The organism is Mesorhizobium sp. CA5 (assembly GCF_020165105.1).
In the GTDB taxonomy this organism is placed as follows: domain Bacteria; phylum Pseudomonadota; class Alphaproteobacteria; order Rhizobiales; family Rhizobiaceae; genus Mesorhizobium.
This window is the reverse complement of the sequence record NZ_JAIUHJ010000016.1, coordinates 1-55,847: the sequence shown is the minus strand read 5'-3', so window position 1 is coordinate 55,847 and position 55,847 is coordinate 1. Positions and strand designations below refer to the sequence as shown.

At 64.6% G+C, this 55,847-nt stretch carries 54 protein-coding genes, 2 tRNA genes and 2 pseudogenes (1 of these 58 running past the window's edge); 40 read left to right on the top strand and 18 right to left on the bottom strand.

The genetic code is table 11. From position 1 onward, the window contains the following. On the top strand, positions 1 to 516 hold the 3' portion of the coding sequence (locus LB529_RS20380; RefSeq protein ID WP_224526183.1) for an ArsR/SmtB family transcription factor. 159 nt of this gene lie to the left of the window's left edge; 516 of the gene's 675 nt are visible here — the last part of the coding sequence; the start codon falls outside the window, past its left edge; its stop codon occupies positions 514 to 516. 236 nt (positions 517 to 752) lie between these two features. Here LB529_RS20380 and ligD read toward each other — a convergent pair whose 3' ends face one another. The 3 genes from ligD to LB529_RS20365 all read right to left on the bottom strand — a co-directional run bounded on the left by ligD (position 753) and on the right by LB529_RS20365 (position 4,718). Then, a complete protein-coding gene (gene ligD, locus LB529_RS20375; protein ID WP_224526181.1) occupies positions 753 to 3,254 on the bottom strand; it encodes a DNA ligase D in 2,502 nt (833 codons plus the stop codon). 12 nt (positions 3,255 to 3,266) lie between these two features. After that, positions 3,267 to 4,130, bottom strand: coding sequence for a Ku protein (locus tag LB529_RS20370; RefSeq protein WP_224712141.1), 864 nt, complete (start codon positions 4,128 to 4,130; stop codon positions 3,267 to 3,269). 81 nt (positions 4,131 to 4,211) lie between these two features. Next, the gene (locus tag LB529_RS20365) at positions 4,212 to 4,718 is read right to left on the bottom strand and encodes a ferritin-like domain-containing protein (RefSeq protein ID WP_095770182.1); all 507 of its coding nucleotides are present in this window, start codon (positions 4,716 to 4,718) and stop codon (positions 4,212 to 4,214) included. A 398-nt stretch (positions 4,719 to 5,116) separates the two neighbouring features. Between LB529_RS20365 and LB529_RS20360 the strand changes: the two genes are divergently transcribed. The 4 genes and pseudogenes from LB529_RS20360 to LB529_RS20350 form a co-directional block, all read left to right on the top strand. Further along, positions 5,117 to 5,263: a hypothetical protein gene (locus LB529_RS20360; protein WP_095770181.1), complete on the top strand. Its 147-nt coding sequence runs from the start codon at positions 5,117 to 5,119 to the stop codon at positions 5,261 to 5,263. A 2-nt stretch (positions 5,264 to 5,265) separates the two neighbouring features. Next, positions 5,266 to 5,391, top strand: a complete 126-nt coding sequence (locus LB529_RS29030; protein ID WP_263481806.1) for a hypothetical protein — start codon at positions 5,266 to 5,268, stop codon at positions 5,389 to 5,391. A gap of 68 nt (positions 5,392 to 5,459) precedes the next feature. Further along, a pseudogene (locus LB529_RS20355) lies at positions 5,460 to 5,905 on the top strand (thiol-disulfide oxidoreductase DCC family protein). A gap of 30 nt (positions 5,906 to 5,935) precedes the next feature. Then, positions 5,936 to 7,528, top strand: a pseudogene (locus LB529_RS20350) (DUF4166 domain-containing protein); the annotation flags it as partial. A 44-nt stretch (positions 7,529 to 7,572) separates the two neighbouring features. Here LB529_RS20350 and LB529_RS20345 read toward each other — a convergent pair. The 3 genes from LB529_RS20345 to LB529_RS20335 form a co-directional block, all read right to left on the bottom strand. Continuing rightward, a complete protein-coding gene (locus LB529_RS20345; protein WP_224712140.1) occupies positions 7,573 to 7,950 on the bottom strand; it encodes a DUF1850 domain-containing protein in 378 nt (125 codons plus the stop codon). Continuing rightward, positions 7,947 to 10,073 (bottom strand): TRAP transporter permease, encoded by a 2,127-nt coding sequence (locus LB529_RS20340; RefSeq protein WP_224712139.1) that lies wholly within the window; start codon positions 10,071 to 10,073, stop codon positions 7,947 to 7,949. The genes LB529_RS20345 and LB529_RS20340 overlap by 4 nt, the downstream gene beginning before the upstream one ends. A gap of 232 nt (positions 10,074 to 10,305) precedes the next feature. Next, positions 10,306 to 11,265 (bottom strand): TAXI family TRAP transporter solute-binding subunit, encoded by a 960-nt coding sequence (locus LB529_RS20335; protein ID WP_224712138.1) that lies wholly within the window; start codon positions 11,263 to 11,265, stop codon positions 10,306 to 10,308. A 255-nt stretch (positions 11,266 to 11,520) separates the two neighbouring features. On the opposite strand from LB529_RS20335, the gene LB529_RS20330 reads away from it, so the two are divergent. Together LB529_RS20330 and LB529_RS20325 are read left to right on the top strand one after the other, a co-directional pair. Beyond that, the gene (locus tag LB529_RS20330) at positions 11,521 to 11,892 is read left to right on the top strand and encodes a YciI family protein (protein ID WP_224712137.1); all 372 of its coding nucleotides are present in this window, start codon (positions 11,521 to 11,523) and stop codon (positions 11,890 to 11,892) included. Between the two features lie 6 nt (positions 11,893 to 11,898). Beyond that, the gene (locus LB529_RS20325; protein WP_224712136.1) at positions 11,899 to 13,146 is read left to right on the top strand and encodes an RNA polymerase sigma factor; all 1,248 of its coding nucleotides are present in this window, start codon (positions 11,899 to 11,901) and stop codon (positions 13,144 to 13,146) included. Here LB529_RS20325 and LB529_RS20320 read toward each other — a convergent pair. From LB529_RS20320 to hrcA, 6 genes are all read right to left on the bottom strand, one after another. Further along, entirely contained in the window at positions 13,143 to 13,772 is a 630-nt protein-coding gene (locus LB529_RS20320; RefSeq protein WP_224639904.1) for a glutathione S-transferase family protein, read from the bottom strand. The two genes, LB529_RS20325 and LB529_RS20320, sit on opposite strands and share 4 nt — an antisense overlap. A gap of 109 nt (positions 13,773 to 13,881) precedes the next feature. Continuing rightward, entirely contained in the window at positions 13,882 to 14,862 is a 981-nt protein-coding gene (gene cysK / locus LB529_RS20315; RefSeq protein WP_140847075.1) for a cysteine synthase A, read from the bottom strand. Between the two features lie 188 nt (positions 14,863 to 15,050). Then, positions 15,051 to 15,668, bottom strand: a complete 618-nt coding sequence (locus LB529_RS20310) for a LysE family translocator (protein WP_140645935.1) — start codon at positions 15,666 to 15,668, stop codon at positions 15,051 to 15,053. 351 nt (positions 15,669 to 16,019) lie between these two features. After that, the gene (locus LB529_RS20305) at positions 16,020 to 17,360 is read right to left on the bottom strand and encodes a PQQ-dependent sugar dehydrogenase (RefSeq protein ID WP_224639906.1); all 1,341 of its coding nucleotides are present in this window, start codon (positions 17,358 to 17,360) and stop codon (positions 16,020 to 16,022) included. Between the two features lie 121 nt (positions 17,361 to 17,481). After that, the gene (locus LB529_RS20300; protein WP_095767926.1) at positions 17,482 to 17,679 is read right to left on the bottom strand and encodes a hypothetical protein; all 198 of its coding nucleotides are present in this window, start codon (positions 17,677 to 17,679) and stop codon (positions 17,482 to 17,484) included. Between the two features lie 71 nt (positions 17,680 to 17,750). Continuing rightward, entirely contained in the window at positions 17,751 to 18,833 is a 1,083-nt protein-coding gene (gene hrcA / locus LB529_RS20295) for a heat-inducible transcriptional repressor HrcA (protein WP_095767927.1), read from the bottom strand. 219 nt (positions 18,834 to 19,052) lie between these two features. On the opposite strand from hrcA, the gene rph reads away from it, so the two are divergent. From rph to LB529_RS20245, 10 genes are all read left to right on the top strand, one after another. Then, a complete protein-coding gene (rph, locus tag LB529_RS20290) occupies positions 19,053 to 19,769 on the top strand; it encodes a ribonuclease PH (RefSeq protein WP_027169620.1) in 717 nt (238 codons plus the stop codon). Between the two features lie 184 nt (positions 19,770 to 19,953). Next, positions 19,954 to 20,364, top strand: a complete 411-nt coding sequence (locus LB529_RS20285) for a VOC family protein (RefSeq protein WP_224712135.1) — start codon at positions 19,954 to 19,956, stop codon at positions 20,362 to 20,364. Next, the gene (rdgB, locus tag LB529_RS20280; RefSeq protein ID WP_224712134.1) at positions 20,364 to 21,041 is read left to right on the top strand and encodes an RdgB/HAM1 family non-canonical purine NTP pyrophosphatase; all 678 of its coding nucleotides are present in this window, start codon (positions 20,364 to 20,366) and stop codon (positions 21,039 to 21,041) included. Before LB529_RS20285 ends, rdgB begins: the two co-directional genes overlap by 1 nt. Continuing rightward, a complete protein-coding gene (hemW, locus tag LB529_RS20275) occupies positions 21,038 to 22,210 on the top strand; it encodes a radical SAM family heme chaperone HemW (protein WP_224712133.1) in 1,173 nt (390 codons plus the stop codon). Before rdgB ends, hemW begins: the two co-directional genes overlap by 4 nt. Positions 22,211 to 22,277: 67 nt before the next feature. Next, positions 22,278 to 22,697: a HEPN domain-containing protein gene (locus tag LB529_RS20270; RefSeq protein ID WP_224712132.1), complete on the top strand. Its 420-nt coding sequence runs from the start codon at positions 22,278 to 22,280 to the stop codon at positions 22,695 to 22,697. Then, the gene (locus LB529_RS20265) at positions 22,676 to 23,155 is read left to right on the top strand and encodes a hypothetical protein (protein WP_224526155.1); all 480 of its coding nucleotides are present in this window, start codon (positions 22,676 to 22,678) and stop codon (positions 23,153 to 23,155) included. The genes LB529_RS20270 and LB529_RS20265 overlap by 22 nt, the downstream gene beginning before the upstream one ends. Continuing rightward, positions 23,152 to 23,469 (top strand): low molecular weight protein tyrosine phosphatase family protein, encoded by a 318-nt coding sequence (locus tag LB529_RS20260; RefSeq protein ID WP_224712131.1) that lies wholly within the window; start codon positions 23,152 to 23,154, stop codon positions 23,467 to 23,469. The genes LB529_RS20265 and LB529_RS20260 overlap by 4 nt, the downstream gene beginning before the upstream one ends. 181 nt (positions 23,470 to 23,650) lie before the next feature. Beyond that, positions 23,651 to 24,082 carry a hypothetical protein gene (locus LB529_RS20255; RefSeq protein ID WP_224712130.1) on the top strand — a complete coding sequence of 144 codons (432 nt, stop codon included), beginning with the start codon at positions 23,651 to 23,653 and terminating at the stop codon, positions 24,080 to 24,082. Between the two features lie 10 nt (positions 24,083 to 24,092). Further along, positions 24,093 to 24,989 carry a 16S rRNA (cytidine(1402)-2'-O)-methyltransferase gene (gene rsmI / locus LB529_RS20250; protein ID WP_224712129.1) on the top strand — a complete coding sequence of 299 codons (897 nt, stop codon included), beginning with the start codon at positions 24,093 to 24,095 and terminating at the stop codon, positions 24,987 to 24,989. Further along, positions 24,982 to 25,359, top strand: a complete 378-nt coding sequence (locus tag LB529_RS20245) for a YraN family protein (RefSeq protein WP_140847882.1) — start codon at positions 24,982 to 24,984, stop codon at positions 25,357 to 25,359. The genes rsmI and LB529_RS20245 overlap by 8 nt, the downstream gene beginning before the upstream one ends. A gap of 230 nt (positions 25,360 to 25,589) precedes the next feature. On the opposite strand, the gene LB529_RS20240 is transcribed toward LB529_RS20245, so the two are convergent. After that, entirely contained in the window at positions 25,590 to 26,396 is an 807-nt protein-coding gene (locus tag LB529_RS20240; RefSeq protein ID WP_140847887.1) for an undecaprenyl-diphosphate phosphatase, read from the bottom strand. Between the two features lie 161 nt (positions 26,397 to 26,557). Here LB529_RS20240 and LB529_RS20235 point away from each other — a divergent pair, with 161 nt between their 5' ends. The 13 genes from LB529_RS20235 (at position 26,558) to LB529_RS20175 (ending at position 39,254) form a co-directional block, all read left to right on the top strand. Next, a complete protein-coding gene (locus tag LB529_RS20235; protein ID WP_040986376.1) occupies positions 26,558 to 27,250 on the top strand; it encodes a glutathione S-transferase family protein in 693 nt (230 codons plus the stop codon). After that, on the top strand, positions 27,231 to 28,382 hold the full coding sequence (gene queG, locus LB529_RS20230) for a tRNA epoxyqueuosine(34) reductase QueG (RefSeq protein WP_224712128.1): 1,152 nt from the start codon (positions 27,231 to 27,233) through the stop codon (positions 28,380 to 28,382). The genes LB529_RS20235 and queG overlap by 20 nt, the downstream gene beginning before the upstream one ends. 11 nt (positions 28,383 to 28,393) lie before the next feature. Next, positions 28,394 to 29,296, top strand: a complete 903-nt coding sequence (locus LB529_RS20225) for an SDR family oxidoreductase (RefSeq protein ID WP_224712127.1) — start codon at positions 28,394 to 28,396, stop codon at positions 29,294 to 29,296. 89 nt (positions 29,297 to 29,385) lie between these two features. Then, complete coding sequence (gene mepA, locus LB529_RS20220; protein WP_224712126.1) at positions 29,386 to 30,468, top strand: penicillin-insensitive murein endopeptidase; 1,083 nt, start codon at positions 29,386 to 29,388, stop codon at positions 30,466 to 30,468. A 214-nt stretch (positions 30,469 to 30,682) separates the two neighbouring features. Continuing rightward, positions 30,683 to 31,702, top strand: coding sequence for a glucokinase (locus LB529_RS20215; protein WP_140847898.1), 1,020 nt, complete (start codon positions 30,683 to 30,685; stop codon positions 31,700 to 31,702). Between the two features lie 119 nt (positions 31,703 to 31,821). Continuing rightward, complete coding sequence (locus LB529_RS20210; protein ID WP_224712125.1) at positions 31,822 to 33,693, top strand: ABC transporter ATP-binding protein; 1,872 nt, start codon at positions 31,822 to 31,824, stop codon at positions 33,691 to 33,693. Next, positions 33,690 to 34,511, top strand: coding sequence for a 4-hydroxy-tetrahydrodipicolinate reductase (gene dapB / locus LB529_RS20205; RefSeq protein ID WP_224712124.1), 822 nt, complete (start codon positions 33,690 to 33,692; stop codon positions 34,509 to 34,511). Before LB529_RS20210 ends, dapB begins: the two co-directional genes overlap by 4 nt. Positions 34,512 to 34,542: 31 nt before the next feature. Then, positions 34,543 to 35,163 (top strand): 2,3-bisphosphoglycerate-dependent phosphoglycerate mutase, encoded by a 621-nt coding sequence (locus LB529_RS20200; RefSeq protein WP_140721670.1) that lies wholly within the window; start codon positions 34,543 to 34,545, stop codon positions 35,161 to 35,163. 474 nt (positions 35,164 to 35,637) lie between these two features. After that, positions 35,638 to 35,722, top strand: a tRNA-Leu gene (locus LB529_RS20195). Positions 35,723 to 35,937: 215 nt separating this feature from the next. Continuing rightward, the gene (locus LB529_RS20190; RefSeq protein ID WP_224712123.1) at positions 35,938 to 36,384 is read left to right on the top strand and encodes a hypothetical protein; all 447 of its coding nucleotides are present in this window, start codon (positions 35,938 to 35,940) and stop codon (positions 36,382 to 36,384) included. Positions 36,385 to 36,398: 14 nt separating this feature from the next. After that, positions 36,399 to 36,917: a hypothetical protein gene (locus tag LB529_RS20185; RefSeq protein WP_224712122.1), complete on the top strand. Its 519-nt coding sequence runs from the start codon at positions 36,399 to 36,401 to the stop codon at positions 36,915 to 36,917. Positions 36,918 to 37,154: 237 nt separating this feature from the next. Next, the gene (locus LB529_RS20180; protein WP_224712121.1) at positions 37,155 to 38,822 is read left to right on the top strand and encodes an FAD-dependent oxidoreductase; all 1,668 of its coding nucleotides are present in this window, start codon (positions 37,155 to 37,157) and stop codon (positions 38,820 to 38,822) included. Positions 38,823 to 38,945: 123 nt separating this feature from the next. After that, positions 38,946 to 39,254, top strand: a complete 309-nt coding sequence (locus tag LB529_RS20175) for a UBP-type zinc finger domain-containing protein (protein ID WP_224639920.1) — start codon at positions 38,946 to 38,948, stop codon at positions 39,252 to 39,254. Between the two features lie 34 nt (positions 39,255 to 39,288). Here the strand turns inward: LB529_RS20175 and LB529_RS20170 are convergent, their stop codons facing one another. Further along, entirely contained in the window at positions 39,289 to 39,468 is a 180-nt protein-coding gene (locus tag LB529_RS20170; protein WP_181174984.1) for a hypothetical protein, read from the bottom strand. Between the two features lie 569 nt (positions 39,469 to 40,037). Here LB529_RS20170 and LB529_RS20165 point away from each other — a divergent pair. The 7 genes from LB529_RS20165 (at position 40,038) to LB529_RS20135 (ending at position 49,520) form a co-directional block, all read left to right on the top strand. Further along, complete coding sequence (locus LB529_RS20165) at positions 40,038 to 41,024, top strand: Gfo/Idh/MocA family protein (protein ID WP_224712120.1); 987 nt, start codon at positions 40,038 to 40,040, stop codon at positions 41,022 to 41,024. 40 nt (positions 41,025 to 41,064) lie between these two features. After that, positions 41,065 to 42,720 carry an FAD-binding dehydrogenase gene (locus LB529_RS20160; protein ID WP_224712119.1) on the top strand — a complete coding sequence of 552 codons (1,656 nt, stop codon included), beginning with the start codon at positions 41,065 to 41,067 and terminating at the stop codon, positions 42,718 to 42,720. 105 nt (positions 42,721 to 42,825) lie between these two features. Further along, positions 42,826 to 43,146: a hypothetical protein gene (locus LB529_RS20155; protein ID WP_224712118.1), complete on the top strand. Its 321-nt coding sequence runs from the start codon at positions 42,826 to 42,828 to the stop codon at positions 43,144 to 43,146. Between the two features lie 35 nt (positions 43,147 to 43,181). Next, a complete protein-coding gene (locus LB529_RS20150; RefSeq protein WP_224712117.1) occupies positions 43,182 to 44,069 on the top strand; it encodes an RNA polymerase sigma factor in 888 nt (295 codons plus the stop codon). 314 nt (positions 44,070 to 44,383) lie between these two features. Then, positions 44,384 to 48,397: a Pls/PosA family non-ribosomal peptide synthetase gene (locus LB529_RS20145; RefSeq protein ID WP_224712116.1), complete on the top strand. Its 4,014-nt coding sequence runs from the start codon at positions 44,384 to 44,386 to the stop codon at positions 48,395 to 48,397. Then, positions 48,394 to 48,873 (top strand): GNAT family N-acetyltransferase, encoded by a 480-nt coding sequence (locus LB529_RS20140; RefSeq protein ID WP_224712115.1) that lies wholly within the window; start codon positions 48,394 to 48,396, stop codon positions 48,871 to 48,873. The genes LB529_RS20145 and LB529_RS20140 overlap by 4 nt, the downstream gene beginning before the upstream one ends. Beyond that, positions 48,870 to 49,520, top strand: coding sequence for a 4'-phosphopantetheinyl transferase (locus LB529_RS20135; RefSeq protein WP_224712114.1), 651 nt, complete (start codon positions 48,870 to 48,872; stop codon positions 49,518 to 49,520). The genes LB529_RS20140 and LB529_RS20135 overlap by 4 nt, the downstream gene beginning before the upstream one ends. Before the next feature lie 120 nt (positions 49,521 to 49,640). Here the strand turns inward: LB529_RS20135 and LB529_RS20130 are convergent, their stop codons facing one another. The 3 genes from LB529_RS20130 to LB529_RS20120 all read right to left on the bottom strand — a co-directional run bounded on the left by LB529_RS20130 (position 49,641) and on the right by LB529_RS20120 (position 52,261). After that, on the bottom strand, positions 49,641 to 50,168 hold the full coding sequence (locus LB529_RS20130) for a dihydrofolate reductase family protein (protein ID WP_224526093.1): 528 nt from the start codon (positions 50,166 to 50,168) through the stop codon (positions 49,641 to 49,643). A 241-nt stretch (positions 50,169 to 50,409) separates the two neighbouring features. Further along, positions 50,410 to 50,486: transfer RNA gene (locus LB529_RS20125), tRNA-Arg, on the bottom strand. A gap of 281 nt (positions 50,487 to 50,767) precedes the next feature. Beyond that, on the bottom strand, positions 50,768 to 52,261 hold the full coding sequence (locus tag LB529_RS20120; RefSeq protein ID WP_224526091.1) for a sensor histidine kinase: 1,494 nt from the start codon (positions 52,259 to 52,261) through the stop codon (positions 50,768 to 50,770). A 254-nt stretch (positions 52,262 to 52,515) separates the two neighbouring features. Here LB529_RS20120 and rpmH point away from each other — a divergent pair, with 254 nt between their 5' ends. The 3 genes from rpmH to yidC are packed head-to-tail and all read left to right on the top strand — an operon-like array spanning position 52,516 to position 54,863. Continuing rightward, the gene (gene rpmH, locus LB529_RS20115; RefSeq protein ID WP_008833937.1) at positions 52,516 to 52,650 is read left to right on the top strand and encodes a 50S ribosomal protein L34; all 135 of its coding nucleotides are present in this window, start codon (positions 52,516 to 52,518) and stop codon (positions 52,648 to 52,650) included. A gap of 16 nt (positions 52,651 to 52,666) precedes the next feature. After that, positions 52,667 to 53,020, top strand: a complete 354-nt coding sequence (gene rnpA, locus LB529_RS20110) for a ribonuclease P protein component (protein WP_095767954.1) — start codon at positions 52,667 to 52,669, stop codon at positions 53,018 to 53,020. Positions 53,021 to 53,033: 13 nt separating this feature from the next. Next, positions 53,034 to 54,863, top strand: coding sequence for a membrane protein insertase YidC (gene yidC / locus LB529_RS20105; RefSeq protein WP_224712113.1), 1,830 nt, complete (start codon positions 53,034 to 53,036; stop codon positions 54,861 to 54,863). Between the two features lie 198 nt (positions 54,864 to 55,061). Here the strand turns inward: yidC and secB are convergent, their stop codons facing one another. Then, on the bottom strand, positions 55,062 to 55,565 hold the full coding sequence (gene secB, locus LB529_RS20100) for a protein-export chaperone SecB (protein ID WP_095767956.1): 504 nt from the start codon (positions 55,563 to 55,565) through the stop codon (positions 55,062 to 55,064). Between the last annotated feature and the right edge of the window lie 282 nt (positions 55,566 to 55,847).

Sequence of the window (55,847 nt, the reverse complement as noted above, 5' to 3'; positions counted from 1 at the left end):
AAGCTGATGGATGGCGGCTTGCTGACTTTGGCCAGCCAGGGCCGACACCGCTATTACGGTCTCGCCGGCGCGCAGGTGGCCGGCATGATCGAGGCGATCATCGGCGTCGCCGAAGCGGTCGGCCCGAAGCGTGTGCGGCCGGGACCGCGCGACGCGGCCATGCGCGTGGCGAGGGTCTGCTACGATCACCTGGCCGGCGAGCAGGCGGTGGCGATGCTCGACCGGCTGCTCGACAGGAAGCTTTTGCTGCGCGGCGACAACCAGATCAGGCTCTCGCCGTCCGGGGCCGCGCATTTTTCCGCGCTCGGCATTGAGACCGGTGTCAAGGCGCGGCGGCCGGTTTGCCGCGCCTGCCTCGACTGGAGCGTGCGGCGATCGCACCTCGCCGGCACGCTTGGTGCGGCCATCCTCGACAAGATCATCGCCGAGAAATGGGCGCGGCGCGAAAAGGACAGCCGCGCCGTGGTGTTCTCGCCGACGGGCAAGCAGGAGTTTGAGCGGGTGTTTCTGGCGTAGGGTCACGCGCAAGCGATACCTTCGCAATGTTGGCGCGAGGCGCCCCCCTCTGGCCTGCCGGCCATCTCCCCCTCAAGGGGGGAGATTGGCAGTTCTGGCGCTCCGCCATTCTTGCAAGTTGGAGATTGGCGAAACCGGCTGAGCGATTAATCTCCCCCCTAGAGGGGGAGATGGCCGGCAGGCCAGAGGGGGGCGCGAAGGATCGCGGCTTTGCCGGCTCTGCCGTCCACGCAAACCTACCCCCGCTTCAGTGGCTTCCCCAGCTTGAAGAACTCCTTCCACGGGTCGGCCTTCTTCAGCTCGTTCAGCGTCGTCTTATCCCCAAGCGGGAACGCATTCGGCGCCAGGCCCTTCTTTATCTCCGGCCAGGTCGCCGGCATCGATATCGTCGCGCCCTTCTTGGCGCGCGAGGAATAGGGCGCGACGGTGGTCGAGCCCCTGCCGTTGCGCAGATAGTCGACGAAGATCTTGCCGGTGCGCGCCTTCTTCGACAGCGTCGCCGTGTAGCGGTCGGGCGCGGCCTGCTCGAGCGCGCGGGCGAAGTCATGGGCGAAATCCTTGACCTCGTCCCACTCCGCCGAGGGTTTCAGCGGCACCAGCACGTGATAACCCTTGCCGCCTGAGGTCTTGACCAGGTTCGGCAGCGACAGCTCGTTGAGCTGCTCGTGGATGTCGAGCGCCGCCTCGCGCACGCGGCCGACATCGACGCCTTCATCGGGATCGAGATCGAAGATGATCTGGTCCGGCTTTTCCAGCTTATCGATCGTCGAGCCCCAGATGTGCACCTCGACCACGCCGTACTGGACAAGCGCGGCCAGCCCGTCGAAATCCTTGATGAACAGTATCTCCTCGCCATCGGTCGGGTCCTTCATCCTGGCGATCTTGTCGCTCATGCCGGGCGAGGCGTGTTTCTGGAAGAAGCGCTGGCCGTGGATGCCGTCCGGTGCCCGCACCAGGCTCAGCGGCCGGTTGACGACGAATTCTGCCATGCGCGGCCAGACCAGCGCGTAATGATCGAGCAGGTCCCGCTTGGAAACCTTTTCGTCGGGCCATAGCAGCTTGTCGGGATGCGAGAGCTTGATCGAGGTCTTCGCCGTTCCGGCCGAGGGTTTCGGTGCGGTCTTTGCACCCGGCTTCGCCCCGGTTTCGGCCTTCTTCGGCTGTTCCTGCACGACTTCCTCCGCCGGCTTGTCCTCGCGCAACCCCTGGAACGAGGCGTGCCGGATTATACGGTCGGAAGTCCAGCTGCGGAACTCCACCTCGCCGACAAGTTCCGGCTTGACGAAGGTGAGGCCCTTGCCCTTGGGCACGGCGGCCGAGAACGGCGAGGCCGTCGCCTTGAGGCCGTCGAGCTTCTTCTTCAAATCCGTCATCACCTTGCCGGAAAAGCCGGTGCCGACACGGCCGGCATAGTGCAGCTTGCCGCCTTCGTTGAAGCCGACCAGCAGCGAGCGCAGGCCGCGCCCGGTCTTGTCCGAGGGCAGATAGCCGCCGATGACGAATTCCTGGCGCAGCGTGCATTTGGATTTGATCCAGGAGAGCCCCCGCCCACTGCGGTAGGGCGCGTCGGCGCGTTTCGACACCACGCCTTCCAGGCCCATCCGGCAGACATGCTGCAGCATGACCTTGCCCGGCTCGTGGAAATGGTCGCTGAAGCGCAGCGCCGAATGGTCGGGCTGCTGGCCCAGCAGCTCTGCCAACGCCTGCTTGCGTTCGACCAAGGGCTCGCGGCGCAGGTCCCTGCCGTCGAGCCGCATCAGATCGAAGACATAGTAGACGAAGCGGTCGGCGCGGCGGGCCGACAGGTCCGCCTGCAGCAACGGGAAGGACGACACGCCGCTGTCGGCCAAAACCACGATCTCGCCGTCGATGATGGCGTCGCGGCATTTCAGCCTGGCAAGCGCAGCGGTGACCGGACCATCGAATTTGTCCGTCCAGTCGAGACCGGCGCGAGTGAGCAGCCTGACCTCGCTGCCGGCGATCTGCGCCTGCATGCGGTAGCCGTCGAATTTGACTTCATGCAGCCAGTCCTCGCCGGCGGGCGCATCCTTTTCCAGCGTCGCCAGCTGCGGCTCGATGAATTCGAGACGCTTGCCAGGCCCGGCCTTGGTCTTGGCGGCAGCCGGCCTGTTGGATTGCCAGACTTTCGGTGTCTGCCCCCTGGCGGTCTTGCCTTCGCCCACCTCCTCGATGGTCAGGCCCGACTTCACCGACTTCGGTTCCTCCTCGAGAACATCCTCGCCGGGCCGGGCGGCGGCATCGTCGGATTTGATCAGCAGCCAGTTGTCGCGCTTCTCGCCCGGGCGGGGCCGCAGCCTGACCAGATGCCAGCGGCCGTTGAGCTTGTGGCCCTCAAGCTCGAAGTCGATATGGCCCTTCTTCATGCCCTTGGCCGGATCGCCATCCGGCGTCCACTTGCCTTCGTCCCAGACGATCACCGAGCCGCCGCCATATTGGCCCTTCGGAATGGTCCCTTCAAAAGACGCGTAGTCGATCGGGTGATCCTCGACATGCACGGCCAGCCGCTTCTCATGCGGATCGAGGCTCGGGCCGCGCGTCACCGCCCAGCTCCACAAGACGCCGTCATGCTCAAGCCGGAAATCATAATGGAGCCGCGTGGCGGCATGCTTCTGGACGACGAAGATGCCGCCGCCTTGCTTTTGCCTGCCGACCTTGCCGGCCGGCTCGGCGGTCTTCTTGAAGTCGCGCTTGGCGTGATACTGCTCGAGGCCGGCCATGCCGCCATCCTCCTATGCGGATTTGCGTTTTGGCGCGGCCTTGCTCTTGCTTTTCCCGGCCGCCGCTTTCGATGTGGCCTTGCCGGCTTTGCCGCCGCCTTCCGCGTTCAGGCTCTTCTTCAACGCATCGAACAGGTTGACCACATTGGACGGCTTTGGCTGCGCCTTGGCCTTGGGCGCCTTCTTGCCCGCCTTTTTGGCGCGGATCAGCTCAAGCAGCGCCTCCTCGTAGCGGTCGTCGAATTTCGACGGGTCGAACTTCGTCTTCTTGCCGTCGATGATGTGCTGGGCCAGGTCGATCATCTCCTTGTCGGTCTTCGCCGCCGCGATGTCCTCGAACACCGTCGCCGGCCGGCGCACCGTGTCGTCGTAGCGCAAGGTGGTCAGCACCATGCCCTTGCCGAGCGGCTCGATCGCCACCGGCCGCTCGCGCCGATAAAGCACGATGCGCGCAAGTCCCGCCATCTTCCTGGCCGCCATCGCGTCGCGGATGACGGCGAAGGCTTCTTGCGACACCTCGTCCGCCGGGGAAACATAGTAGGGCGTGTCGAGGTAGATCTGCTCGATCGAGGATTTCTCGACGAAGCCGTCGAGGCTCATCGTGTGTGAGGATTCGATCTGCACCGCCTCGATCTCGTCCTCCTCGATATGGACGAAGTCGCCGTCGCTCACCTCATAGCCCTTGACCTCGTCGCCCTCCTCAAGCGGCTTGCCGGTGCCCGCATCGACATAGATGCGCTTGACGGCGTTGCCGGTCTTGCGGTTGAGGATGCGGAAAGAGACTTTCTCGGCATGGGTCACGACGTTGGTGAGCTCGATGGCGCATGTGACCAGCGACAGTTTGAGATAGCCCTTCCAAGCCGGGCGTGGTGCCATTGCGAACTCCTGCGCGATGCGGTTTCAATCGCAACGGACAGGGGTTCGCTTGGGTTCCGGGAGGGCTGGCCACGCAGCCTGCTATTCGGCGGCCTGCAGGTTGACCTTGCTTTCCGCGATCTCGGTGAGCTTGCGGTCCGTCGCCTCTTCTTCCTTGAGGTTCTTGGCCAGCACGTTGGCGCAGTCGCTGCGGCCGAGCTGCTTGGCCCAGGCGATCAGCGTGCCGTAGCGCGTTATCTCATAGTGCTCGACGGCCTGGGCGGAGGCGATCAGCGCAGCGTCCAGAACCTCCTTGTCATCGACATCGCCGCTGACTTCGTCAGCCTCCGCGAGGATGCCGTCGATGGCAGGGCAATTGACGGTCTTGGCCTTGACGCCGTGCAGCTCGAACACCTGCTCGACCCGCTCGATGTGACCCTTGGTCTGCGCGAGATGCTTCTCGAAGCCGCCCTTCAATTGCGGATCGGTCGCCTTGTCGATCATCTTCGGCAGCGATTTCTCGATCTGCTTCTCGGCATAATAAATGTCGCGCAGCGTGTGGATGAAGAGGTCGTCCAGCGTCTTGATGTCTTTCGAAAAGAAGCCCATGGCGGTTGCCTTTCCATGTTTCGCATTGTCGGGAAGTTGCGCGGCAGAGGGCCGCCAACACGGCCGGTTCGCCCCCGGCCTTGAGGGGTCAACGTCGTGTTCCGGGACAGGTTCCTGCCCGACCAGGCGCACGAAAGGAAATTCCCTGTCACCGGCCGGACGTGAAACAGATGCGCGCGCAAGCGACATCGGAACGAAACATATGTGATGCAAAAGTCACACGGAGCGGAATCGCGACGAAAGGCGCCGAAAGACCCCGAATCAGCCGCAATCCCGCCACGAAGCAACGTGTTTCGGACCAGAAATTAACATCACGTTCACCGACTATTCACGCCTCGAAGCTATGCTCTCGAACAATTCGGACGGGACATCCGAAAGCGGGACAGGGACCAGGTAAAATGAACTTCTGGAATCACATCGCCGGCTATGCCGCAGCCATTCGCGAATTCGTCGCGCCGACCTATCGGCCGGAGCGCTATTACATGCGCGGCCCAGGCCCGGCCTGCGCGCGCCGCGGCAACTCGCTAGGCGTCGGCGTGAACTGATCATGACCCGCGAACGAGCCCACCATGGCCGCATCTGCCGGCCGGCCGCCGACCAGCGCGCCACCACCTATCGCGCCGAGCGCTTGACGCTCGCCGGCAACTGGCGTGCGACAACGCCGCGACTTTGACGCCGCCGCCGGCTGCCTTAGTGTCTCCCCTAGCTTAGTGCCTAGGGTCACAAGCAGCCGGGGCCGCCATGACCGACCTGCCCGAACGTCCCATCTTGCCGCGCCGGGCCTATGACGCCCGCCAGCCGCTGATCGTGTTCGACGGCGTCTGCGTGTTCTGCTCGGGCTTAGTCCAGCTCATCCTCAAGCTCGACCGGAAAAACGTTTCCGCTTCGCCACCGCGCAGTCGCCGCTCGGCGAGGCGCTGTTTCGCGAGCACGGCCTGCCGACCGACGACTACGACAGCAACCTCGCCATCATCGACGGCGCCGCCTACACGAAGCTCGACAGCTTCGTCGCCGTCATGGCCGCGCTCGGCTGGCCATGGCGCGCCGCGAAGGCGCTGCTCATCCTGCCGCGGCCGCTGCGCGACTGGCTCTATGACCGCGTCGCCAAGAACCGCTACGCGCTGTTCGGCCGGAAAGACAGTTGCGAGATACCTTTGGCCGAGTTGCGGGAGCGATTGATCGGCTGACGGGGGTTACGGCAGGCTTGGGGGCAAGGCATGAAGCTTCTCATCGTCGGCGGCTACGGCACCTTCGGCGGACGCATCGTCCGATTGCTGGAGAACGAGCCACGCCTCGAGCTCATCATCGCCGGCCGGTCGCTCGCCAGGGCCGAGGCTTACTGCAAAGGACGGGGCGCGACCGAGGCCAGGCTTGTGCCGACGGCATTCGACCGCGACGGCGACCTTGCCGCGCAACTCGCCGGCATGCTGCCCGACATCGTGGTCGACGCCAGCGGTCCGTTCCAGGCCTATGGCGAGGGGCGCTACCGGCTGATCCAAGCCTGTATCGGTGCGCGCATCCACTATCTCGACCTTGCCGACGGTTCGGACTTCGTCGCCGGGGTATCAGCCTTCGACGCGGCGGCTAAGGCGGCCGGCGTGATGGTGCTCTCCGGCGTGTCGAGCTTTCCTGTGCTGACGGCGGCGGTCGTGCGACGCCTTTCGGCCGGCATGGCGCGCGTCGACAGCATCCGCGGCGGCATCGCACCGTCGCCCTTCGCCGGCGTCGGCGAGAACGTCATCCGCGCCATTGCAAGCTATGCCGGCCGGCCGGTGCAGATGCTGCGGGGCGGCAGACCGGCCGAAGGTTATCCGCTCACCGAGCAGATGCGCTATACGATCGCGCCGCCCGGGCGCGTGCCGTTGAGAAACACGTTGTTCTCGCTGGTCGACGTGCCGGATTTGCGCGCGCTGCAGGCGTTGTGGCCGGAAACGAAGATGATCTGGATGGGCGCCGGCCCGGTGCCCGAGCTGCTGCACCGGGCGCTGATCGGCCTGGCTTGGCTGGTCCGCGCTGGCCTGGTGCGGTCGCTGTCGCCGCTGGCGCCGCTGATGCATTGGGCGACCAACCGGCTGTCATGGGGCGAGCATCGCGGCGGCATGTTCGTCGAGGTCGACGGCGTGGACGAGGTCGGCAGGCCGATCAAACGGTCCTGGCACCTGTTGGCCGAGGGCGATGACGGGCCGCTGATCCCGTCCATGGCGGTCGCGGCGATCGTCTGCAAGGCGCTCGACGGCCGCATGCCCGGGCCGGGCGCGCGGGCGGCGGTGCACGACGTCGAGCTCACGGACTATGAAGCGCTGTTCGCCGACAAGACGATCTACACCGGCTTCAGGGACGACGCCGGCAAAGGGAAGGCGCTCTATCTCGATCTGCTCGGCGATGCGTGGGAAAGCCTTCCGGCTCAAATCCGCGCCATGCATGAGGGAGCGGCGATGGCGAATGGACGCGCCAGCATCGAACGCGGCGGCGGCATTCTTAGCCGGCTTGCCGCCCGCATGGCCGGCTTCCCACCTGGCGCGGCCGATGTCCCCGTCAAGGTGCGTTTCGCTGCCGACGGGCACGGCGAGACCTGGACGCGGACTTTCGCAACGTACGGTTTTTCGAGCCGGCAGTTTGCCGGGCGTGGCCGATCGGAGCGGCTGCTTTGCGAGCGCTTCGGCCCGCTCACCTTCGCCATGGCGTTGGTGGCGGGCAAGAACCGCCTGTCGCTCGTGCTGCGCCGCTGGAGCTTTCTCGGCCTGCCGCTGCCGATGTGGCTTTGTCCGCGCTCGACCGCGTACGAAACCGTCGAGGACGGCCGCTTCCGCTTCCATGTCGAGATATCGCACCCGGTCGCCGGGCTGATCGTGCGCTACCGCGGCTGGCTCGAGCCGCCGCACGGTTCGAGCACGGTGGGTTCGCCGGCCGTCTCGCCCAATTCGCGGCAGCCGGCGGCCGTGCACAGCGTCCAACCCTTCCCGGTGGCGCCGGACGCCGCGAGCACCAGGCGCGGCTGGGGTCCGATCCGTGGCGCATAGACCCACCAGCCGCTGCGCAGCACCGAGCCCTCCGGCGGCTCCATGCCGGCGCCGGAGCCCTTGACCCGCGCCTCGACGGCCTGCAGCCCGGCCGGCGACACTTTCCAATCCTCCTGCCAGCGCGTCCGTTCCACCGAATGCGTCCAGGACAGCGTGAAGGCGGCGACGGCAAGCGTCACCGTCTTGCCGGCGGCAAGGATGCACAGGCTCATGCGGTCCCCGCCGTGGACAGCCGGCGGGCGCGCCACCAGTGCCAGCCGATCCAGACAAACGCCAGCGCCCAGCCGGTCTCGTCGGTGAGCGGCAATGCGGCCACCAGCAGCAGGCCGGCGCAGAACGCGACGAGACGCTCCCACCAGGCCATGCGGCGGGCGAGGAAGCCGACGGCGGCGGCGCCCCAGAGCACGATGCCCATGCAGGCCTTCATGAGGATATAGCCGACCTCGACGGGATAGCCGAACGACGCCGCGATGGGACCGGCGTCCTGCAGCATCAAGGCCGGCGTGTAGACGGCCATGAACGGCACAACGAAGCCGGCAATGGCGAGCTTGGTCGCCTGGATGCCGATCTTGAGGCCGCTTTCCTTGGCCATGGGTGCTGCGGCAAAGGCGGCGAGCGCCACCGGCGGGGTCAGGTCCGCCATGATGCCGAAATAGAAGACGAACATGTGGCTGACCACCAGCGGCACGCCGAGCGACAGCAGCGCCGGGCCGGCAAGCGAGGAGGTGATGATGTAGTTCGGGATGGTCGGAATACCCATGCCGAGAATCAGGCAGGTGAGCATGGTCAACACCAGCGACAGGAACAGATTGTTCTCGCCGATCGAGATGATCCAGCCGATGAAGGTGGAAGCGATGCCGGTGAGCGTCAGCGTGCCGATGACGATGCCGACAATGGCGCAGGCGATGCCGACGGGCAGGGCGTTCTTCGCCCCTTCGGCAAGCGAATCGACGCAAATGCGCAGCGTCTCGCGTCCGCCCTTGAAGGCGAGGCAGGCGATGACGAGCGCTGCGATGACGAGGCTCAGCACATTGACGCCGAAGCGCATGAAGGATGCCGCCGCAAGACCGAGCGCCAGCCAGAAAACGAGGCGAAAGGCGAACGGCCCGATCAACGCTGCCAGCGGCGTGCCGAGGATGAGCACGATGGTCAGCGCAAGGCCCATCGTGCCGGCGAAGATCGGCGTGTAGCCGGCAAACAGCAGATAGACCAGCACCGCGAGCGGCAGCACGAGCGGCCAGTGCTTCCTGACCGCTTCCCAGGGATTGGGCAACTCCGCCTTGGCCATGCCGTGCAGGCCGGCCTTGCCGGCCTCCAGATGCACCTGCCAGAAGCAGGCGCCGAAATAGAGGAGCGCCGGGATGACCGCCGCCTTGACCACCTCGGCGTAAGGGATGTTCAGGGTCTCGGCCATGATGAAGGCGACGGCTCCCATCACCGGCGGCATGATCTGGCCGCCCATCGAGGAGGTCGCCTCGACCGCGCCGGCGAAGGCGGAGCGGAAGCCGAAGCGCTTCATCAGCGGGATGGTGAACTGGCCGCTGGCGACGACATTGGCGACGCCCGAACCGGAGATGGTGCCCATCAGCGCCGAGGACAGCACGCAGACCTGGGCCGGGCCGCCGCGCCACGAACCGACGAGACCGAGCGCGAAATCGTTGAACAGCGCGATCATGCCGGCCCGTTCGAGGAAGGCGGCAAAGACGACGAAGATGAAGATATAGGCCGCCGAAACATAGACCGGCGTGCCGTATATGCCTTCGGTGCCATAGGCGAAGGTGTCGACAAGCTGCGCGAAATCATAACCGCGATGGATGAAGGGCGGCGGCAAATGATTGCCGACGAAGCAATAGGCGAGGAAGATGAAGGCGATGACCGCCAGCGGCAGGCCCATCAGCCGCCGCGCCGCCTCGAAGACCAGCACCACCAGCAGTGCGCCGACGATCAGGTCCGGCGTGGTGAGGAAGCCGGAGCGGCGGATGAGGTCGGCATAGAAGACCCAATTGTAGAGGCCGGTGGCGAATCCCAGCACGCCAAGCACCCAGAAGCCCACCTTCGCCGCGGCGCTCCTGGCGCGCAGATTGGCGATCAGGCCGAAACCGAGCAGCAGCAGGAAGCCGACATGCATGGCCCGCACCACCTGGCTGGGCAGGCTGCCATAGGCGGCGATGTAGATCTGGAAGACGGAAAAGGCGACCGCAATCAGGAAGGCCGCCTTGCCGGCGAGGCCTTCGCCAAAACCAGGCGGCAGACCTTCGACTTGTTCCTCGGCGACGGGAAGATGGAACGTGGGCGGGTTGCCGTCGCTTGTTGTTGCGGGCTTGGCTTCGGTCATCCGACGGGCTCCAGGATGAACGAATGACAGTGCGAGGCACCCCCCTCTGCCCTGCCGGGCATCTCCCCCGCAAGGGGGGAGATCGGAAGCGTCAATGACGGCGCTCTTCCTGCTACATCGGCGATTGGCGAAGCGCGCGGCGACAGCCAATCTCCCCCCTTGCGGGGGAGATGGCCTGCAGGCCAGAGGGGGGTGCTTGGCGAAGACATCTCAGCTAGTCGCACCACTCTTTCTACTTCAGCAGCCCTTTTTCCTTGTAATAGCGCTCCGCGCCGGGATGCAGCGCCACCGGCATGCCGTCCAGCGCCTTGGCCGGATCGATCGCTTTGGCGGCGGCATGGGCGGCCACCAGCTGGTCGAGATGCTCGAACAGCAGCTTGGTCATCTGGTAGGCGGTCTCGTCGGAGACGTCGGCCCGGGTAATCAGGAAATTGCCGACCGCGGCGGTCGCGACATCCTGCGTCTGGCCTTCATAGGTGCCTTTCGGGATAACCACGGAAAGATAGGGCGCGCCGATCTTGGCGACGTCCTCGGCCGGCACGGCGACGACGTTGATGGGAATCGAGGTGGCGAGATCGCGGATGGAAGCGACGCCGAGGCCGGCCGACTGCAAGGTGGCGTCGAGCTGGCGGTTCTTGATCAGCTCGACCGACTCGGCGAAGGGCAGGTATTCGACCCGTCCGAGATCCTCGTATTTTAGACCGGCGGCGGCGAAGATGGCGCGCGCGTTGAGCTCGGTGCCGGAGGCAGGCGCGCCGACCGACAGGCTCTTGCCCTTGAGGTCGGCGAGCGTCTTGATGCCGGAGTCCTGGCTGGCGACGATCTGGATGTAATTGGGATAAATCGCGGCAATGCCGCGCAACTTGTCGAGCTTGCCCGGGAAGCCGGCCTCCGTGTTGCCTTCGGCAGCCATCTTGACCGAATCGCCGAGCGCAAAGGCGATCTCGCCCTTGCCCTGCTGCAGCAGGTTGAGGTTCTCGACCGACGCTTTGGTCGCCTGAACCTGCGTGCGGGCGCCTTCGATGCCCTTGCCGTAAATCTCCGACAGGGCGACCCCGAGCGGATAGTAGACACCAGACGTGCCGCCGGTGAGCACATTGATGAATTCCTGCGCCCCGGCCGACACGGCGCCAAGGCCGAGCGCCAAGGCCAGCGCGCCGGCGGCAACAAGCTTGGTCCTGAAATTGAACATCGCGATTTCCTCCCTGAAATGCTGGCCCGCAATCCGCCCCTCCTGGCGAGCCTGCGACGAGTTTAGACGGCGGAAGGCAAATGCCAACCCGCAATTGCGTGCGTTAGACCAATGGTTGAGTAGCGGCGAACGACGGCTTGCGCTCGATGGCTTTGGGGGCGAAAGATTTTCAAGACGCCTGTCGAAATCGGCCGATGCCGCACGACATAGGTCGGCACGCGACGATGCGGCCTTCAAGAAAACGGGAGAACTTCCATGCGTTACATGCTTTTGATCTACAATGACGAGGCCGCGATGGCGAACGTGTCGAAGGAGCAGACCCAGCAGGTGCTCGCGGCCTATGGCGCCTATACCGAGGCGCTGAAGAAATCCGGCGCATATATCGCCGGCGAGCGGTTGCGCCCGACGCAGGCGGCCACCGCGGTGCGGATGGCGAACGGCAAGACCAACGTGCTCGACGGCCCCTATGCCGACACCAAGGAGCAATTGGCTGGTTTCTACATGATCGAAGCGGCGGATATCGACACGGCCATCGAATGGGCCGCGCGCTGCCCGGCGTCCAGCACCGGCACGGTCGAGCTGCGGCCGATCTGGGAAATGGCAGAGTACGTCGCCGCCGCGGAGTGACCCGCGATGGATGATCGCTCGGAGATCGCGCGGGCGGCGGCCGAGGCGGCCGCCCGGCGCAGCTACGGCAAGCTGGTCGCCTGGCTGGCGGCGCGCACGCGCGACGTCGCCGGCGCCGAGGACGCGCTGGCCGATGCCTTCGCGGCCGCGCTCGAACGCTGGCCGCGAACCGGCGTGCCGGCGCAGCCGGAAGCCTGGCTTCTGTCCGTGGCGCGGCGGCGCGACGTTGACGCCGTGCGGCGGCGGCTGACGGGCGAGGCGGCGCGCGACCATCTGAAGCTGATCGCCGAAGAGATGGAGGAGCGCGTGCGCGGCGAAGACCTGCCCGATGACCGGCTGCGGCTGATGTTCGCCTGCGCCCATTCGGCGATCGAGGCCAGCGTGCGCGCGCCGCTGATCCTGCAGACGATCCTCGGTTTCGACGCCGCGACGATTGCCTCGGCCTTCCTGGTTTCGCCGGCTACGATGGGCCAGCGGCTGGTGCGGGCCAAGGCGCGCATCCGCGAGACCGGGATTCCGTTTCGCGTGCCGGAGCAGGCGGAGCTCGGCGAGCGGCTGGGCGCGGTGCTGGAGGCGATCTACGCCACCTTCGCCGAAGGCTGGTCGGATCCGACCGGCACCGACAGCCGGCGGCGCAATCTCGCCGCCGAAGGGATCTGGCTCGGTCGGCTGGTCGCCTCGCTGATGCCGGACGAGCCGGAAGCGCTCGGCTTGCTGGCGCTGATGCTTTTCGCCGAGGCGCGCCGCTCGGCGAGACGCGACCCGGAGGGGGATTTCGTGCCTTTAGCCGAGCAGGACATCGCGCTCTGGGACGACAGCCTGATCGACGAGGCGGAAGCCTTGCTGGTGCGCGCCGCGCAAAGGGGGATCATCGGCCGCTACCAGCTGGAAGCCGCCGTGCAGTCCGCCCATACGGCACGCCGGCGCGGCAGCGGCACCGACTGGGCGGCGATCCGCCAGCTCTATGACGCGCTGCAGGCCGTGGCCGGCTCGCCCGTGGTGGCGATCAACCGCGCGGTGGCGATCGCCGAAACCGAGGGCGCTACGGCCGGCCTAGCGGCGCTTTACGTGCTGGGCGACGACAAGCGGCTGCAGGACTACCAGCCCTATTGGGCGGCCCGCGCCGGGCTGTTGGCCAGGCTCGGCAACACCAAGCAGGCGGCAGAATCCTACGACCGGGCGATCGGCCTCGAGCGCGACGCCGCGCTGCGGCGTTTCCTGCAGGGCGAGAAGGCGAAGCTCGTCAGGAACTAGCTTTCGGGCCACATCTCGTGCGATGCGTTCAGCTTGCGCATCAGCTCATTCTCGCGCAGCCTCGCCCACAGGCGTTCGATGTTCGGCCAGGCGCCGCGCGCCTTCTGGACCTCGGGATGCCAGGCCACCAGCATGACGAGGTAGATGTCCGCCAGCGACAGCGTCTTGCCGGCCAGCCAGTCGCGGCCGGCCAAAGCCTGATCGAGAATGGCAAAGCCGCGATCCATCTCGGCGACCGCCGCCTGCTTAACCGGCTGCAGGCCGTCGCCATCGGCGGTGTAGCGATGGGCATAATAGAGCCGCAGCACCGCCGGGTAGAGCACCGACGACATGAAAGCCAGCCAGCGCAGGAAATCGGCGCGGGCGGGCGAGCCCGCTTGCGGCGCGAGACGAGCTTCAGGGTGGCGCTCGGCAAGCAGGATGCAGATCGCCGCAGATTCGGTCAGCGAATGACCGTCCGGCAGTGTCAGCACGGGCACCTGGTTCAAAGGGCTGATGGCGAGGAAGGCCGGATCCGGCGGATCCTTCTTGGGCACGTCGATCTGCTCGAAGGGCACGCCGGCCATGGCAAGCGCGGCCTCGGCGACGAAGCCGCCGCTGTTTGGGCGCGTATAGAGCTTGTACATGAAAATCCTCCCACCGGCCGATTGGGCCGGCGGCGATATGAGCCGGAAGCGGCGCCTGCCTCAAGCCGCCGACGAATGCCACCGGCGCCTTTTCAGCGGTCCAGTCCGTTCAGGCCCCCAGCCCGTCGAACAGGATGGTCGAGAGATAGCGCTCGGCGAAGGAGGGGATGACGACGACGAGGGTCTTGCCCTTGTTCTCCGGCCGCGAGCCGACGACGATTGCCGCCTGGAGTGCCGCGCCCGACGAGATGCCGACCGGAACGCCTTCGAGCCGGGCGACGAGACGCGCATTGGCGACCGAATCCTCGTTCGAGACCCTGACGACCTCGTCATAGATCGAGGTGTCGAGGATTTTGGGCGCAAAGCCTGCGCCGATGCCCTGGATCTTGTGTGGGCCGGGCTGGCCTCCCGACAGAACCGGCGAGGCTTCCGGCTCGACCGCCACGACGTGCAGCGAAGGCTTGCGCTTCTTCAGCACCTGGCCGACGCCGGTGATAGTGCCGCCTGTGCCGATGCCGGCGACGAAGATGTCGACTTCGCCATTGGTGTCGTTCCAGATTTCCTCGGCCGTGGTGCGGCGGTGGATTTCGGGATTGGCCGGGTTCTCGAACTGCTGCGGGATGATGGCGTTGGGTAGCGTGGCTGCGAGCTCGTCGGCCTTGGCGATGGCGCCCTTCATGCCTTTCGGGCCCTCGGTCAGCACCAGCTCGGCTCCGAGCAGCGCCAGCATCTTGCGGCGCTCGACCGACATCGTCTCCGGCATGGTGAGGATCAGCTTGTAGCCCTTGGCGGCGGCGGCGAAGGCGAGCGCGATGCCGGTGTTGCCGGAAGTCGGCTCGATCAGCGTGGTCTTGCCGGGCGAAATTTTGCCGGCCTCCTCCAGCGCCTCGATCATGGCGACGCCGATGCGGTCCTTGACGGAGGCGATCGGGTTGAAGAATTCGAGCTTGGCCAGAAGGTTGGCGACGATGCCCTTTTCCTTCGCGAACTTGTCCAGCCTGACCAGCGGCGTGTCGCCAATCGTCTCCGTGATCGAGTTGAAGACGCGGCCGCGGCCGGGCACGCGCGCGGAGGTGACGGGCTTGTTCATTGGTTTCGCTCCCAAGGCAATGGCACAGGCAGACAGAATAAGGCTTTCAGCCGCGCAAGATAGGCTGAGGCTGGAAAATATCCGAGTGGGGCGGTTGCTCAAAAGCGCCCGCGGCCGGAAATGCATTTTCCGCCAAGCCGGGTTTCAGGAATAGTTTGGCCGAATCCGGGATCGGTTGAGATTGGAACCTATTGACGCGCCGCTATGGCGGCAGCCGCGCCCATCATGAAGCCGGCGGCGGTGCGGTTCAGCACCTTCAGCGCGCGCGGCGATTTCAGGAACCAGCGCGCCTTGGCCGCGAGCGCCAGATAAGGCACCAGCACCACGAACAGAACCGCCACGGTGAGCATCGCAAGAATCGCGTAGTCGGCGAGCGTGATCGTCTTCAGGTCGACGATGGTCGGCGTGATGGCGAGATAGAAGATCATCGTCTTGGGATTGCCGAGCGTCACCGTCAGCCCGGCGATGAAGCTCGACACCAGCCCGCCTTTGGCCTTCCGCGCCTCGACGGTCTCGGGCGTGATGCCGCTTGTCCAGAAGCGCCAGGCGAGGAAGGCGAGATAGGCGACGCCGGCCCATTTGATGGCGAGGAAGACCATGCCGAAGGTCTGCGCGACGAAGGCGAGCCCGAGCACGACGGCGGTGAGATAGGTGAGGTCGCCGAGCATCAGGCCGAACGACATGGCGAGCGAGGACCGGAAGCCGGAGCCGAGCGCGCGGGCGACAAGCGCCGTGACGCCGGGGCCCGGAATGGCGGCGGCGACGCCGAGCGCGGCGCTGTAGGCAAGGAATCCGGTGAGTGTCATTGGTTCTGGCCTGGCGTATGTGGGGCTGGGTTTTTATCACGATGCCGGATCGACGGTAATTCCCTCGCACTGGAATTCGTTACGCCAGCGCGACTGGCACGGGCATTTGGCCGGTCGCCCGGCGGGCGCCTTGGAGATTGGCTGGAGCGTCCCAACCTCGTCATCCACGGGCGGAGCAAGGAGCGAAGCGACGCGCGCAGACCCGAGGATCCATTCCGTGACCTCCGAGCGCCACAACGGTGCAGAATTCTGCGCCGCTGCACTCTTTGATCAGGGTCACGGAATGGATTCCAGGGTCTCCGCGACGCCGCTTCGCGGCTGCTCCGCCCTGGAATGACGAGGTTGGGGGAGCTACCCACCATATGTAATACGCCAGATCGTCCCGTTGCCGTCCTCGGTCAGGATCAGCGCGCCGTCGCTGGCCACGGCGACGCCGACCGGCCGGCCCCAGACCGCGTCGTCGGATATGACGAAGCCGGTGGCGAAGTCCTCGTATTCGCCGGTCGGCTTGCCGTCCTTGAACCTCAGCCGCACCACCTTGTAGCCGGTGCGGACATTGCGGTTCCACGAGCCGTGCAGCGTGAGGAAGGCGTCGCCCTTAAAATCGGCCGGGAAGTTGGCGCCATCATAGAAGGCGATGTTGAGCGGCGCCGAATGCGCCTGCATCAGCACGTCCGGAACCGTGACCTTGCCGGCGAGATCGGGGCGGGCGCCCTCGTGGCGCGGGTCCTCATTGTCGCCGATATAATACCAGGGCCAGCCATAGAAGGCGCCTTCCTTCACGGCGGTGGCATATTCGAAGGGGGTGTTGTCGCCAAGCTCGTCGCGCTCGTTGACGACGCACCAGAGCGCGCCTGTCTCGGGCTGCATGGTCATGCCGGAACAGTTGCGCAGGCCGGTGGCGACCGTCCTGCGGTTGTTGCCGTCGGGGTCGAAGGCCAGCACGTCGGCGCGGCCCTGTTCCGGACCCCAGGCCTCGCCCAGCGGCTGCGATTTCGTCCACGCCTCGACACCGCCCTTCGGCTTCGCGCCCATGTCCTCGGCGATATTGGAGCCGGAGCCGACCGACAGATAGAGCGTCTTGCCGTCGGGCGAGAAGGCGATGTCGCGCGTCCAGTGGTGGCTGGCGGGGACTTTGGCGACGATGGTTTCCGGCTTGCCAGACGCTTCCAGGTCACCCTCGCGATAGGGGAAGCGGACGACGCTGTTGCTGTTGGCGACATAGACCCATTGCGGCTTGTCGCCCGGCGGATAAAAGGCGATGCCGTAGGGCCGGGTCAGGCCCTTGGCGAAGATCGACTCCTGTGCAGGCTTGGCGCTGCCTTCTGCGAGGCGATAGACGCGCACCTGGCTCGCCCGGCTGTCGGCAACGAAGAGGTCGCCGTTCGGCGCCACCCGCACGACGCGCGGACTGTCGACGCCCGACGCGATCAGCTCGGCGGAAAAGCCGGGCGGAAGCTTTGGCTTGGCATCCTCGGGACGATCGGTGACGCCGCCGCCGTTGGAGGCGGATTCCGTCATATCGGGTTTCGGCAAATCCTCAGGTTTCAGCAGCCGGCGCACGCCCGGACGGTCGGCTTTCCAGTCGCCGAAAGCTTTTTCGCCGCTGAGCAAGGGCTGATCGGTCTGCTGCGCAAAGGCAGCCGTGGCAAAAACCAGTGCGAGGCCCGCAAGGCCGGCGATCCGCATCATGCTGTCCTCCGTCTCTGCCACTATGTCCCGCCTTCGGGTGCCTCAGTCGATAAGGCCCCGGAGATAGAACATATTGGGCTAACGATCGAAAAGAGAAGCTCGCGCACGTGACTTGCCGGCCTCAGGCCTCTTCGGCATCCAGATCGTCGTCGAGGCGCTTTTCCAACTCGACGAGATCAGCCGGCAGGGGCAGGCCCATGGCGCGCATCTCCCTCAATTTCTCGCGCAGCTGCTCCTGGATCTCGTGCTCGTCCTCGGGCTGGTTCACCATTTCCTCGAGCAGCAGGCTGATCTGGGCCTTGAGCGATTCCAGCGCCATGTTCTTCTCCTTTGCACCCTCAGCTGTGTCGAGGTTCAGGTCAGGCCGGCCTCACCTGAATATCGATACACCTAACGAAGCATGCGGGAAATCAGTTGTGCAGTGTAATCGACCATCGGCACGATGCGGGCGTAGTTCAGCCGGGTCGGCCCGATGACGCCAAGCGCGCCGACGACGCGGGCGTCCTTGTCGCGATAGGGGGCGACGACCAGCGAGGAGCCGGACAGCGAAAACAGCTTGTTCTCCGAGCCGATGAAGATGCGCACGCCCGGCCCCTCTTCGGCGAGATCGAGCAGCTGCAGCAGTCCGTCCTGGGTTTCCAAATCCTCGAACAGATGGCGAAGCAATTCGATGTCCGCTTGGGCGGTGACGTTTTCCAGGAGATTGGCGCGGCCGCGCACGATAAGGCGCGCCGGCAGGCCGCTTTCGGCGCCGGCCCAGACCGCGAGGCCTTTCTCGACCAGATCCTGCGACAGCGTGTCGAGGGCCGCCCTTGTCTCGTCCTTGATGCGGGCGATTTCCGCCCGCGCCTCGGCCAGTGTTCGCCCACGGATATGGGCGTTGAGGAAATTGGACGCTTCATGCAGCTGCGACACGGTGGTGCCGGCCGGCAGGTCGACGACGCGGTTCTCGACATCGCCGTTCTGCGACACCAGCACGGCGAGCGCCTTTGCGGGCTCGAGCTGGATGAATTCGATGTGCTTCAGCGCCACCTCGTGCTTGGAGGCGAGCACGAGGCCGGCGCCGCGCGACATGCCCGACAGCATCTGGCTGGCCTCGGTCAGCATATGCTCCAGCGTCGCGCCCGAGCCGGAGGCGCGCACCTGCGCCTCGATGGTGCGGCGCTCGTCGTCGGAAAGGTCGCCCAGCTCCATGAAGGCGTCGACGAAAAAGCGCAGCCCGGTCTGGGTCGGCAGCCGCCCGGCGGAAACATGCGGCGCGTAGATCAGCCCCAGATGCTCGAGGTCGCTCATCACATTGCGGATGGTGGCGGGCGACAGCGAGGAGGGCAGGATGCGCGACAGGCTGCGCGAGCCGACCGGCTCGCCGTCGCGCAGATAGGAATCGACAATCCGCCGGAAGATATCGCGCGAGCGCATGTCGAGTGACTGAAGTACCGGCGACTGCGACGTCGGATCGACTGGTTTGTTCATTCCGGCGAGAAACCTCCTTCCGAAAGATATAGACTTAAGCTACGGCGGCGCAACCCGGTGCCGCGCTCGCGGTCACACGGTGCCGCGTTTGCGGTCACCGGTGGCGCGTTTGCGGTCGCGCGGCCCGTTTTCCGTTGCGACCTCGTTTTCCTTTGCGCCATGCTGCGCATACGTCTACAAGCCGGCCACGATTCCGGAAACGACAAGAAAGAAGGCCGAATGCGCCCCTCCAAACGCCAAGCCGACGAAATGCGCGCCATCTCCTTCGAACGCGGCGTCTCCAAGCATGCCGAAGGCTCGTGCCTGGTGAAGTTCGGCGACACGCATGTCCTGTGCACGGCGAGCCTGGAGGAAAAGGTGCCGGCCTGGATGCGCAATTCCGGCAAGGGCTGGGTGACGGCCGAATACGGGATGCTGCCGCGCTCGACCGGCGAGCGCATGCGGCGCGAAGCTTCCGCCGGCAAGCAGGGCGGCCGCACGCTGGAGATCCAGCGGCTGATCGGCCGCTCGCTACGCGCCGTGGTCGACCTGCAGGCGCTGGGCGAGCAGCAGATCACCGTCGACTGCGACGTCATCCAGGCCGATGGCGGCACCCGCACGGCCTCGATCACCGGCGGCTGGGTGGCGCTCTACGATTGCCTGCGCTGGATGGAAGCGCGCCAGATGGTGAGCGTCGCCAAGGTGCTGAAGGACCATGTCGCGGCGATTTCCTGCGGCATCCATGACGGCCAGCCGGTCATCGATCTTGATTACCTGGAGGATTCCTCGGCCGGCACCGACGCCAATTTCGTCATGACCGGCAAGGGCGGCATCGTCGAGATCCAGGGCACGGCCGAGGGCGAGCCTTTCTCCGAGGAGCAGTTCGCGGCGCTGATGGGCTTGGCGAAGAAGGGTATTTCGCGGCTGGTGAGCCTGCAGCAGATGGCGGTGGCGTAGGTTTCCGAATGCCGAGCCTAGGCCCCCCTCTCTGGCCAGCCGGCCATCTCCCCCTCAAGGGGGGAGATTGTATGTCACGGCGGCTTTCGCCAATCGACAATGTTGCAGAAGAGGTGCCGGCGTGGCCGCAGCTAATCTCCCCCCTTGAGGGGGAGATGCCCGGCAGGGCAGAGAGGGGGGCCTCGTGATACCCTCTGCAATCCTCGAATACACCCTCTACGTCACAGACCTACACGCCGCCGAAACCTTCTACCGCGACATCATCGGCCTCGAAGCCTTGGGCAAGGTCGAAGGGCGCCACGTCTTCTTCCGCTGCGGCGACGGCGTATTGCTTCTCTTCAATGCCGAGGTAACGAAAATCCCGCCGGCGCCGGACGCTCGGCTGAAGGTGCCGCCGCATGGCACGACTGGCGAAGGGCACCTCTGCTTTGCGGCAACCGCCGATGAAATCGCCGCATGGCGCAGTCATCTCGCCGCCAACAACATCGCCATCGAAAGCGATTTTGAATGGCCGCAGGGCGGGCACTCGATCTATATCCGCGACCCGTCGGGCAATTCGATCGAGTTCGCCGAGCCAAGGATCTGGGGTTTCTGATGCACTCGCTCAACGGAAAAAAGATCGTCGTCGCCAGCCACAATGAAGGCAAGCTGCGCGAATTCGCCGACCTGATGGCGCCGTTCGGATTCGAGGCGAAATCGGCCAAGGAATACGGCCTGCCCGAACCCGACGAGACCGGCACCACCTTCGAGGAGAACGCCTATATCAAGGCATATGCCGCCGCCAAGGCGACCGGCCTGCCGGCGCTGTCGGACGATTCCGGGCTCTGCGTCGACGCGCTCGACGGCGCGCCCGGTGTCTATACCGCCAACTGGGCCGAGACGCCGGACGGCAGCAGGGATTTCGGCATGGCCATGCAGCGCACCGAGGTGGCGCTGCAGGAGGTTGGCGCTACGGAGCCCGCGCAGCGCACCGGCCGCTTCGTCGCCGTCATCTGCCTGGCATTTCCCAACGGCGAGGCCGAATATTATCGCGGCGAGGCCGAAGGCAGGCTGGTGTGGCCGCCGCGCGGCACGCTCGGCTTCGGCTACGATCCGGTGTTCCTGCCCAACGGTTTCGACAAGACTTTTGGCGAGATGAGCGCGGAAGAAAAGCATGGCTGGAAGCCCGGCCAGGCGACGGCGCTGTCGCACCGCGCCCGCGCCTTTCAGAAATTCGCCGAAGCGCGATTGAATTTGGCCAGATTGGATTTGGCGCGATCAGGATCCGCATGAGCGCAGTGACCCTACCGCTCGACCGCAGCCCCGGCTTCGGCGTTTATATCCACTGGCCGTTCTGCGCAGCCAAGTGCCCTTACTGCGACTTCAACAGCCATGTCCGCCACCAGCCGGTCGACCAGGAGCGTTTTGCCCGCGCCTTCGAGACGGAGCTCGCAACCATGCGCGCCCGCACCGGGCCGCGCGCGGTGACCAGCATCTTCCTCGGCGGCGGCACGCCATCGTTGATGAAACCGGAAACCGTCGGCGCGGTGCTGGAGGCGGTGGCGAGGAACTGGACGGTGCCGGCCGGCATCGAGGTGACGCTGGAAGCCAACCCGTCCTCGGTCGAAGCCGAGCGTTTCCGCGGCTACCGCGCCGCCGGCGTCAACCGCGTCTCGCTCGGCGTGCAGGCGCTCAACGACAAGGATCTGCGCTTCCTCGGCCGGCTGCACAATGTCGAGGAGGCGCTGCACGCCATCGGCCTCGCGCGCGAAATTTTCCCGCGGCTGTCCTTCGACCTGATCTATGCGCGACCAGGCCAGACGCCGGAAGCATGGGGGGCGGAGCTGGAACAGGCGATCGGCTATGCCGTCGACCACCTGTCGCTCTATCAGCTGACCATCGAGGAGGGCACGCCCTTCCACGCGCTTTACGCGGCACGCAAATTCACGCTGCCCGACAATGATCATGCTGCCGACCTCTACGCGCTGACGCAGGAGGCAACGGCGGCGCAAGGCCTGCCGGCCTATGAGATTTCCAACCACGCGCGGCCGGGAGCCGAGAGCCGGCACAACCTCACCTATTGGCGCTATGGCGAATATGTCGGCGTCGGCCCCGGCGCGCATGGCCGCTTCGTCGAGAACGGCCGCCGCACGGTGACCATCGCGGAAAGAATGCCGGAAACCTGGGCCAATCTGGTCGAGGCCAAAGGCCACGGCGTCACCGGCGGCGAGATCCTGACGCGTTCCGAGGAGGCGGACGAGTTCCTGCTGATGGGACTGCGGCTGGCCGAAGGCATCGACCTGCAGCGCTACGAGGCGCTCTCGGGTCGCGGCCTTTCAAGCGCGCGGCTTTCGGTGCTGCAGGAAGAAGGCCTGGTGGCGCCTGTCGGCAACGCCCGCCTGCGCGCCACGACGGCGGGGATGATCGTGCTGGATGCGGTGGTGGCGGATTTGGCCAGGTAAGCCAAAGGCTGCTCCCGCAAGTTTTCTTCGAAAACGAACTCCGATATCATCCTGACCGGGGGTGCAGATGATAAGGGACGACTGGCGGGAAAAATCCAAGGTATTTGCGCGAAGCGCGCAGTTGCTTCTGCGCAGCGGGGAGCACGACACAGCCTACTATCTGTCGGGCCTGGCTGTTGAATGCGCCCTGAAAGCAAAGATCGCTTCTTCATTCCGGGCTAACGACCTACCCGAAAAGAACTTTGTCAATCAGATATATGGCAACGGCCATAAACTGAGCGAGTTGGTAAAATTGGGCCAATTGGCTGCCGCCTTAACGGCGGAGGAGCAGGCCAGTGCCGCCTTTAGGGCCTATTGGAATACGGTGAAAGCTTGGGAGGTCGAATCGAGATATAAGTTTTGGACTGCAGCTGAAGCGACTAATATGGTCACGGCGGTGACGCATCGCAGAACAGGTGTGTTGGCATGGATAAGACGACACTGGTAGAATCCGACATTGAAGCTGGATTGACGGCGGTCAAGGCGCTGGAGGCCGCAGGGTTACCCATCGCTGCGGCGATGTGGCTGAGGCTGCATGACTCGTCAAGATGGCAGCTTTATATAACTTCGCCAGATGTGGAGACGTACGGGCCGACAACTGTGAACCGGTTCATTGACCGTATTTTGCTCACAATAAAGTCGCCCATTTCTTTAGACGAGGTGACCGTCGCCAACACTACAAACCACTTTGTGAACAAAATATCTCCGCTCTCGGTTCTTACAAGCGGAAACTCAAATACTTTAACTGTTGCAGAAAATCGTTTGCGATTTGGAAACAGCGCATTTGACGGCGTGGACGTAGATGAAGGCGTAATCTATAAGATTACTCCTGGCGTGAAAGCCTCAAAGGAGGCTCCGAAGCCGGATTTAGCAGCAAAAAGAAAAGCGCGAGCCCTCGCTGCTTGAACATCCTCTTCGTCTGCAGCCAGAATCGGCTGCGCAGCCCGACTGCCGAGCAGGTGTTTTCCAAACGCCGCGACATCGAGGTCGAATCGGCCGGCACCAATCACGACGCCCACAATCCGTTGACGCATGAGCTGGTCGCCTGGGCGGACATCATCTTCGTCATGGAAAAGGCACACCGCGCCAAGCTGCAGAAGAAATTCCGGTCGAGCCTGAAAGGCGCCAGGGTTATCTGCCTCGATATTCCGGACGACTATGAGTTCATGGACCCGGAACTGGTGCGGCTGCTGGAAGCGAGGGTGGGTAGATACCTTTGAAAGAGGCGAATGCCTCTCGCGTTCGTCATTCTCGGGCTTGACCCGAGAATCCATTCCGTGACCAACGCGCAGGACGCTGCGGAACAGAATTCTGCACCGCTGGCGGAACGTCTATGTAACGGCCTGGACTCCAGGGTCTGCGCGCGTCGCTTCGCTCCTTGCTTCGCCCTGGAATGACGAAGTGGGGCCGCTCGCGGCCAATGACGATGGACGCGACGCCTTAAGCATCGTGCTTCTGGCGGTGCTTGCCGCGGTGCTTCTCGCCATGCGCCTCGCCGTGACGGACAGGCTTCTGGTCGGCCTTGTCGCGGCGCGCGCCGGACTCGGCGGCGATGGGGTGTGGAGGGATGCCCTCGCGGGCGGTCTTGCTTTCAAGTCGGCTGATAAAAATATCGAAGCGATTGGGCATCGTTCGGTCCTGCCTCCTCCCGGGGAATCAGGGGTTAAATTCGCCGATGTGGGTTTCGTTCCGCACTGTGGCAAAGGCAAGGCGATTTCGTTGCCTCGGCCTCACGTTTTGCAACGGGGCGTCAGCCATGCGAAACAGATTTGGTTCTTTCGCAATTCCGGACGGAAAACCGCGACACACTTTTCCTGGAATTGCTCGGAATGAGGGGCATTCGGTGACCGGCGACAAACGCAGCTATCTGATCGGACAGAGCGAGATCGCGGCGCGGCCGCTTCAGCCGGCGCTCTATCTGGTGGCGACGCCGATCGGCAATCTGGCCGACATCACGCTGCGCGCGCTGGAGACTCTTGCCGCCGCCGATATCGTCGCCTGCGAGGACACGCGCGTCTCGCGGGTGCTGCTCGAGCGCTACGGCATCCGCCGCCGCACCACCGCCTATCACGAGCACAATGCGGGCGAGGCCGGGCCGAAGCTGATCGAGGCGATGGCTGCCGGGCAGAGCGTCGCGCTGATTTCCGACGCCGGCACGCCTTTGGTCTCCGATCCCGGCTACCGGCTGGTCGGCGAGGCGCTGGATCATGGCATTCGCGTCGTGCCGATCCCCGGACCCTCGGCCGCGCTTGCAGCGCTGACCGCGTCGGGCCTGCCGTCCGATGCTTTCCTGTTCGCAGGGTTCCTGCCCGTGAAGACCGGGCAGCGGCTGACCAAGCTGGAGACGTTCAAGCAGGTGCCGGCGACGCTGATTTTCTTCGAATCGCCGCGCCGTCTGGCCGAGACGCTCGGCGCCATGGTTGAGGCGCTGGGCGGCGCGCGGAAAGCCGCCATCGGGCGCGAACTGACCAAGACGTTCGAGGAGATGCGCACCGGAACGCTTGCCGAGCTGGCCGACCATTACGGGGCGGCCGACACGCCGAAGGGCGAGATCGTTATCTGTGTCGGTCCGCCCGAAGCGGCGGAGGACCAGCCGGCCGACATCGACCGCCTCCTGCTCTCGCTTGCGGCCGAAATGCCGGCATCGAAGGCTGCAGCGGAAGCGGCAAAAATGACCGGCGGGCAGAAGCAGGCGCTTTATCGGCGACTGCTGGAGCTGAAGGCGGACGGGGATGGCTGAACGCACGGTCGGCCATCGCCGAAAGGCCTATCGGCGCGGCCATCGCGGCGAGTGGCTGGCGGCGCTGGCGCTGATGCTGAAAGGCTATCGCATCCTTGCCCGGCGCCACCGCACCAGGCTCGGCGAGATCGACCTCATCGCCCGGCGCGGCGACCTCGTGCTGTTCGTCGAGGTCAAGGCGCGGCGGACATTGGTCGAGGCGATGGAAGCGATCGGCCGCGAATCGGAGCGCCGCATCGAGGGCGCCGCGGATTTGTGGCTGTCGCGCCAGCCGGATTACGGCCGGCTGTCGATGCGCTTCGACATGGTGGCGGTGTTGCCCTGGCGCTGGCCGGTGCATGTCGAGAACGCGTTTTACGGGAAGAGTTGAGGGTCTGCCAACGGCGATGGGCTGGCGGGACAGCCCCCCTCTGGCCTGCCGGCCATCTCCCCCACTAGGGGGGAGATCAGGTGTCGCTCTCGCTTCGCCAATCGCCAACGTTGCAAGAGGTGGTGCCGCTGGCGGAACTGCTAATCTTCCCCCTCGTGGGGGAGATGCCCGGCAGGGCAGAGGGGGGCGCGAAGGAACTCGACGAAGCAGTATAAGAGAGCGACCTCAGTTCACCCCCAGACCATCAGCGCCGCCAACCCGAGTCCTCCAACCACCAGCCGCCACCAGCCGAACAGCGAATAACCGTTGCGCGAGACGTAATCGAGCAGGAAGCGCACCACGATGAGCGCGGTGACGAAGGCGGCGATGAAGCCGACGGCGATGATCGGCAAATCGGCCGAGGTCAGCACGTTGCGGTTCTTGAAAAGATCGAAGGCGAAGGCGCCGACCATGGTCGGCATGGCGAGGAAGAAGGAGAATTCGGCCGCCGCGCGCTTGTCGACGCCCATCAGCAGCGCGCCGACGATGGTCGAGCCGGAGCGCGAGGTGCCGGGGATCAGCGACAGGCACTGGAACAGGCCGATCTTGAGATAGACGCTCAACGGGAAGTCCTCGACATCATGGTGGACCGGCTTGAGGTTGATGCGGTCGACGATGAGCAGAACCACGCCGCCGATGATCAGCATGATGCAGATCAGCCGGGGCGATTCGAACAATATGGTCTTGATGAAATCATGCGCCAGCGCGCCGATGACGGCGGCCGGCAGGAAGGCGATCAGGATACCGACGACGAAATGCCGGGTCTGCGGATCGCTGGGCAGCTTGATCAGCATCTGCCACAGCTTGCTGAAATAGACGCTGAGGATCGCCAGGATCGCGCCGAGCTGGATCAGGATCTCGAAGGCCTTGCCGGTGGAGTGGAAGCCGAGGAAATGCCCGGCAAGCAGGATGTGGCCGGTCGAGGACACCGGGATGAACTCGGTCAGGCCCTCCAGCAACCCAAGCAGCAGCGCTTCGACGATGGTCTGGCTTTCCATGGCAACCTCTGCTTTTGAATGACGGCTAAGGCAAGGGCTTGCTTGTCATGGGGCGGAAGTCCCCCTATAGGTCGCAACACCATGACAGTCCCTGGAATCGGCCGGCCAAGACTTATCGGCGCTGACACCGATTCGCCAGTGCGCCTTTTCATCGCGGAACCATGCTGACGCTTTTCCATCATCCCATGTTTGCCACCTGCCGCTTCGTGCGCCTCGCTTTCGGCGAGTATGGCGAGGAGTTGGCGCTGATCGAGGAAAAGCCGTGGACGCGGCGCAAGGAGTTCCTGGCGCTGAACCCGGCCGGCACGCTGCCGATCCTGCTCGCCGAAGGCGACGTGCCGATCGTCGGCGCCATGGTGATCGCCGAATATCTCGACGAGACGCGCGGTGTGCTCAAGCGCGACAAGCGGCTGTTCGCTGAGGACCCGATGCAGCGGGCCGAAATCCGCCGGCTGACCGACTGGTATCTGGCGAAGGCTGAAAGCGAAGTGACCCGCCACCTGGTGCGCGAGCGCGTGCTGAAGCCGGTCATGCCGGAAACCGCCGGCGGCGGCTCGCCGGACTCGGCCGCGATCCGCGCCGCGCGCGCCAACATCCGCCAGCACATGAAATACACCAACTGGCTCGCCGGCACGCGCCATTGGCTGGCCGGCAACAAGGTGACCTATGCCGATCTCGCGGCGGCGGCGACGCTTTCGGTGCTCGATTATCTCGGCGAGATCGACTGGCGCGAACATGGCGCCGCGCGCGAATGGTACACGCGGGTGAAATCGCGGCCGTCGTTCCGGCCGCTGCTTTCAGACCGGGTGCGCGGCCTTTCGCCGGTATCGCATTATGCGGACCTCGACTTCTGAAACCTTGCGCGCGCTGATCGAGGCGGAGGCGCGCCGCGCCGGCTTCGAGGCTGTCGCGGTGACCCGGCCGGACGCGATCCCGCTGGCGCCGGCAAGGCTCGCCGAATTCGTCTCCGACGGCTTCCACGGCTCGATGGAGTGGATCGCCGAGACGATTCAGCGCCGCGCCGAACCTTCGACACTATGGCCGGAGGTCCGCTCGATCATCGTTCTCGCCATGAATTACGGCCCGGACCATGATCCGCGCGCCATCCTCGAGAAGCGCGACCGCGGCGCGATCTCGGTCTATGCGCAGAACCGCGACTACCACGACGTGATGAAGGGCCGGCTGAAGGAGATCGCCGGCAAGATCGTGGCGAAGGCAGGCGGCGACGTGAAGGTGTTTGTCGATACGGCACCGGTGATGGAAAAGCCTCTTGCCGAAGCGGCCGGACTCGGCTGGCAAGGCAAGCACACCAACCTGGTCAGCCGCGCGCATGGCTCGTGGCTGTTCCTCGGCACTATCTTCACCACGGCCGAGCTGGAGCCGGACCAGCCCGAAATCGACCATTGCGGCTCCTGTCGAGCCTGCCTCGACGTCTGCCCGACCGGCGCGTTCCCCGCGCCCTACCGGCTCGATGCGCGGCGCTGCATTTCCTACCTGACCATCGAGAACAAGGGGCCGATCCCGCGCGAGTTCCGCGACAAGATCGGCAACCGCATCTATGGCTGCGACGATTGCCTGGCCGCCTGCCCGTGGAACAAGTTCGCCAGCGCGGCGTCCGAGGCAAAGCTGGCCGCGCGCGCCGATCTTCGCGAGCCGCCGCTCTCGGAGCTGCTCGCGCTCGACGACGCGGCGTTCCGCGCTTTCTTCTCTGGCTCGCCGATCAAGCGCATCGGCCGCGACCGCTTTGTCCGCAACGTGCTGATTGCCGCCGGCAATTCGGACGACGCCTCGCTAACGCCTATTGTGCATCACCTGCTCGACGACGCCTCGCCGCTGGTGCGGGGTGCGGCAATCTGGGCCCTGTCGCGACTGCTATCCGACCGCGAATTTAGCGATCTTGCCGCCACAGCTGCGAAAGCCGAGACGGATGCGACGGTCCGGGAGGAATGGCTGGCGGAGCCGGCATATCCGGCGAAGGCCGATTGAAGGGTTTATCGATGAGCGAAAGACGCTTCTTCATTTTCGGCGCCGGCTATTCGGCCAGGGCTTTCGCGCGGGCCAATGACCGGCGCGCGGCGGTCTCCGGCACGACCCGGGCGCCGGAGAAGTTCGAGGCGCTGCGATCGGCCGGCATCGAGCCGCTACAATTCGATGGCGCGCTCTCGCCCGAGGTCAGCGATGCGCTCGCAAGGACCACGCATCTCATCGTCTCGATCGCTCCCGACGAGGCCGGCGACCCGGTGCTCAACGCCGCCAGCGAAACGATCCGGTCAAACATGCCGGCGCTGGAGTGGATCGGCTATCTCTCGACCGTCGGCGTCTATGGCGATCATGGCGGCGCCTGGGTGGACGAGACCTGCGCGTGCCGGCCGGTGTCGAAGCGCTCGGTGATGCGGGTGGCGGCCGAACAGGGATGGCTGAAGCTTGGCCGGGAGATCGGCAAACCGGTGGCGATCCTGCGGCTTTCCGGGATCTACGGGCCGGGCCGCAACGCGCTGGCCAATCTCGAGGACGGCACCGCAAGGCGGCTGGTCAAGCCGGACCAGGTGTTTAACCGCATCCATTGCGACGACATCGCCGGGGCGCTCTGGCTTCTGTCGGAAAACAATCTCGGCGGTATTTTCAACGTCACCGATGACGAGCCGGCGCCGCCGCAGGACGTCGTGGCTTACGCCGCCGGGCTGATGGGGATCGAGCCGCCGCCCGAAATTCCTTTCGAGACCGCCCAACTTTCGCCCATGGCGCGGTCTTTCTATGGCGAGAACAAGCGCATCGCGAATCAGGCGATCAAGGCGGCCGGCTACCGCTTCCGGTTTCCCAACTACCGGGTGGCGCTGGAGCGGATGTGGGCCGAGGGCAACTGGCGGGACGGAGCGCCGCGCAGCCCGATGCGGCGCTGAAGATCGATACGGGGCGCGCGGCGTGGTATGATTCGTTCCTGATCGCTTGACGCGCGGCAAAGGGATAGACTGGAGAGGGACCCAGCCTGATGAATTTGCGATCGCTGCCTGACCGCAAGCCGTTCCTGACCGCCGCCCTGGCGCTGGTGGCCCTGGCCGCGCTGGCGGCTGTCGCCATTTCGGCCGAACCTCGTGCCAAGGAGTTGTTCGGCGCCCGAAAGCTGCCGGCCGTGGCGCCCGCGCAATCCTTCGGCTTCTACTCCAAAGGTTGCTTCACCGGCGGCGTCGCGCTGCCGATGGATGGTCCGACCTGGGAAGTGATGCGCCCGTCGCGCAATCGCCGCTGGGGCCATCCGGCGATGATCGCGCTGATCGAGAAGCTTTCGCGCGACGCGATAGCCGATGGCTGGCCGGGGCTTCTGGTCGGCGACGTCTCGCAGCCGCGCGGCGGACCGATGATGACCGGCCATGCCTCGCACCAGATCGGGCTCGACGCCGATATCTGGCTGACGCCGATGCCGAAGCGGCCGCTGACCATCGCGCAGCGCGAGACCATGAGCGCGACGCTGATGGTCGACGAAAAAACGCATCTGGTGAAGGACGCGCTGTGGACGCCGGCGCATACGCGGCTTTTGAAGCGCGCGGCGAGCTATCCTGAGGTCGAGCGCATCCTGGTCAATCCCGGCATCAAGAAGAAACTCTGCGACACCGTCACCGGCGACCGCTCCTGGCTGCGCAAGATCCGGCCGTTCTGGGGCCACGACTATCATTTCCATATGCGCATCGGCTGTCAGCCGGGCTCGCCCTTCTGCAAGGGGCAAGAGACGACGCCGGACGACGATGGCTGCGGCAAGCCGCTGGCCTGGTGGTTCACCCAGGAGCCGTGGCGGCCGAACAAGAATCCGGATGCGCCCAAGGCGCGCGACCTGATGACGATGGCCAACCTGCCCAAGCAATGCCAGGACGTGGTCAATGCGCCGGACGCGCCCTCGCTGGAGGCCGTGACCTATCATGGCGGCGGCGATGCCGCGGTGGCCGTGGCCGAACCGCAGCCGACCGAGCCGGCGGAAACGATCGCCAGCGGCAACGCCGCGATCCCGGCGGCGGCAAGCGCTTTCGCGCCGACGCCAAAGATCGGCATCCCGCTGCCAAGGCCAAGGCCCGGGAACTAGTGCGTTTCACCGTTTCACGAAGCGGCGAAACGCCCTATCTCTTCGCTTTGACGCAATTCCGGACGGAAAGCTACGGAGCGGGCGCCGAGCCTAACCGCTCTCACTTTTCCTGGAGTTGCTCTAAGGCGCAAGCGGGCTTCCCCTTTGCGGGGTCATGCGCTAGTCAATCGATTGAAACGGCGCAGCGGCGGCCGCAACGAGGACGATCAAGAGCATGGCAGGCGAAGACGAGAAGGGACTGCGGTTTCCGGTCCTGATCGGCGACATTGGCGGCACCAATGCACGCTTCTCGATCGTGCTCGACGCCAATTCGGAAGCCACCGAGCCGCAGATCGTCCAGACGGCGAATTTCAAGACCATCGACGAGGCGATCCAGGCGGCGGTGCTCGACCGCTCGTCCATCCAGCCGAACTCGGCGGTGCTGGCGGTCGCCGGGCCGGTTGACGGCGACGAGATCCCGCTCACCAACTGCCCCTGGGTCGTGAGGCCCCGGCACATGCTTGCCAATCTGGGTCTGGGCGAGGTCGTCGTGCTCAACGATTTCGAGGCGCAGGCGCTGGCCGTGGTGGCGCTCGGCGAAGAGCATATGGAAAAGATCGGCGGCGGCACGCCGGAACCCAATGCGAGCCGGGTCGTGCTCGGTCCCGGAACGGGTCTCGGCGTCGCCGGGCTGATCTATGCGCTCGACCATTGGATACCGGTGCCGGGCGAGGGCGGGCATATGGACATCGGCCCGCGCACGCCGCGCGACTTCGAAGTGTTCCCGCATATCGACAAGCTTGAGGGCCGCATATCCGGCGAGCAGATCCTGTGCGGACGTGGGCTCGTCAACGTCTACCGCGCCGTGGCCAGCACGGACGGCAGGCCGACGCCCTTGACCACGCCGGCCGAGGTGACCGCGGCGGCGCTTTCGAAGTCCGATCCGGTGGCCGAGGAGGCGTTGGCGCTGTTCGTCACCTGCCTTGGCCGCACCGCGGGCGACCTGGCGCTGGTGTTCATGGGTCGCGGCGGTGTGTTCCTGACCGGCGGCATCGCGCAAAAGATCGTGCCGGCGCTCAAAGCGGGCAATTTCCGCGCCGCCTTCGAGGACAAGGCGCCGCACCGCGCGCTGATGCGCGAAATGCCGGTCTACGTCATCACCCATCCGCTGGCGGCGCTGCTCGGGCTTGCCGCCTATGCCAGGACGCCTTCGCTGTTCGGCGTGCGGACGGCGGGGCGGCACTGGCGGGTGTGATCGCTCCGGCGCTCGGGACGGCGCGACGAAGTTTCGCCATAGGCAAGCCGTAGCCGGGACGCTAAGAGGGTGCGAAAAAGGCGTCCTGACGTTTACGAGAACCCACGAAGCGCTTCGATTTGACACTTCAAAATCCAAACAAGGCAAAAAGCCGGCCCGCCGAGGTCACGGCGGTGCTGCGCCGTATCGTCGCTGAAAACGGCTATGACCATCGCTGGTCCTATGCGGCCGTCATCGTCTGCTCGCTGCTGGTTTCGGGCGCGACCGCCTTCTCGGCCTGGGTCATGGCGCCGATGGTCAATCAAATCTTCTACGAACGGAGCAGCGGCGCCGTCTGGTGGATCTGCGCCGGCTTCATGGGCGCCTTCCTCGTGCGCGGCTTTGCCGGTTACGGCCAGGCGGTGATGTTAGCCACGATCGGCAACAATCTCGTCGCCCGGTACCAGAAACGCTGTTTCGACCAACTGATGAAGCTCGGCGTCAATTTCTTCAACGATACGCGTTCCGGGCGCCTGGCGGCGCAGCTGGACGAGAATGTCGGCGGCATTCGCGACCTGCTGTCGCTGACCTTGATTTCGATCACCCGCGACGCGGTGACGCTGATCGGCCTCGTCGGCCTGATGGTCTACCAGGATCCGGTGTTGTCGCTGAGCTCGCTGCTGATCGGACCGCCGCTGATCTGGGCCGTCGTCTACATCACCCGCCGGGTGCGCAAGATCAACCGCGAATCCGTGCTGATCAACTCGCGGCTGAGCGGCTCGGTGCAGGAGGCAGTTCAGGGCATAGCCATTGTTAAGGCCTTCACCCTGGAGGACGAGCTGGCCCGCCGCATCGGCATCATGGCCGATACGGCCGAGCAGCGCAGCAACAAGATCGCCCGCGTCTCCGAGCGGCTGTCGCCGATTTCCGACATGCTGGCCGGTCTCGCCGTTACCGCCGTCATCGCCTATTCCGGCTATCGGGCATTGTATCTCGGCCAACCGCCGGGCGCGGTGTTTTCCTTCATCACCGCGCTGATTCTTGCCTATGATCCGGCGCGGCGCCTGGCGCGCATGCAGGTCACGATGGAACGCGCGCTGGTCAATGCCCGCATGATCTACGAGCTGCTCGACCTCGAGCCGAAGCAGGGCGACGCGCCCGACGCGGTTGAGGCGAAGATCACCACCGGCGAGGTGCGCTTCAACAATGTGACGTTCGGCTACAGCGCCGACATGCCGGTGCTGCGAAACCTGAGCTTCACCGCCGCCGCCGGCAAGGTGACGGCGATCGTCGGCGCCTCGGGCGCCGGCAAGTCGACGCTGGTGGCGCTGCTGCAGCGCTTCTACGACGTCGACCAGGGCTCGATCGAAGTCGACGGCCAGGACATCTCGAAGGTGACGAAGCGGTCGCTGCGCCAATCGATCGCCTATGTCTCGCAGGCGCCCTATCTGTTCGAAGGCACGATCCGCGACAACATCCGCTACGGCCGGCTGTCGGCCACCGACGCCGAGATCGAGCAGGCGGCGAAACAGGCGGCCGCCGACGATTTCATCCGCCAGCAGCCGCAAGGCTACGACACGCCGGTCGGCGAGAACGGCGCGACGCTGTCGGGCGGCCAGCGCCAGCGCGTCTCGATCGCGCGCGCCATCGTGCGCCAGGCGCCCATCCTTCTGCTCGACGAAGCGACCTCGGCGCTCGACAACGAGGCGGAAGCGCGCGTGCAGGAAGCGCTGACCCATGTCATGGAAGGGCGCACCACCATCGTGATCGCGCACCGGCTGTCGACAGTGGTCAATGCCGACCGCATCATCGTGCTGGAGGAGGGACAGCTGGTCGAGGAAGGCACGCATGCGACGCTGATGGCCGATCCGCACAGCATCTATGCCCGCTTCCATCGGATACAGGGCAAGAAGGGGCTGGGGCTTGTCGACGACGTCAAGGCAAGCCAGACTTCGGCCCAAACTCCCGCATCGCGCAGCCGCGCCAAGAAGACCGTCAGGAGAAGCGCATGAGTGAAGCCGGCGATATGGGCCTGGTGGTGGTGGGCGCCGCCGGCCGCATGGGCCAGACGCTGATCCGCGCCATCCACACCATGCCCGGCGCGCGCGTCGCCGCCGCGGTCGAGCGGCCGGACTCGGCCCATCTCGGCAAGGATGCGGGCGAGCTCGCCGGCATCGGCATCATCAACGTGCCGATCGTCGACGATCCGCTGCCGGCCTTCGCCAAGGCCGATGGCGTGCTCGATTTCACCGCGCCCGCGGCAAGCGTCGAATTCGCCGGCTATGCCGCGCAGGCGCGCATCGTCCATGTCATCGGCACCACCGGCTGCTCGGCCGACGACGACGCGAAGATCACCGCCGCCGCGCGCCATGCCACGATCGTCAAATCGGGCAATATGAGCCTCGGCGTCAATCTGCTGGCGGTGCTGGTCGAGCAGGCTGCGAAGGCGCTCGATCCCGACGATTTCGACATCGAGATCCTGGAAATGCATCACCGGCACAAGGTCGACGCGCCGTCCGGCACGGCGCTGCTGCTCGGCGAGGCTGCTGCGAAAGGGCGCGGCATCGATCTCGCCGGCAACAGCCTGCGGGTGCGCGACGGCCATACCGGCGTGCGCAAGGCGGGCTCGATCGGCTTCGCCACTCTGCGCGGCGGCTCCGTCGTCGGCGACCACAGCGTGATCCTTGCCGGCACCGGCGAGCGCATCACGCTTTCCCACCATGCCGAGGACCGGGCGATCTTCGCCCGCGGCGCCGTGAAAGCCGCGCTTTGGGCCCGCGCGAAGAAGCCGGGGCTTTATTCCATGCGGGACGTGCTCGGCCTGAGCTGATCCCTATCCAAACCATTCCATAGGAGCAAACATGTCGGGAACTCTCGTGCTCGTGCGCCACGGCCAGAGCGAATGGAACCTGAAGAACCTGTTCACCGGCTGGCGCGACGTCGGGCTGACCGAGCAGGGCACAGCAGAGGCGCTTGCCGCCGGCGAGAAGCTCAAGGCGCGCGGCCTGAAATTCGACATCGCCTACACGTCTGCCTTGAAGCGGGCGCAGGTGACCTGCCAGCACATCCTCGACATCGTCGGCCAGAGCGACCTGAAGACGATCCGCGACCAGGCGCTCAACGAGCGCGACTATGGCGACCTCTCCGGCCTCAACAAGGATGACGCGCGCAAGAAATGGGGCGAGGAGCAGGTGCATATCTGGCGCCGCTCCTACGACATCGCGCCGCCCGGCGGCGAAAGCCTGAAGGATACCGGCGCACGCGTGTGGCCCTATTACCTGCACGAGGTGCAGCCGCATGTGCTGCGCGGCGAGACGGTGCTGGTCGCCGCGCACGGCAATTCGCTGCGCGCGCTGATCATGGCGCTGGACGGCAAGAGCGGTGAGGAGATCGTCAAGCTCGAGCTCGGCACCGGCGTGCCGGTGATCTACAAGCTCAACGCCGATTCCACCGTGGCGAAGAAAGACGTGCTGGAAGGGTGAGCTTCCTTCTCCCCGTTCACGCTACGGCATGCGCACATTTCCAAGCGGCTGGTTTTTCTCGATAGCGTGCATGGCAGCTTGGCGCATGCATTATCTTACGCTGCGCTGGTCGACCCCCACTCCGTCTCGGCTTCGCCGAGCCACCTCTCCCCCGATCGACGGGGTAGAGGAAGGGCGCCAAGCTTTTTGCCGTCAACGCTCGTCCAGCAAGGCTCCCTTCCTTTCCCTCCGGAGGGGGGAAAGGTGGCGCTGCGAAGCAGCGACGGATTGGGGGAACCACGTGGCAATGAAGCCTCGGCCCGATCAGTCGCGCCAGGCACAGAGTACGTGTGCATAGCGTAGCCCGCTCACGAGGAGAAAATACCCGGCAGGGCAATGAGGGGCAGCGCCTACGCTGGGAAGTAAAGAGGGCCGGCGCTGACGAAAAAACCGCGTTGACACACACCGTTTGCCCGCTTACTAGAGCGCCCACCAGCCCAGATGGCGGAATTGGTAGACGCGCACGGTTCAGGTCCGTGTTCCGCAAGGAGTGGAGGTTCGAGTCCTCTTCTGGGCACCATCTTTTCCCGACTACCAACGGGATCAATAAGATAAGCCTTTTCGCCTTTCCGGCTGCTCAACACGTGAGCCAAGACAAGACAAACCACACTGGGTACTTGTGCATTGCGTCTAACGAGACTAGCTCTCGGATTCCGCAATTTCCTATTGAGATGCCTATCCTAGCTCTGTCCTCTCAACACGTGGACAAGATTGACATTCTCTGAAGTTAAGAGAATGATGCGTCTATTGGCGTGGGGGATCGAATTGGAAGACGTTGCTTCCGATCTAATCAGTAATATAGAAGGTTATCAGCAACTCTTAACAACTCTGTCTATAGGGGTGTCGGCGGGCGCCTTTGCGCTTCTATCGCAGATCATTTTTCACAATGCGCAAAACGAAAACCGTATCTTCTTACGATGCACATGGCTTGTTTTTTTGGCGATTGTATCACACTTCATTTCAATCATCTTTGGGGTTATGACCAAGAGCGTTCTTGTTTCATCCGTACCTGCACTTCACGCCATTCAATGGGGGCCAAACTCGGCGACGACTTACCTGAGAGATGCAGGACTCGGAAGTATCATGACCTGGTCAATGATGCAGGTCTTGGCTTTTGGTGCGGGTATGTTCCTACTCCTAGTCGTCCTCCTGCTCAACACGCATCAATTACGGCAACGCTAGGGAACTATTAGCAAATGGATCGTCGTGGGTTGTTGCTTTCAGTCGCCGGGCTGGCGGCGCTTGCGGGTTCGGCAGCGGCGTTGGCGCAGACAGTGGGCTCACCGCTCGACCTGAATGCCTTCGCAAATAGCATCTCTGACCCCAGCGTGCTGGGGCAAATCTTCACGGACGTTGAATTCATTCATAGCTGGCGGGAACAATTGTCTCCCCGCGGATACGAAAAAAGCGATTGGGTGCAGGCAGCCAAGACTAACCGAGGTGAAGTCTGGACGTTTTTGAAAGAAAAATCAGCGCCCGGGGTATTGGCTCAGCAAGATGCAATTTATTCCTATGAGAAAATCGGAATCGCAGCATTCGAAAAAAATGGAGGGGACTTTTCCAACTTTCTAAAGCAGATCGGAGTGGACCCGTCAGGCTTGGCAGCGAACCGCATCTTATCGTCCTTGCGGGCATTCTCTTTATTGAATGCTGCGACATTTGGCAGCGCGGTTGATGCCAAAGCCAAGGATTCGTTCTTCTGGCCGTTCTGCTGATGCAAAGGGCTTGAATGCGTCCGTCTCGGTTGGCAGCGAGCTGTATGATAATTGAGAGACGAGGCGATTTGCGAAACAGGCGAGCTATTTGGTCGTTAGGGAATCTGACTGGCAACTTCACGCCCTCCATAAGCTCCCTCCTCGCCTTCTAACGGTCCCGCTAGCCTACCTCCCCTTCCGGCCAGTCCTCCAACAAACCGCTTCAAACCCGCCGCGCCGGGCGCTACGGTCCGCCCCATGGCCCCTTCCGTCAGCCCGACCATCGCCGCGCGCCGCGACCAAATGTTTCCGATCCTCACCGACGCGGACATCGAACGCATGCGCCGGTTCGGCGAGGCGCGCGCCTATGCCGCCGGCGATCACATCGTGACGGCCGGCACGGTGTCGCCCGGACTGATCCTCATTCTGGCGGGCAAGGTCGACATCACCCAGGCCGGCGGGCTTGGCCCGCGCGAGGCGATCATCAGCTACGGTGCCGGCAATTTCGTCGGTGAGCTGGCGCAATTGTCGAACCGGCCGTCGCTGGTCAATGCGGAGGCGGTCGAGCCGGTCGAGGCGATCGTCATCCCCTCGCAGCGCCTGCGCGATCTGATGGTGCAGGAGGCCAATCTCGGCGAGCGCGTCATGCGGGCGCTGATCCTGCGCCGGGTCGGCCTGCTCGAAAGCGGCGCCAGCGGGCCGGTCGTCATCGGCCCGCCCGGCAATGGCGACGTGCTGCGGCTGCAGGGCTTTCTGCGCCGCAGCGGCCTGCCGCACCGGGCGCTCGATTCCGACACCGACCCTTGTGCGAAAACGCTGATCGAGCGCTTTCATGTCGACCCGCACCACCTGCCGATCGTGCTGTGTCCGAACGGCAAGCTGATGCACAATCCGGGCGAGACCGAGCTTGCCCGCTGCGTCGGCCTGCTGCGGCCGATCGATGCCGAAAAAATCTATGACGTGGCGATCGTCGGCGCCGGGCCGGCGGGGCTGGCGGCCGCGGTCTATGCCGCCTCGGAAGGGCTGTCGACCATCGTGCTCGATTGCCGCGCGTTCGGCGGTCAGGCAGGCGCCTCGGCCCGCATCGAAAACTATCTCGGCTTCCCGACCGGAATCACCGGCATGGCGCTGATGGCGCGCGCCTATAACCAGGCGCAGAAATTCGGCGTCGAGATGGTCATTCCCGACGAGGCGAAGCTGCTGGACGACGCTGGCGATGGGGCCCGCTACAGGCTGGCCATCGGCGACGGCGAGAGCGTGCGCTCACGCGCTGTGGTGATCGCCAGCGGCGCGCGCTACCGCCGTCTCGATATCGCCAACCTCGCGCAGTTCGAGGGCACTTCGGTGCATTACTGGGCCTCGCCGATCGAGGCCAGGCTTTGCCAGGACCAGGAGGTGGCGCTGGTCGGCGCCGGCAATTCGGCCGGCCAGGCGGCCGTCTATCTGGCGAGCCAAGTGCGCAAGGTGACGCTGCTGGCGCGCCGCGACAGCCTCGACGCCACCATGTCGCGCTATCTGGTCGAGCGTATCAAGGCACAGCCCAACATCGAGGTGCTGACCGAGACCGAGGTGGCAGCGCTGGAGGGCAGCGAAGGCAATCTGGAAACGCTGCACTGGCGCAACCGGGCGACCGGCGAGGAGACGACGCGCGCCATCCGCCACCTCTTCCTGTTCATCGGCGCCGACCCGAACACCGACTGGCTGGCGAATTGCAACGTGGCGCTGGACGCCAAGGGCTTCGTGCGCACTGGACCGGACACGACACCGGGGCACGGGCTGATGGAGACCAGCCGCAGCGGCGTGTTCGCCATCGGCGACGTGCGCTGCGGCTCGACCAAGCGCGTCGCTGCCGCCGTCGGCGAAGGCGCCCAGGTGGTTGCGGCGCTGCATGCCTATCTGGCGCGGGACGGCGCCGCTAGACCGTGACGGCGGTTCGTTGAATCGCCATCACGGTCCAACTTTTGTTGGAGCATGATCTTTCTCCGAAAACCGGTTCCCACTTTTCGGGATCACGCTCTGGAACCAACAGGCCAAACCGGCCAGGAGACCATGATGGACGAATGCAGGCATACGAAGGACATCAAAAAGGTCACGCCGAGTGCGCTCGGCTGCGAGGAATGCCTGAAGAGCGGCTCCTGGTGGGTGCATCTGAGGCTCTGCCGGACCTGCGGCCATGTCGGCTGCTGCGACGACTCGCCCAACCGCCACGCGACGAAGCATTTTCATGCCACGCAGCATCCGATCATCGAGGGCTACGACCCGCCGGAAGGCTGGGGCTGGTGCTTCGTCGACGAGGTGTTCATCGATCTCGAAGGCGACACGACGCCGCAGAACGGCCCGATCCCGAAATTTGTTTGACGGTGCAGGGCAAGCCGGCCGGGCGACGCCTTGTTCAGCGCACCGAGCTCGTCACGGTCGGATCGACGGCGTCGGGCACGGATTTGCGCTCATTGCCGGCGAAGATGCCGATGAGGAGAAGGCTGAGCACAACCGGCACAAACAGGATGGCGACGCGCGCCTGCACGTAAAAGATGGCACGCCATTCGTTTCGCTTTTCGGGGCTATCGTTCATCATGCTCGCTCTGTTGTGCCTCCCCGGGCCGGACATAGAGACGAAGCGTTAAACATCTCCTTCCGATTCGGTTAACGGACGACGATCTGCTGCATCGCAAAGGGCAGCGCTGCCCTCTCTCCGTCCGCTGCGCGGTCAACTCTCCCCACTTCGTCTACGCAATGCACACATCTTCTGTGACTGGCGCGACTGATCAGGCCGACGCTTGATTGCCAGGTGGTTCCCCCAATCCGTCGCTGCTTCGCAGCGCCACCTTTCCCCCTCCGGAGGGAAAGGAAGGGAGCTGGACGGGCGCTGACGGCAAAAAGCTTGGCGCCTTCCTCTACCCCGTCGATCGGGGGAGAGGTGGCTCGGCGAAGCCGAGACGGAGTGGGGGTCGACCAGCGCTACATAAGACAATGCATGCGCCAAGCTGCCATGCACGCTATGGCCAAAGGCCAGCCGCTTGGAAATTGATGCATGCCGTAGCCCACTGCGTGGGGCGAGGAACGGCGCGCCGCCTCACGCATTGGCTTTTCCGCCGATTTCAGGCAAACCTCGTTGCCTGCAAACCGACACGGAGAAGCGTGATGTTCCGATGGGGTGTTCTGTCGACGGCGAAGATCGGCCGCGAGCAGCTTTTGCCGGCAATCGTGGAGTCGGAGAACGGCGTCCTGTCGGCGATCGCCAGCCGCGACCTGTCGAAGGCCAAGGCGCTGGGCGAGCGTTTCGGCGCCCGTCATGCCTTCGGCTCCTATGAGGAACTGCTCGCCTCCAAGGAGGTTGACGGCGTCTACATCCCGCTGCCCACCTCGCAGCATGTCGAATGGACGGCGAAGGCGATCGAGGCCGGAAAACATGTGCTGGTGGAAAAACCGCTGGCGCTCGATGCCAAGGACATTCCGCCGCTGATCAAGCTGCGCGATGAGAAGAAGGTGCTGGTCTGCGAGGCCTTCATGGTCGTCTACCACCCACAATGGATCAAGGTGCGCGACCTCATCGCCAGCGGCGCCATCGGCCGGCTGCGCCATGTGCAGGGCGCGTTTTCCTATTACAATGTCGACCCCAAGAACATGCGCAACCAGCTCGATCTCGGCGGCGGCGCGCTGCCTGACATCGGCGTCTATCCGGCCGTGTCGACGCGCTTTTCGACCGGCAAGGAGCCGCTGCGGGTGCAGGCGACGATCGAGCGCGACAAGACTTTCGGCACCGACATCTATTCCTCGATCCGCGCCGACTTCGGCGATTTCGAGCTGTCCTTCTACCTGTCGACGCAGATGGCGGCGCGGCAGATGATGGTATTCCACGGCGAGAAGGGCTTCATCGAGGTCTTCGCCCCGTTCAATGCCGGGCTCTACGATCACCACCGCATCGAGCTGCACAACCAGAACCACAGCGAGGCGCAGGTGTTTCGCTTCCCGGGCACGCAGCAATACCGGCTGGAGTGCGAAGCCTTCGTGCGCGCCGCGCAAGGCGGCAAGGACCGCGTCTTCACGCTGGAGGAATCGGTGCTCAACCAGAAGGTCATCGACGCCATCTTCCGCGCCGGCGAGAAGGACGGCTGGGAGCCCGTTTGAGACGTCGCGATAAGTTTGCCGGCTAGTTCTGGGAGGGAAAATGGCTGACGCGGACGTGATCATTGTCGGCGCGGGGCTGGCCGGCCTCGTCGCCGCGACGGAGTTGGCGGAGGCCGGCAAGAAAATCATCATCGTCGACCAGGAGCCGGAACAGTCGCTGGGCGGCCAGGCCTTCTGGTCATTCGGCGGGTTGTTCCTGGTCGATTCGCCGGAGCAGCGGCGCATGCGCATCCGCGATTCGCACGACCTCGCGCTCGAGGACTGGATGGGCACGGCCGCCTTCGATCGTCCTGAGGATTTCTGGCCGCGCAAATGGGCGGAAGCCTATGTCGGTTTCGCCGCCAGCGAAAAGCGCTCCTGGCTGATCGAGCGGGGCATGAAATTCTTCCCCGTCGTCGGCTGGGCCGAGCGCGGCGGCGGCAATGCCGTCGGCCACGGCAATTCGGTGCCGCGCTTCCACATCACCTGGGGCACCGGGCCCGGCGTGCTCGAGCCCTTCGTGCTGCGCGTGCGCGAGGCGCAGAAGCGCGGGCTGGTCGAGTTCAGGTTTCGTCACCGGGTCAACGAGATCATCCGCACCGGCGATACAGTGACGGGCGTGCGCGGCGATGTGCTGGAACCGAGCAGCGTCGAACGCGGCCGCAAGAGCGCGCGCGCCGCGACCGGCGATTTCGAGCTTAGCGCGCAAGCGGTGATCGTCGCCTCCGGCGGCATCGGCGGCAATCACGAGCTGGTGCGACAGAACTGGCCGCAACGCCTGGGCGCGCCGCCGAAGCGGATGATCACCGGCGTGCCGGACCATGTCGATGGCCGCATGCTGGCGATAACCGAGGCGGCCGGCGGAAGGGTCATCAACCGCGACCGCATGTGGCACTATGTCGAGGGCATCAGGAACTGGGCGCCGATCTGGACCGAGCACGCGATCCGCATCCTGCCCGGCCCCTCCTCGATTTGGCTCGACGCGCGCGGCAAAAGGCTGCCGGTGCCGCTCTATCCGGGCTTCGACACGCTGGGCACGCTCAGCCACATCATGAGCACCGGCTTCGATTATTCCTGGTTCATCCTGACCAAGAAGATCATCCAGAAGGAGTTCGCGCTGTCGGGCTCCGAGCAGAACCCCGATCTCACTGGCAAAAGCTGGCGGCAGGTGCTGGGCCGCGCGACATCGGGAATTCCCGCCCCGGTGAAGGCGTTCATGGAAAAGGGCGAGGATTTCATCGTCGAGGCCGATCTTGCGAAACTGGTGGCGCGGATGAACGCGCTGGCCGGCGGCGAGCCGCTGCTGGAGGTCGCCCAGGTCGAGCGCGAGATCCGCGCCCGCGACAGGCAGCTCGGCAATCCGTTCTCCAAGGATGCGCAGATCACCGCGCTGCGCGGTGCGCGCTCCTATCTCGGTGACAGGCTGATCCGCACCGCCAAGCCGCACAAGATGCTCGATCCGGCGAACGGCCCGCTGATCGCGGTGCGCCTCAACATCCTGACCCGCAAGACGCTGGGCGGGCTGCAGACCGACCTCGATAGCCGCGTGCTCAATGCCGCCGGCCAGCCGGTGCCGGGGCTTTATGCGGTGGGCGAGGTCGCCGGCTTCGGCGGCGGCGGCGTGCATGGCTATGCGGCGCTGGAAGGCACCTTCCTCGGCGGCTGCATTTTTTCGGGGCGCAGCGCCGGGCGGGCGGCGGCGAAGGCGGTCGCCTGAGCGGTTATCCCCCCTTGAGGCGGTTTAGGGGGAAATTTTTTGTGTCCACGCGAATCCTTTGACCCGCACGAAACGTCTTCCTCATACCAACCGAAGGAGACGACCATGACCTACAATCTCATCCGCTACGGCGTGAAAGACGCAAGCATCGCCGAGAACCGGGCGCTGGTGGCTAAAGTGTTCGAGGCGCTGGATGAAACGCAGCCGCAATCGGTGCGCTATCTGGTGCTCGAACTGGAGAATGGCGAATTCGTCCACCTCGTCGGCTACGACAAGGACAGTTCGGCGTTGACCGAACTCGACGCTTTCAAGGCGTTCGGCGCCGATCATGCCGCGCGGCGTGCGACGCCTCTTGTGAGGGCGCCGGCGAAGATCGTCGGGAATTATCGTATGCTGGCCAAGGCCTATGAAGCCGTGCCCGCCTGATCCGGCACGGCCTCGGCAAGGCGAGAAAGAGGACGATGAGCTCAGCAGGGTTCGGCCGTGCGGAACTTGACGCCATGCTCGTCGGCCTGCGGCCGAAACTTCACCGCTACGCCGCCCGCATGGCCGGCTCGTCGATCGAGGGCGAGGACATCGTGCAGGAGACGGTTGTAAAGGCGCTTGCCGCGTATGATGGCGGCGCCCGCGTCGAGCGCCTCGAGCAGTGGCTGTTCCGCATCGCCCACAATGCGGCGCAGGATCATCTGCGCCGCCGCCAGCGGGAGCGCTCACGTATCACCGAAACCGACATGACGACGATTGAGGATCTCTCGGCCAGCGCCGAGGCGAGGCTTGCGGCGGCAGCAAGCCTGCGCACGTTCATGCAACTCACGCCGGCGCAGCGCAGCGCCGTGGTCCTGATCGACGTGCTCGGTCTCAGCCTTTCCGAAACCTGCGAGGTGACGGGAGCGACTTTGGCTGCAACCAAGGCGGCGCTGCATCGCGGCCGGGCAGAGCTGAAGGCGCTGGCCGCCCGAACGGACCAAGTGGCCATGCCGAAGCTCGACCGGGAGGAGGAGCGCCGGCTGCGCCGCTACATCGACCTGTTCAACGCACGCGACTTCGACGGGGTCAGGACGCTGGTCGCCGAGGACGTCCAGGTCGACGTCCTCAATCGCGCCCGCCTCAACGGCAAGAAGGAAGCCTCGACCTATTTCGGCAACTACGACCGCCTCGGCGACTGGGCGCTGTCGCTCGGCTTCGTCGACGGCCAGCCGGCGATCCTGATCCGCAACCCGCAGGCGCACGATGCGGTGCGCGGCTTCATGCTGATCGACTGGCGCGGCGATGAGGTCGTGCGCATTCGCGATTTCCGGCACGTCCCTTATTCCGTCGTCGAGGCGGATATCTGCTTCCTTGCCGATTGAGCTGCGACGCATCCGCAAGCTGATCGAGCCGCTGCCTGCGGAGATGATCCCGCAGAGCGCGCGCAAAACGATACGCCTTCGCGGGGGAGATCGGCGCTCCGTCACATCATCGTGAACGTCACGTGGCATGAATTGCCGATCGGAACGCCATCTCAAATCCGCCGCAAAGGCAAATCAACTGGCCCACCATCGTCAGCCAATTGTCTTTTCGCCAATCACGGCATAGTGCGAGCCATCACGGGCTCGCGGGTCCTCCAATGTCTCTGAATGAAGCAAGCAAGCCCGCCAAGAAAAACGCGCCCAAAGCCAAACCAGTGACGGAATCGCCACCGCGCGATCAGATCCTGATCGGCCCTGATTTCATACATAAGGGCGAGCCGCACGAGAGGCTTGACCGCTTCTTCGGCGATCTGGCGAGCCGCTTCGACGCAGCACCGGCGGTGATTTCCGGCGGCCGGCCCTGGTCATACCGCGAGCTGAACAGCCGTGCCAACCAGTTCGCGCATCTGCTGATCGAGCGCGGCGTGAAGCCGGGCGACAGGATAGGCCTTTTGCTGGACCGCTCCGCCGAAACCTATATCGCCATCCTTGCCGTGATGAAGGCCGGGGCGGCCTTCGTCCCTTTAGCCACAGCCTTCCCCGAAGATCGTATGGTGATGATCATCGAGGACGCCAATGTCACGATGGTGATCAGCGTCTCCGGTTACGCCGCGCGCGTGGCGCGCCTGCCGGTTCCGCATATCTCGATCGACTCGGCGGAATCCGAAATCGCTCTCAAGCCGGAAACGGCGCCCCTGCCGGAGGGCAGCCAGGACCAGACCTGTTACATTCTCTACACGTCCGGCACCACGGGCAAGCCGAAAGGCGTGGTCATCACGCATCAGAGCTTCTGCAACTTCATCCGCGTTGCCGCAGCATCCTACGGGTACCAGCCGGGCGACCGCGTGTATCAGGGCATGACCATCGCTTTCGACTTCTCCTCGGAGGAGATATGGGTGCCTTTTGCCGCCGGCGCCACGATCGTGCCGGCGCCCGGCCAGCAGCCCCTCGTGGGCGAGGAGCTGGCCAGCTTCCTGCGCGAGCATCACATCACCTGCATGGCCTGCAGTCCGACGCTTTTGTCGTCGATCGAGAGCGACGCGCCCAGCCTGCGCACGATCCTGGTCGGCGGCGAAGCCTGCTCGCAAAAGCTCGTGGTGCGCTGGGCGAAGCCCGGCCGCCAGATCCTGAACACCTATGGCCCGACCGAGGCGACGGTCACTGCCACCATGGGTTTGCTGACGCCGGACGAACCGGTGACCATCGGCAGGCCGCTACCGACCTATTCGATAGCCATTCTCGACCCCGAAAAGCCGAAGGTGCTGACCGGCGATCAGCTGGGCGAGATCTGCATCGGTGGCATGGGCGTTGCGGTAGGCTACCTCAATCGGCCGGAACTCACCGAGCAGCGATTCATCAAGGATTTCATCGGCCTGCCGAACAATCCCAGCGGCCGCATCTACCGGACGGGCGATCTCGGCCGCATCAACGACAAGGGCGAGATCGAATACCACGGCCGCATCGACACGCAGGTGAAAATCCGCGGCTACCGCATCGAGCTGGGCGAGATCGAGGCCGTGCTGCTGGAACAGCCGGGCATCGCGCAGGCGGCGGTCACGACATGGGAAATCGAGCCCGAGCGCACGGAACTGGTCGCCTATTACGCCCCAAGGAGCGGAGGCGACAGTGTGGATCGCACCATGCTCGTGCGGGAACTCAAGCAGCGGCTGCCCGACTACATGGTTCCGGCCTATCTGGAGCAGCTGCCCGCGATCCCGATGACCGTCTCCAACAAGGTCGACCTGAGAAAGCTGCCAAAGCCGACCAGCGCGCGCGTCGCGGCCGGCCATGCGATGATCGACCCGCGCAACGAGGACGAGAGGTTCCTGGTCGAAACGCTGCAGGACGTGCTGAAATTCGAGGACATCTCCATCGAAGACCACTTCTTCGACGACCTCGGCGCGAACTCGCTGTTGATGGCGAGGTTCTGCGCGCGCATCCGCTCCCGCAAGGCCTGGTCGACGACCTCGATGCGCGACGTCTACCTGCATCCCACGGTCGCGAAGCTCGCCGAGCACCTGCGCGCGCCGCAGATGGCCGCGGTTGCGGCGAGCGAGCCGATGCTGACGCATCGCGCTTCCAGCTTTGCCTATTGGAGCACGGGCTTGGGGCAGATCATGTTCTACGCGCTCTACAGCTATGGCTCGCTCTGGGCGATCAATGACGGGCTCAACTGGGTCTATGACGCGCTGGACGACCCGGTGCAGCTCTATCTGCGCTGCGTTCTTTTGTCCGCCAGCGTCTTCTTCGGGCTCAGCGGCTTTGCCATCATCGCCAAATGGCTGCTGGTCGGCCGCTGGAAGGCCGAGACGTTCCCGATCTGGGGCTGGCGTTATTATCGCTTCTGGGTCGTCAAGACGCTGGTTCGCAGCGCGCCGGTGGTGCTGTTCCGCGGCAGCCCGCTATACAGCCTCTATTTGCGCCTGCTCGGCGCTCGGCTCGGCAACCGCACCGTCATCGAGTGCCGCTCCGTTCCGGTCTGCACCGACCTGATCAGCATCGGCGACAATTCGATCCTGCGCAAGGATACCATGATCCTGGGCTTCCGCGCCCAGGCGGGCTACATCCACACCGGCCCGCTCGACATCGGCCACAACGCTTTCGTCGGCGTCGGCTCAACGTTGGACATCGACACCCGCATCGGCGACGGCGCCCAGCTGGGCCACGCTTCGTCGCTGCATCGCGGACAGGCGATTCCTGCCGGCGAGCGCTGGCACGGATCGCCGGCGATCCCGACCGAGGCGAACTATTGCACGGTTCCCAATGTGCCGCTGTCGCACGCGCGCCGGATCATCTACGAAGCGATCCAGCTCTTCATCCTCTTCGCCATCGTCACGCCGTTCCCGCTTCTGTTCCACACCTACTGGGAGAATGTCGGCGACGATTATCAGGAGACCATCGGCATCGTGGCGATCGGCACCACGGTGACGGTGGCGGGCTTCGTCATCGGCGGCGTGCTGCTGGCAGCCATCGTGCCGCGGCTGTTCAACCTCATGCTGAAGCCCGGCCGAAACTATTCGCTCTACGGCTTTCACTACTGGCTGCAATCGATGCTGGAGCTGGTAAGCAACGTGCGACTTCTGAATGTGCTGTTCGGCGACAGCTCGGCCATCGTTTATTATTTGCGCGCCATCGGCTGGCGGCTGAACAAAGTGAACCAGACGGGGTCGAATTTCGGCACCAACCAGCGGCATGAAAACCCGCAGCTCAGCGAGATCGGTTCGGAAACCATGGTGTCCGACGGCCTGTTCATGGTCAACATGCAGAAGTCCGCCAATTCCTTCCGCCTCGAGCACACGCGCATCGGCGAGCGCAACTTCTTCGGCAACAACATCATCTATTCGCCGGATTCCCGCACCGGCGACAATTGCCTGCTCGGAACCAAGGTGCATGTACCGGTCGATGGTCCCTTGCGCGAGAATGTCGGGCTGCTGGGGTCGCCGCCCTTTGAAATCCCGCGCATGGTCAATCGCGACAAGGAGCTGCTCGGATTGATCTCCGATGAGGAGCGCCGCCGCCGGCTGCCGCTGAAGAACCTCCACAATCTGGTCACCGCGCTGCTGTTCTTGGCCGCGCAGTGGCTGATCCTGTTCCTGACGCTCGCTATCTGGGACAGGGCGCTCAACTACTACAACGAATGGGAGCAGACGGCGCTGTTCGTGGCGGTGGTGCTGACCACGGCGATCGGCATTCCGTTCTATGTCTTCCTGGAACGCGTCAGCCTCGGTTTCCGCCGGCTGAAGCCCAGGATGGCGACGATCTACGACCCGGTCTTCTGGCGGCACGAACGCCATTGGAAACTGTCCGATTCGCCGATCATGGGCCTGTTCACCGGCACCCCGTTCAGGCCGCTGCTCCTGCGTCTGGTGGGCGTTAAGGTCGGGCGGCGCGTCTATGACGGGGGAAGCATCATCACCGAGCGGTCGCTGGTGGAGATCGGCGACGACGCGACGCTCAACGAGGGCTGCGTCATCCAGGCGCATTCGCTGGAGGAAGGCGCGTTCAAGTCCGACTACATCCGCATCGGCAATGGCTGCACGCTCGCCCCCGCCGCCTTCGTCCACTACGCCGTGGCAATGGGCGAGGGATCCGTGGCGGACCTCGATTGCTTCGTCATGAAGGGCGAAGTGCTGGAGCCCAACACCGTGTGGCGCGGCAACCCGGCGAAGCTCTATGGCGTGGTGACGCCGATCGACGCGCGCGCGATCAAGATCGGGCAGAAACAGTGAAGCGTGCCGCCGACGCGCGGACAGGCGACCGCCCGGTTGTCCTGCGTCCCGTCGGCGAAGATAACCGGGCGGCGATCCTGGCGCTCGAGCTGACGCCCGAGCAGCAAGGCTTCGTCGCTTCAAATGTCGACTCGCTGGAAGAGGCCGGGGAGGATGACGAGGCCATCGCCCGCGCTGTAGTTGCGGCCGGGCGCGTCGTCGGATTCCTGATGTACAGCGCTCCGGAGGACGATGACGAGGCGATCATCTATCGTTTCATGATCGACCGCCGCGAACAGGGCAAGGGCCTCGGCCGTGCCGCGGTTGCCCGGGTGCTGGAGGAGATCGCGCAGCTCGGCCACATACGCCGCGTCTCGATCTGCTACGAACCGGACAACGAGGCGGCGCGCCGGCTCTATGCCGGCTTCGGTTTCGTCGAGACGGAACTGGACGAGGATGGCGAGATGATTGCCGTGCTCCAATTGAGCAGCAAGTGATCACACGGCCGGACGACGCGCGACCGGACGTCGAGAGCGCCGTCGAGCAGGCGCTGGCCGGCTTCGCGCAGCCCGGCCTCGTCACCGGCTGCCGTCTTATTCGTGCCGGCGACGAGCAATACATCCTGCCGGCGGAAGGCGCTTCCATCGTCACGCGCAAACAGAGGGCGCGCGCCGCCACTGGAGCAGGCCGTCAGGTCGCGCATGAATTGCTGCGGCGCCTGAGCTGTGCGGATCTCGCCGTCTTGCGGAGCCAATTGGGAAACCCGATCTGGCCTGCAGGTATCGTCGGTTCAATCGCGCATGACGACGAACTTGCCGTGGCAGTCGCCGCGCGATCCGACGCGATGAGAAGCGTGGGCGTCGACATTGAGCCTGCCCTGCCCCTGCCGCACGACCTCCAAGGCATGGTGGCAACGCCGCAGGACCGCCTGGGCGATCTTGATTCCGGTATAGGCAGCCGCATTCTGTTTGCGATCAAGGAGGCGGTCTACAAGGCCTCGTTTCCGCTCGACGGCCGCGTGCTGGGCTTTGAGGACATCGCCGTCGATCTCACCTCGGGCGAGGCGGTCACTTCATCGGGCAATCGGTTGACCGTGCGCTTCACCATCTCGCCCAGAATCCTGGCGCTGGCTTACCCGGCATAGGCGCGCCCTGCCCTGCCCTGACATTTCAGGGTGGGCGTTTGAACGACGAATAGCGTCCGAAGATTCGAACTGCGAGCCTCGAATAAGCGGTCTGGCGGAGGGCGCGTCGGACGACGGAGATCAGGCGGGAGCGTAGGCTAACCTGATCACATCCTCGATCCGGTCATGAGCCATCAGGCGGAGCGGCGGTCGGGGTCCGGCGAAATAAGGCTTGCCGTGGCCAAGCACCACCGGGTGCAGGTAGATCCGATACTCGTCGATCAGGCCCAGCTGGGTGAGGCTTCGCGCCAAATCCGGGCCGGCGACCTCGATCTCGCCGTCGCGCTCGGCCTTCAGCTTTCGGATAGCGTCCCCGAGATCGCCCTCGACAAGCCTTGCGTTGGGACCGACGGACTCCATCGAGCGTGAGACGACCCATTTCGGCTGGCGCCGCCACGCCGCCGCGTAGGCAAGTCGCTCGGCATCCCATTCAGGATGCTCGTCGTCCCAGTAGCGCATGATCTCATACATGCGGCGACCGTAGATGCTGCCCGCCTGACGCTCGGCCTCCTCGATGAAGTGGCGGAAAAGCGCGGGGCTCGGCCCGAAGGCCGTGTGATCGACGTAGCCGTCCAGCGACTGGTTCATTCCGAACACGAGCTTGGCCATTGTCTGTTCCTCACACGGCATCACAAATCTAATTGCATTGTGCAATCGGTTCAGATTAGGCCGACTGATTTTATTTTGCAATTGGTTCTGCCGCATACATAAACGCAACACGTTTCGGGCCGGATGATCGCCCGATCCTTTGCTGCAGTTCTCCCAACCGCGCAAATCCATCCGACGATGCAAAGCCGTTTCAAAACGGCCATTTGAAAACGGTGGGATTCAGCTAAACATCTGAAATTGCTGGCGCGCCCGAAGAGATTCGAACTCCTGACCCCCAGATTCGTAGTCTGGTGCTCTATCCAGCTGAGCTACGGGCGCGCAACAGGCCGTGCATGACACAGGCCCCGCGATCCGGTCGAGAAGGCCGGCCGCGATGTGGAGTGTTCCCTAACGACTGAATTTGCGAAAAGCAAGCCGATCCGGCAAAAGTTTTGTCGCAGGTGGTTTTGCCGTGCCTGAGGTGTATCGAGATTCAGGTCAGGCCGAGTCGAAAATGGTGGTTTCTGAGAACCGGAGCGGAGCGTACTTAAAGTACGTGAGCACCGGAAGCGCAGGAAGCCGCCATTTGCAGGCCGGCCTCACCTGAATATCGGCATACCTCAAGCCGGGCGGCGCAGGCCGTTGCGCGCTTGATCGAGCCGCACCGGCTGGTCGGGAATGGTGACGGCGAAGACGGTGCGGCCGCCGATCGATTCGACCAGCTCGACCGTGCCGCCATGAGCGCGGATCAGCTCGTGCGCGATCGCCAGGCCAAGCCCGGTGCCGCCGCTGCGCGCCGAGCCGCGGAAGGCGGCGAACAGGTTCTCGCGCGCCTTGGGCGGCAGGCCGGGTCCGGTGTCGGTGACGGTGATGCGGCTGACGCTGCCCTGGCGCTCGGCCGCGACCGCCAGCCGGCGCACCACCGCGCTTTCGGTGTCGGCTGCCATCGCCTGCACGGAGTTGCGGCAGAGATTGGTGAGCACCCGGAACAGCTGGTCGGAATCGGCATCGACCTCGAAGGCGTGCTCGATGGCGTTGATGAACTCGATGCCCTCCTCGATGTCGAGCAGGCCGTGCACGTCGTCGACCAACTGGCGCAGTCGCACGCGGCGGCGCGACGGCGCCGGCTCCTGCGTACGGCCATAGTGAAGCACACCTTCGGAGTAGGAGACGGCGCGGTCGAGGGCGCGCAGAAGCTTCGGCGCGAAGGCCTGCACGGTCGGGTCCTTCACCTGGCGCAGGCGATCCGACATCAGTTGCGCGGACGCCAGGATGTTGCGCATGTCGTGGTTTATCTTGGAGACGGCCAGGCCCAGGTCCGCGAGATGCTTCTGCTCCGACAGCATCTTCTGCAGCCGGTCCTGCATCTGCGACAGCTCGCGTTCGGCGACCCCGATCTCGTCGGCACGGTCGGCGGGGCGGATGACGCGGCCGGGATCGTCGGGCGCCTCGGAGAAGGCCAGGATCGAACGTGTCATGGTGCGGATCGGCCCGATCATGATCAGGTCGATCGCCGCATAGACCAGCATGGCGGTGAACAGTGAAATGAGCAGCGATACGACGGCGACGTTGCGCGAGTATCTCAGCATAGCGTCGCGCAAACGGTAGTCCGGCATGATCAGCTCGAATTCCTTGTCGCTGTCGCCGACCGGGCCGAAGACGCGCAGCATGCGCTTGCCGCCGAAAAACAGCGTGTCGAGCGCGCCGGTCATGCCGTTGATCAGGCCGACATTGGCTATATCGATGTGCGCGTCGACCTGTGGCGGCATGTCGGCGACCACCAGAAGCCGTGAGACGCCGCCATCGCGCACGGCGATCGCCTTGGCGCCGATCGCCATCAGCACATCGTTCTGGGCGTTGTGCGACAGCGAGTTGGGCTCGCCCTGCAACAGCACGATCGACACCGCGGCGGCTGTGCTCAGGCGCTCCTTCAGCCAGTTGACCCGGTAGCTGGCGATCCAGGGCAGGAAGATCAGGATCTCAGCCAGCAGCACGAAGGCGATGGTGAGTAAAAGCAGCTTGGTCGACAGACCGCGCGTCAACGGCACCCGGCGCGACGAATTCGCCGCCGCCGGCTGTGCCTTCTCGTTCGTGGGCAGAGTTTCACTCGTCATTGACGCGCATTCACAAAGGCTTGATCGGCCAAGATTATGCGATTTGCGGTCTTTTTGCCAATTTCATCGTCGGCTCGGCGAAAAATGCCTCGCGGCGGGGCGGATTGACTTCCAAAGACCTTCTTTCTATAAGCCCGCTCACGCTCGGGCCATTCGTCCCGGCGCGGTTTCGATCGCGCCTAGGCCGGCCCGGCAAAGCTCCTGTTACACGGTGACAGAATCAAGAAGGGCCGCACCCCGCGGTATTAAAACAAATGAAGCGTACCTACCAACCGTCCAAGCTCGTCCGTAAGCGCCGGCATGGTTTCCGTGCCCGCATGGCCACCAAGGGTGGCCGTGGCGTCGTTGCCGCCCGTCGCAACCGCGGCCGCAAGCGGCTCAGCGCCTGAACGAAAGACGAGATCGTTGCCCGCACCCGGCAAGCCACAGGGGAAAACTCCCGGGCGGCTTCTGAAACGCGCGGATTTCTTGGCTGTGCGCGGCGGCGAGAAACGCCGCGGGCGGCTTTTTCTCGTTGAAGTTCTCGACCGCGGCGATGACCTTGCGCCGCGCGTCGGCTACACAGTCACCAAGAAGGTCGGCAACGCCGTGGTGCGCAACCGCGTCCGGCGGCGGCTGAGGGAAGCCGTGCGCGTTCATGCCGCCGATGACATGGCGCCCGGCAATGACTATGTCATCGTCGGGCGTGAAGACGTGCTTGCCATTCCGTTCGGCCAGTTGAAGGCCGAGCTCTCCCGCCGGCTGCGCGGAACACGATAGGCCAAGGGCTTCGATGGAAAACAACCGCAATTTCTTCATCACCATCGCGCTGTCGGTGCTGATCCTGACGCTCTGGCAGGTGTTCTACATGAACCCGCGCATGGAACAGCAGCGCGAGCAGGCCCGCATCGAGCAACAGCGCGCCGAGGCGCAGAAGAAGGAAGCGCAGGGCACCAATCCAGGCGCGGCCGGAACGCCGGCCCCGACCGCCGGCGCCATCCCCAGCGCGCCCGGCAGCGACAGCGTGACCGCGGCCAGCCGCGACCAGGCGATTGCCGCCACCAAGCGCGTCAAGATCGACACGCCCAGCCTCGAGGGCTCGATCAACCTGACCGGCGCGCGCCTCGACGACCTGAGGCTCAAGCACTACACCGAGACGGTCGACAAGAACTCGCCCGAGATCGAGCTGCTCAACCCGTCGTCGCTGCCCAATGGCTATTTCGCCGAGATCGGCTTCGTCGGCAACGACACCACCGGCACTGTGCCCGGCGCGGATACGGTGTGGAGCGTCGACGGCAATCCGACGCTGACGCCCTCGACGCCGGTGACGCTGACCTTCACCAACGACAAAGGCCTGACGTTCAAGCGCACCATCTCGATCGACAACGAATACATGTTCACCGTTTCCGACACGGTGCAGAATTCGGGAACGGCCGCCGTCTCGCTGTACAATTACGGGCGCGTCACCCGTTTCGACAAGCCGGCCGTCGCCAGCACCTATGTGCTGCATGAGGGCCTGATCGGAGTGACCGGCAGCGAGGGGCTGCAGGAATACAAATACGCCAAGATCGAGAAGGACAAGGAATACACGCCCAGCAAGTCGACCAATGGCTGGCTCGGCATCACCGACAAATACTGGGCCGTGACGCTCATCCCGACGGAGAAGCAGCCCTTCCAGCCGAAATTCTCCTATTTCGAGTTCAAGGACGGGCCGCACAGCCACAGCTACCAGTCCGACTACCTGTCCGACGCAATCAGCATCGCGCCCGGCCAGTCGACGACGGTCGAATCCGAAATCTTCGCCGGCGCCAAGGAAGTCTCGACCATCAACGCCTATGCCAAGGACCGGCAGATCCGCCAGTTCGACCTTTTGATCGACTGGGGCTGGTTCTATTTCATCACCAAGCCGATGTTCTGGCTCATCGACACGCTCTACAAATTCTTCGGCAATTTCGGGCTGGCGATCCTCGCCACCACCGTCGTCGTCAAGGCCATCTTCTTCCCGCTCGCCAACAAGTCCTATGCCTCGATGGCGAACATGAAGAAGGTGCAGCCGAAGATGGTCGAGATCCGCGAGAAATACGCGGACGACAAGATGAAGCAGCAGCAGGCGATGATGGAGCTCTACAAGACCGAGAAGATCAATCCTCTGGCCGGCTGCTGGCCGGTGGCGCTGCAGATCCCGGTCTTCTTCTCGCTCTACAAGGTGCTCTACATCACCATCGAGATGCGGCACGCGCCGTTCTTCGGCTGGATCCACGACCTCGCGGCGCCCGATCCGACGTCGATCTTCAACTTGTTCGGCCTGTTGCCGTTCGCGGCGCCCGCCTTCCTGCCGCATATGGGCGCCTGGGCGGTGGTCATGGGCATCACCATGTTCCTGCAGATGCGCATGAACCCGGCGCCGCCGGACCCGACGCAGGCGGCGATCTTCACCTGGATGCCGGTGATCTTCACCTTCATGATGGGCAGCTTCCCGGCCGGCCTCGTCATCTACTGGGCCTGGAACAACACGCTGTCGATCCTGCAGCAGGGCGTGATCATGAAGCGCCAGGGCGCCAAGATCGAGTTGTGGGACAATCTGGCATCGATTTTCCGCAAGAAACCATCGCCGGCGGAATAGACGGCTCCTGAACTGCTAAGACGAAAAAACCCCGGCATAGTTTTGTCCGGGGTTTTTGTTGATCAGGCCCAGCGATCAGCCGTCAACCTTCGAGATTGGCCATGGCCATGCTCCCGGCTTCATTCCCGGGCGGAGCAAGCAGCGAAAAAAAGCCCGGCGCTAAGCCGGGCTTTCGATGGGGTGTCGCGCCGGTTAGCCTCAGCTCACCTGGACCTTGCCAGCTGCAGCCTGGTCCTCGGCGATGCGCTGCTGGAACATCTGCGCGAAATCGATCGGATCGAGCATCAGCGGCGGGAAGCCGCCATTGCGGGTGGCGTCGGCGACGATCTGGCGGGCGAAGGGGAACAGAAGCCGCGGGCATTCGATGAACAGCAGCGGCAGCATGTGCTCCTGCGGAAAGCCGCTGATGGCGAAGACGCCGCCATAGACCAGCTCGACGTTGAACAGCACTTCCTGGTCGAAGGAGGCCTTGGCGTTCAGCGTCAAATTGACGTCGAACTGCTTGTCCGAGAGCGGGTTGGCGTTGACGTTGACATTGATTGCGATGCCCGGAGCCTTGTCGCGGCCGCGCAGCGAATTCGGGGCGCCGGGGCTTTCGAAGGATAGGTCCTTCACATATTGCGCAAGCACATTGAGCGAGGGCTGGTTTTGGGTGCCGTTGCCGTTGGCGGCGCCGGTCGCGGCGTCATCGTTGCTGGCCATGAGCCTTTAAGTCCTTTTGCCTGGGCAGCATTGCTGACCGGATTGAAATCGCGGGTTCGCTACCATGCTCGGCCGGACAAAACAAGTTTTGCCGCCCTCATCGGCGGAAGGAACAGGACAGCGCGAACGGCGGGGATTGGCAGGAGCCTCCCAAACTCGTCATTCCAGGGCGGAGCAGCCGCGAAGCGGCGTCGCGGAGACCCTGGAATCCTGTGTGTTGGTTCTGGTGTATGGTTGAAGTGGGAAGGAGACCGAATGAATCCTGGTCGTCCTTTCGGACAG

Bases quoted from the DNA above. Each gene is read 5' to 3' on its own strand.
- ligD (WP_224526181.1), bottom strand. From the start codon at position 3,254: ATGGCCGGCCTCGAGCAGTATCACGCCAAGCGCGACTTCAAGAAGACC.
- LB529_RS20370 (WP_224712141.1), bottom strand. From the start codon at position 4,130: ATGGCACCACGCCCGGCTTGGAAGGGCTATCTCAAACTGTCGCTGGTC.
- LB529_RS20365 (WP_095770182.1), bottom strand. From the start codon at position 4,718: ATGGGCTTCTTTTCGAAAGACATCAAGACGCTGGACGACCTCTTCATC.
- LB529_RS20360 (WP_095770181.1), top strand. From the start codon at position 5,117: ATGAACTTCTGGAATCACATCGCCGGCTATGCCGCAGCCATTCGCGAA.
- LB529_RS29030 (WP_263481806.1), top strand. From the start codon at position 5,266: ATGACCCGCGAACGAGCCCACCATGGCCGCATCTGCCGGCCGGCCGCC.
- LB529_RS20345 (WP_224712140.1), bottom strand. From the start codon at position 7,950: ATGAGCCTGTGCATCCTTGCCGCCGGCAAGACGGTGACGCTTGCCGTC.
- LB529_RS20340 (WP_224712139.1), bottom strand. From the start codon at position 10,073: ATGACCGAAGCCAAGCCCGCAACAACAAGCGACGGCAACCCGCCCACG.
- LB529_RS20335 (WP_224712138.1), bottom strand. From the start codon at position 11,265: ATGTTCAATTTCAGGACCAAGCTTGTTGCCGCCGGCGCGCTGGCCTTG.
- LB529_RS20330 (WP_224712137.1), top strand. From the start codon at position 11,521: ATGCGTTACATGCTTTTGATCTACAATGACGAGGCCGCGATGGCGAAC.
- LB529_RS20325 (WP_224712136.1), top strand. From the start codon at position 11,899: ATGGATGATCGCTCGGAGATCGCGCGGGCGGCGGCCGAGGCGGCCGCC.
- LB529_RS20320 (WP_224639904.1), bottom strand. From the start codon at position 13,772: ATGTACAAGCTCTATACGCGCCCAAACAGCGGCGGCTTCGTCGCCGAG.
- cysK (WP_140847075.1), bottom strand. From the start codon at position 14,862: ATGAACAAGCCCGTCACCTCCGCGCGCGTGCCCGGCCGCGGCCGCGTC.
- LB529_RS20310 (WP_140645935.1), bottom strand. From the start codon at position 15,668: ATGACACTCACCGGATTCCTTGCCTACAGCGCCGCGCTCGGCGTCGCC.
- LB529_RS20305 (WP_224639906.1), bottom strand. From the start codon at position 17,360: ATGATGCGGATCGCCGGCCTTGCGGGCCTCGCACTGGTTTTTGCCACG.
- LB529_RS20300 (WP_095767926.1), bottom strand. From the start codon at position 17,679: ATGGCGCTGGAATCGCTCAAGGCCCAGATCAGCCTGCTGCTCGAGGAA.
- hrcA (WP_095767927.1), bottom strand. From the start codon at position 18,833: ATGAACAAACCAGTCGATCCGACGTCGCAGTCGCCGGTACTTCAGTCA.
- rph (WP_027169620.1), top strand. From the start codon at position 19,053: ATGCGCCCCTCCAAACGCCAAGCCGACGAAATGCGCGCCATCTCCTTC.
- rdgB (WP_224712134.1), top strand. From the start codon at position 20,364: ATGCACTCGCTCAACGGAAAAAAGATCGTCGTCGCCAGCCACAATGAA.
- hemW (WP_224712133.1), top strand. From the start codon at position 21,038: ATGAGCGCAGTGACCCTACCGCTCGACCGCAGCCCCGGCTTCGGCGTT.
- LB529_RS20270 (WP_224712132.1), top strand. From the start codon at position 22,278: ATGATAAGGGACGACTGGCGGGAAAAATCCAAGGTATTTGCGCGAAGC.
- LB529_RS20265 (WP_224526155.1), top strand. From the start codon at position 22,676: ATGGATAAGACGACACTGGTAGAATCCGACATTGAAGCTGGATTGACG.
- LB529_RS20245 (WP_140847882.1), top strand. From the start codon at position 24,982: ATGGCTGAACGCACGGTCGGCCATCGCCGAAAGGCCTATCGGCGCGGC.
- LB529_RS20240 (WP_140847887.1), bottom strand. From the start codon at position 26,396: ATGGAAAGCCAGACCATCGTCGAAGCGCTGCTGCTTGGGTTGCTGGAG.
- LB529_RS20235 (WP_040986376.1), top strand. From the start codon at position 26,558: ATGCTGACGCTTTTCCATCATCCCATGTTTGCCACCTGCCGCTTCGTG.
- queG (WP_224712128.1), top strand. From the start codon at position 27,231: ATGCGGACCTCGACTTCTGAAACCTTGCGCGCGCTGATCGAGGCGGAG.
- LB529_RS20225 (WP_224712127.1), top strand. From the start codon at position 28,394: ATGAGCGAAAGACGCTTCTTCATTTTCGGCGCCGGCTATTCGGCCAGG.
- mepA (WP_224712126.1), top strand. From the start codon at position 29,386: ATGAATTTGCGATCGCTGCCTGACCGCAAGCCGTTCCTGACCGCCGCC.
- LB529_RS20215 (WP_140847898.1), top strand. From the start codon at position 30,683: ATGGCAGGCGAAGACGAGAAGGGACTGCGGTTTCCGGTCCTGATCGGC.
- dapB (WP_224712124.1), top strand. From the start codon at position 33,690: ATGAGTGAAGCCGGCGATATGGGCCTGGTGGTGGTGGGCGCCGCCGGC.
- LB529_RS20200 (WP_140721670.1), top strand. From the start codon at position 34,543: ATGTCGGGAACTCTCGTGCTCGTGCGCCACGGCCAGAGCGAATGGAAC.
- LB529_RS20190 (WP_224712123.1), top strand. From the start codon at position 35,938: ATGATGCGTCTATTGGCGTGGGGGATCGAATTGGAAGACGTTGCTTCC.
- LB529_RS20185 (WP_224712122.1), top strand. From the start codon at position 36,399: ATGGATCGTCGTGGGTTGTTGCTTTCAGTCGCCGGGCTGGCGGCGCTT.
- LB529_RS20180 (WP_224712121.1), top strand. From the start codon at position 37,155: ATGGCCCCTTCCGTCAGCCCGACCATCGCCGCGCGCCGCGACCAAATG.
- LB529_RS20175 (WP_224639920.1), top strand. From the start codon at position 38,946: ATGATGGACGAATGCAGGCATACGAAGGACATCAAAAAGGTCACGCCG.
- LB529_RS20170 (WP_181174984.1), bottom strand. From the start codon at position 39,468: ATGAACGATAGCCCCGAAAAGCGAAACGAATGGCGTGCCATCTTTTAC.
- LB529_RS20165 (WP_224712120.1), top strand. From the start codon at position 40,038: ATGTTCCGATGGGGTGTTCTGTCGACGGCGAAGATCGGCCGCGAGCAG.
- LB529_RS20160 (WP_224712119.1), top strand. From the start codon at position 41,065: ATGGCTGACGCGGACGTGATCATTGTCGGCGCGGGGCTGGCCGGCCTC.
- LB529_RS20155 (WP_224712118.1), top strand. From the start codon at position 42,826: ATGACCTACAATCTCATCCGCTACGGCGTGAAAGACGCAAGCATCGCC.
- LB529_RS20150 (WP_224712117.1), top strand. From the start codon at position 43,182: ATGAGCTCAGCAGGGTTCGGCCGTGCGGAACTTGACGCCATGCTCGTC.
- LB529_RS20130 (WP_224526093.1), bottom strand. From the start codon at position 50,168: ATGGCCAAGCTCGTGTTCGGAATGAACCAGTCGCTGGACGGCTACGTC.
- LB529_RS20120 (WP_224526091.1), bottom strand. From the start codon at position 52,261: ATGACGAGTGAAACTCTGCCCACGAACGAGAAGGCACAGCCGGCGGCG.
- rpmH (WP_008833937.1), top strand. From the start codon at position 52,516: ATGAAGCGTACCTACCAACCGTCCAAGCTCGTCCGTAAGCGCCGGCAT.
- yidC (WP_224712113.1), top strand. From the start codon at position 53,034: ATGGAAAACAACCGCAATTTCTTCATCACCATCGCGCTGTCGGTGCTG.
- secB (WP_095767956.1), bottom strand. From the start codon at position 55,565: ATGGCCAGCAACGATGACGCCGCGACCGGCGCCGCCAACGGCAACGGC.